The 57,671-nt window shown below is 36.9% G+C and carries 59 protein-coding genes, 1 tRNA gene, 5 pseudogenes, 1 riboswitch and 1 other annotated feature (2 of these 67 running past the window's edge); of the genes and pseudogenes, 12 read left to right on the forward strand and 53 right to left on the reverse strand.

The window, feature by feature from the left end; genetic code table 11:
* Window positions 1-1,613, reverse strand: partial view of an aconitate hydratase AcnA gene (gene acnA, locus RYX56_RS06040; RefSeq protein ID WP_317121162.1) — the 5' portion only. Its footprint begins 1,111 nt before the window's first position; the window shows 1,613 of its 2,724 coding nt (coding positions 1-1,613); it begins with the start codon at window positions 1,611-1,613; its stop codon lies off the left edge, out of view.
* A gap of 259 nt (window positions 1,614-1,872) precedes the next feature.
* Between acnA and sspO the strand changes: the two genes are divergently transcribed.
* The gene (gene sspO / locus RYX56_RS06045) at window positions 1,873-2,034 is read left to right on the forward strand and encodes a small acid-soluble spore protein SspO (RefSeq protein WP_317121163.1); all 162 of its coding nucleotides are present in this window, start codon (window positions 1,873-1,875) and stop codon (window positions 2,032-2,034) included.
* A 176-nt stretch (window positions 2,035-2,210) separates the two neighbouring features.
* Here sspO and RYX56_RS06050 read toward each other — a convergent pair whose 3' ends face one another.
* Complete coding sequence (locus tag RYX56_RS06050; RefSeq protein ID WP_317121164.1) at window positions 2,211-2,459, reverse strand: hypothetical protein; 249 nt, start codon at window positions 2,457-2,459, stop codon at window positions 2,211-2,213.
* Window positions 2,460-2,567: 108 nt separating this feature from the next.
* Here RYX56_RS06050 and RYX56_RS06055 point away from each other — a divergent pair, with 108 nt between their 5' ends.
* Window positions 2,568-2,705 carry a small acid-soluble spore protein P gene (locus RYX56_RS06055; protein ID WP_317121165.1) on the forward strand — a complete coding sequence of 46 codons (138 nt, stop codon included), beginning with the start codon at window positions 2,568-2,570 and terminating at the stop codon, window positions 2,703-2,705.
* 48 nt (window positions 2,706-2,753) lie between these two features.
* Here the strand turns inward: RYX56_RS06055 and RYX56_RS06060 are convergent, their stop codons facing one another.
* The 3 genes and pseudogenes from RYX56_RS06060 to RYX56_RS06070 form a co-directional block, all read right to left on the reverse strand.
* On the reverse strand, window positions 2,754-3,242 hold the full coding sequence (locus tag RYX56_RS06060) for an acyl-CoA thioesterase (RefSeq protein WP_317121166.1): 489 nt from the start codon (window positions 3,240-3,242) through the stop codon (window positions 2,754-2,756).
* A 4-nt stretch (window positions 3,243-3,246) separates the two neighbouring features.
* Window positions 3,247-4,638: an L-seryl-tRNA(Sec) selenium transferase gene (gene selA / locus RYX56_RS06065; protein WP_317121167.1), complete on the reverse strand. Its 1,392-nt coding sequence runs from the start codon at window positions 4,636-4,638 to the stop codon at window positions 3,247-3,249.
* Between the two features lie 79 nt (window positions 4,639-4,717).
* Window positions 4,718-4,906: pseudogene (locus tag RYX56_RS06070) on the reverse strand (Rdx family protein); the annotation flags it as partial.
* Window positions 4,907-5,081: 175 nt separating this feature from the next.
* Between RYX56_RS06070 and selD the strand changes: the two are divergent.
* Window positions 5,082-6,134, forward strand: coding sequence for a selenide, water dikinase SelD (gene selD, locus RYX56_RS06075; RefSeq protein WP_439108458.1), 1,053 nt, complete (start codon window positions 5,082-5,084; stop codon window positions 6,132-6,134).
* Between the two features lie 36 nt (window positions 6,135-6,170).
* Here selD and phnC read toward each other — a convergent pair whose 3' ends face one another.
* The 6 genes from phnC to selB all read right to left on the reverse strand — a co-directional run bounded on the left by phnC (window position 6,171) and on the right by selB (window position 12,008).
* Complete coding sequence (phnC, locus tag RYX56_RS06080) at window positions 6,171-6,905, reverse strand: phosphonate ABC transporter ATP-binding protein (RefSeq protein WP_439108466.1); 735 nt, start codon at window positions 6,903-6,905, stop codon at window positions 6,171-6,173.
* A 12-nt stretch (window positions 6,906-6,917) separates the two neighbouring features.
* Window positions 6,918-7,679: a phosphonate ABC transporter, permease protein PhnE gene (gene phnE, locus RYX56_RS06085; RefSeq protein WP_317121170.1), complete on the reverse strand. Its 762-nt coding sequence runs from the start codon at window positions 7,677-7,679 to the stop codon at window positions 6,918-6,920.
* A 10-nt stretch (window positions 7,680-7,689) separates the two neighbouring features.
* Window positions 7,690-8,625: a phosphate/phosphite/phosphonate ABC transporter substrate-binding protein gene (gene phnD, locus RYX56_RS06090; protein WP_317121171.1), complete on the reverse strand. Its 936-nt coding sequence runs from the start codon at window positions 8,623-8,625 to the stop codon at window positions 7,690-7,692.
* A gap of 111 nt (window positions 8,626-8,736) precedes the next feature.
* Window positions 8,737-9,066, reverse strand: coding sequence for a hypothetical protein (locus RYX56_RS06095; RefSeq protein ID WP_317121172.1), 330 nt, complete (start codon window positions 9,064-9,066; stop codon window positions 8,737-8,739).
* 13 nt (window positions 9,067-9,079) lie between these two features.
* Complete coding sequence (locus RYX56_RS06100) at window positions 9,080-10,099, reverse strand: glycosyltransferase (RefSeq protein WP_317121173.1); 1,020 nt, start codon at window positions 10,097-10,099, stop codon at window positions 9,080-9,082.
* Window position 10,100: 1 nt separating this feature from the next.
* Window positions 10,101-12,008, reverse strand: coding sequence for a selenocysteine-specific translation elongation factor (gene selB, locus RYX56_RS06105; RefSeq protein WP_317121174.1), 1,908 nt, complete (start codon window positions 12,006-12,008; stop codon window positions 10,101-10,103).
* Window positions 12,009-12,490: 482 nt separating this feature from the next.
* Between selB and RYX56_RS06110 the strand changes: the two genes are divergently transcribed.
* Entirely contained in the window at window positions 12,491-12,721 is a 231-nt protein-coding gene (locus RYX56_RS06110) for a hypothetical protein (RefSeq protein ID WP_317121175.1), read from the forward strand.
* A 16-nt stretch (window positions 12,722-12,737) separates the two neighbouring features.
* Here the strand turns inward: RYX56_RS06110 and RYX56_RS06115 are convergent, their stop codons facing one another.
* Window positions 12,738-13,433, reverse strand: coding sequence for a hypothetical protein (locus tag RYX56_RS06115; RefSeq protein ID WP_317121176.1), 696 nt, complete (start codon window positions 13,431-13,433; stop codon window positions 12,738-12,740).
* Window positions 13,434-13,595: 162 nt separating this feature from the next.
* Here RYX56_RS06115 and RYX56_RS06120 point away from each other — a divergent pair.
* Window positions 13,596-13,692: transfer RNA gene (locus RYX56_RS06120), tRNA-Sec, on the forward strand.
* Between the two features lie 181 nt (window positions 13,693-13,873).
* Window positions 13,874-14,035 (forward strand): hypothetical protein, encoded by a 162-nt coding sequence (locus RYX56_RS06125; protein ID WP_317121177.1) that lies wholly within the window; start codon window positions 13,874-13,876, stop codon window positions 14,033-14,035.
* A 485-nt stretch (window positions 14,036-14,520) separates the two neighbouring features.
* Here the strand turns inward: RYX56_RS06125 and RYX56_RS06130 are convergent, their stop codons facing one another.
* Complete coding sequence (locus tag RYX56_RS06130; protein WP_317121178.1) at window positions 14,521-15,180, reverse strand: restriction endonuclease; 660 nt, start codon at window positions 15,178-15,180, stop codon at window positions 14,521-14,523.
* Between the two features lie 34 nt (window positions 15,181-15,214).
* Window positions 15,215-15,667, reverse strand: a complete 453-nt coding sequence (locus RYX56_RS06135) for a MerR family transcriptional regulator (RefSeq protein WP_317121179.1) — start codon at window positions 15,665-15,667, stop codon at window positions 15,215-15,217.
* Between the two features lie 942 nt (window positions 15,668-16,609).
* On the opposite strand from RYX56_RS06135, the gene sda (RYX56_RS06140) reads away from it, so the two are divergent.
* Entirely contained in the window at window positions 16,610-16,756 is a 147-nt protein-coding gene (sda, locus tag RYX56_RS06140) for a sporulation histidine kinase inhibitor Sda (protein WP_317121180.1), read from the forward strand.
* Here sda (RYX56_RS06140) and RYX56_RS06145 read toward each other — a convergent pair.
* The gene (locus RYX56_RS06145; RefSeq protein WP_317121323.1) at window positions 16,712-16,840 is read right to left on the reverse strand and encodes a hypothetical protein; all 129 of its coding nucleotides are present in this window, start codon (window positions 16,838-16,840) and stop codon (window positions 16,712-16,714) included. The genes sda (RYX56_RS06140) and RYX56_RS06145 overlap by 45 nt on opposite strands.
* Window positions 16,841-17,310: 470 nt before the next feature.
* Between RYX56_RS06145 and RYX56_RS06150 the strand changes: the two genes are divergently transcribed.
* On the forward strand, window positions 17,311-17,604 hold the full coding sequence (locus tag RYX56_RS06150) for a site-specific integrase (protein ID WP_317121181.1): 294 nt from the start codon (window positions 17,311-17,313) through the stop codon (window positions 17,602-17,604).
* Between the two features lie 317 nt (window positions 17,605-17,921).
* Here the strand turns inward: RYX56_RS06150 and RYX56_RS06155 are convergent, their stop codons facing one another.
* The 6 genes and pseudogenes from RYX56_RS06155 to RYX56_RS06180 form a co-directional block, all read right to left on the reverse strand.
* Window positions 17,922-18,335, reverse strand: a complete 414-nt coding sequence (locus RYX56_RS06155) for an MFS transporter (RefSeq protein WP_317121182.1) — start codon at window positions 18,333-18,335, stop codon at window positions 17,922-17,924.
* 156 nt (window positions 18,336-18,491) lie between these two features.
* Window positions 18,492-18,716: pseudogene (locus RYX56_RS06160) on the reverse strand (tautomerase family protein); the annotation flags it as partial.
* Window positions 18,717-18,778: 62 nt separating this feature from the next.
* Window positions 18,779-19,345: a DUF4256 domain-containing protein gene (locus tag RYX56_RS06165; RefSeq protein WP_317121183.1), complete on the reverse strand. Its 567-nt coding sequence runs from the start codon at window positions 19,343-19,345 to the stop codon at window positions 18,779-18,781.
* Window positions 19,346-19,433: 88 nt separating this feature from the next.
* Window positions 19,434-20,717 carry an MFS transporter gene (locus tag RYX56_RS06170; RefSeq protein WP_317121184.1) on the reverse strand — a complete coding sequence of 428 codons (1,284 nt, stop codon included), beginning with the start codon at window positions 20,715-20,717 and terminating at the stop codon, window positions 19,434-19,436.
* Complete coding sequence (locus RYX56_RS06175; protein WP_317121185.1) at window positions 20,714-21,217, reverse strand: ArsR/SmtB family transcription factor; 504 nt, start codon at window positions 21,215-21,217, stop codon at window positions 20,714-20,716. The genes RYX56_RS06170 and RYX56_RS06175 overlap by 4 nt, the downstream gene beginning before the upstream one ends.
* Window positions 21,218-21,427: 210 nt before the next feature.
* Complete coding sequence (locus tag RYX56_RS06180) at window positions 21,428-22,525, reverse strand: PQQ-dependent sugar dehydrogenase (RefSeq protein WP_317121186.1); 1,098 nt, start codon at window positions 22,523-22,525, stop codon at window positions 21,428-21,430.
* A 274-nt stretch (window positions 22,526-22,799) separates the two neighbouring features.
* Between RYX56_RS06180 and RYX56_RS06185 the strand changes: the two genes are divergently transcribed.
* Window positions 22,800-23,879, forward strand: coding sequence for a metallophosphoesterase (locus RYX56_RS06185; RefSeq protein WP_317121187.1), 1,080 nt, complete (start codon window positions 22,800-22,802; stop codon window positions 23,877-23,879).
* A 176-nt stretch (window positions 23,880-24,055) separates the two neighbouring features.
* On the opposite strand, the gene RYX56_RS06190 is transcribed toward RYX56_RS06185, so the two are convergent.
* From RYX56_RS06190 to RYX56_RS06250, 13 genes and pseudogenes are all read right to left on the reverse strand, one after another.
* Window positions 24,056-24,319 carry a hypothetical protein gene (locus RYX56_RS06190; RefSeq protein WP_317121188.1) on the reverse strand — a complete coding sequence of 88 codons (264 nt, stop codon included), beginning with the start codon at window positions 24,317-24,319 and terminating at the stop codon, window positions 24,056-24,058.
* Between the two features lie 360 nt (window positions 24,320-24,679).
* Complete coding sequence (locus RYX56_RS06195; protein ID WP_317121189.1) at window positions 24,680-24,952, reverse strand: pilus assembly protein N-terminal domain-containing protein; 273 nt, start codon at window positions 24,950-24,952, stop codon at window positions 24,680-24,682.
* A gap of 36 nt (window positions 24,953-24,988) precedes the next feature.
* Window positions 24,989-26,605: pseudogene (locus RYX56_RS06200) on the reverse strand (glycoside hydrolase family 32 protein).
* Between the two features lie 43 nt (window positions 26,606-26,648).
* Window positions 26,649-26,783 (reverse strand): sporulation histidine kinase inhibitor Sda, encoded by a 135-nt coding sequence (gene sda, locus RYX56_RS06205; RefSeq protein WP_317121316.1) that lies wholly within the window; start codon window positions 26,781-26,783, stop codon window positions 26,649-26,651.
* Window positions 26,784-26,792: 9 nt separating this feature from the next.
* Complete coding sequence (locus RYX56_RS06210) at window positions 26,793-27,758, reverse strand: carbohydrate kinase family protein (RefSeq protein ID WP_317121190.1); 966 nt, start codon at window positions 27,756-27,758, stop codon at window positions 26,793-26,795.
* Between the two features lie 111 nt (window positions 27,759-27,869).
* Window positions 27,870-29,315: a glycoside hydrolase family 32 protein gene (locus tag RYX56_RS06215; RefSeq protein WP_317121191.1), complete on the reverse strand. Its 1,446-nt coding sequence runs from the start codon at window positions 29,313-29,315 to the stop codon at window positions 27,870-27,872.
* A gap of 17 nt (window positions 29,316-29,332) precedes the next feature.
* Window positions 29,333-30,937 carry an extracellular solute-binding protein gene (locus RYX56_RS06220; RefSeq protein WP_317121192.1) on the reverse strand — a complete coding sequence of 535 codons (1,605 nt, stop codon included), beginning with the start codon at window positions 30,935-30,937 and terminating at the stop codon, window positions 29,333-29,335.
* A 23-nt stretch (window positions 30,938-30,960) separates the two neighbouring features.
* Window positions 30,961-31,821: a carbohydrate ABC transporter permease gene (locus tag RYX56_RS06225; protein ID WP_317121317.1), complete on the reverse strand. Its 861-nt coding sequence runs from the start codon at window positions 31,819-31,821 to the stop codon at window positions 30,961-30,963.
* 114 nt (window positions 31,822-31,935) lie between these two features.
* On the reverse strand, window positions 31,936-32,802 hold the full coding sequence (locus RYX56_RS06230; protein ID WP_317121318.1) for an ABC transporter permease: 867 nt from the start codon (window positions 32,800-32,802) through the stop codon (window positions 31,936-31,938).
* A 389-nt stretch (window positions 32,803-33,191) separates the two neighbouring features.
* Window positions 33,192-33,821, reverse strand: coding sequence for a YesL family protein (locus tag RYX56_RS06235; protein ID WP_317121193.1), 630 nt, complete (start codon window positions 33,819-33,821; stop codon window positions 33,192-33,194).
* A gap of 275 nt (window positions 33,822-34,096) precedes the next feature.
* Window positions 34,097-35,395: an ABC transporter substrate-binding protein gene (locus tag RYX56_RS06240; protein ID WP_317121194.1), complete on the reverse strand. Its 1,299-nt coding sequence runs from the start codon at window positions 35,393-35,395 to the stop codon at window positions 34,097-34,099.
* Window positions 35,396-35,434: 39 nt separating this feature from the next.
* Complete coding sequence (locus RYX56_RS06245; protein WP_317121319.1) at window positions 35,435-37,021, reverse strand: response regulator transcription factor; 1,587 nt, start codon at window positions 37,019-37,021, stop codon at window positions 35,435-35,437.
* Entirely contained in the window at window positions 36,996-38,786 is a 1,791-nt protein-coding gene (locus RYX56_RS06250; RefSeq protein WP_317121195.1) for a cache domain-containing sensor histidine kinase, read from the reverse strand. The genes RYX56_RS06245 and RYX56_RS06250 overlap by 26 nt, the downstream gene beginning before the upstream one ends.
* Window positions 38,787-40,500: 1,714 nt before the next feature.
* Between RYX56_RS06250 and RYX56_RS06255 the strand changes: the two genes are divergently transcribed.
* Entirely contained in the window at window positions 40,501-40,800 is a 300-nt protein-coding gene (locus tag RYX56_RS06255) for a hypothetical protein (protein WP_317121196.1), read from the forward strand.
* A 57-nt stretch (window positions 40,801-40,857) separates the two neighbouring features.
* Here the strand turns inward: RYX56_RS06255 and RYX56_RS06260 are convergent, their stop codons facing one another.
* The 7 genes and pseudogenes from RYX56_RS06260 to RYX56_RS06290 form a co-directional block, all read right to left on the reverse strand.
* Entirely contained in the window at window positions 40,858-41,298 is a 441-nt protein-coding gene (locus RYX56_RS06260; RefSeq protein WP_317121197.1) for a hypothetical protein, read from the reverse strand.
* 173 nt (window positions 41,299-41,471) lie between these two features.
* Window positions 41,472-41,626, reverse strand: a pseudogene (locus RYX56_RS06265) (type I restriction enzyme endonuclease domain-containing protein); the annotation flags it as partial.
* A 12-nt stretch (window positions 41,627-41,638) separates the two neighbouring features.
* A pseudogene (locus RYX56_RS25755) lies at window positions 41,639-41,791 on the reverse strand (hypothetical protein); the annotation flags it as partial.
* Window positions 41,792-41,801: 10 nt separating this feature from the next.
* Entirely contained in the window at window positions 41,802-42,830 is a 1,029-nt protein-coding gene (locus tag RYX56_RS06275) for a hypothetical protein (RefSeq protein WP_317121198.1), read from the reverse strand.
* Window positions 42,831-43,850: 1,020 nt separating this feature from the next.
* Window positions 43,851-44,447, reverse strand: coding sequence for a hypothetical protein (locus tag RYX56_RS06280; RefSeq protein ID WP_317121199.1), 597 nt, complete (start codon window positions 44,445-44,447; stop codon window positions 43,851-43,853).
* Window positions 44,448-44,769: 322 nt separating this feature from the next.
* The gene (locus RYX56_RS06285; protein WP_317121200.1) at window positions 44,770-44,946 is read right to left on the reverse strand and encodes a hypothetical protein; all 177 of its coding nucleotides are present in this window, start codon (window positions 44,944-44,946) and stop codon (window positions 44,770-44,772) included.
* Between the two features lie 629 nt (window positions 44,947-45,575).
* On the reverse strand, window positions 45,576-46,223 hold the full coding sequence (locus tag RYX56_RS06290) for a hypothetical protein (RefSeq protein WP_317121201.1): 648 nt from the start codon (window positions 46,221-46,223) through the stop codon (window positions 45,576-45,578).
* A 231-nt stretch (window positions 46,224-46,454) separates the two neighbouring features.
* Window positions 46,455-46,537: riboswitch (cyclic di-GMP riboswitch) on the reverse strand.
* A 269-nt stretch (window positions 46,538-46,806) separates the two neighbouring features.
* On the opposite strand from RYX56_RS06290, the gene RYX56_RS06295 reads away from it, so the two are divergent.
* On the forward strand, window positions 46,807-47,103 hold the full coding sequence (locus RYX56_RS06295; protein ID WP_317121202.1) for a hypothetical protein: 297 nt from the start codon (window positions 46,807-46,809) through the stop codon (window positions 47,101-47,103).
* 646 nt (window positions 47,104-47,749) lie between these two features.
* On the opposite strand, the gene RYX56_RS06300 is transcribed toward RYX56_RS06295, so the two are convergent.
* The 11 genes from RYX56_RS06300 to RYX56_RS06350 form a co-directional block, all read right to left on the reverse strand.
* The gene (locus RYX56_RS06300) at window positions 47,750-48,748 is read right to left on the reverse strand and encodes a tryptophan--tRNA ligase (protein ID WP_317121203.1); all 999 of its coding nucleotides are present in this window, start codon (window positions 48,746-48,748) and stop codon (window positions 47,750-47,752) included.
* Between the two features lie 57 nt (window positions 48,749-48,805).
* Window positions 48,806-49,056: a binding site (T-box leader), on the reverse strand.
* A 197-nt stretch (window positions 49,057-49,253) separates the two neighbouring features.
* On the reverse strand, window positions 49,254-49,469 hold the full coding sequence (locus tag RYX56_RS06305; protein WP_317121204.1) for a hypothetical protein: 216 nt from the start codon (window positions 49,467-49,469) through the stop codon (window positions 49,254-49,256).
* A gap of 184 nt (window positions 49,470-49,653) precedes the next feature.
* Window positions 49,654-50,526 (reverse strand): GNAT family N-acetyltransferase, encoded by an 873-nt coding sequence (locus RYX56_RS06310; protein WP_317121205.1) that lies wholly within the window; start codon window positions 50,524-50,526, stop codon window positions 49,654-49,656.
* 464 nt (window positions 50,527-50,990) lie between these two features.
* The gene (locus tag RYX56_RS06315; protein ID WP_317121206.1) at window positions 50,991-51,326 is read right to left on the reverse strand and encodes a VOC family protein; all 336 of its coding nucleotides are present in this window, start codon (window positions 51,324-51,326) and stop codon (window positions 50,991-50,993) included.
* A 197-nt stretch (window positions 51,327-51,523) separates the two neighbouring features.
* Complete coding sequence (locus RYX56_RS06320; protein ID WP_317121207.1) at window positions 51,524-51,982, reverse strand: SAM-dependent methyltransferase; 459 nt, start codon at window positions 51,980-51,982, stop codon at window positions 51,524-51,526.
* Between the two features lie 187 nt (window positions 51,983-52,169).
* Window positions 52,170-52,688, reverse strand: coding sequence for an NUDIX hydrolase (locus RYX56_RS06325; protein WP_317121208.1), 519 nt, complete (start codon window positions 52,686-52,688; stop codon window positions 52,170-52,172).
* Window positions 52,689-52,872: 184 nt separating this feature from the next.
* Window positions 52,873-53,493 (reverse strand): NAD(P)-dependent oxidoreductase, encoded by a 621-nt coding sequence (locus RYX56_RS06330; protein WP_317121209.1) that lies wholly within the window; start codon window positions 53,491-53,493, stop codon window positions 52,873-52,875.
* A gap of 173 nt (window positions 53,494-53,666) precedes the next feature.
* The gene (locus tag RYX56_RS06335) at window positions 53,667-54,128 is read right to left on the reverse strand and encodes a GNAT family N-acetyltransferase (protein WP_317121210.1); all 462 of its coding nucleotides are present in this window, start codon (window positions 54,126-54,128) and stop codon (window positions 53,667-53,669) included.
* A 122-nt stretch (window positions 54,129-54,250) separates the two neighbouring features.
* Window positions 54,251-54,796: a hypothetical protein gene (locus RYX56_RS06340; RefSeq protein ID WP_317121211.1), complete on the reverse strand. Its 546-nt coding sequence runs from the start codon at window positions 54,794-54,796 to the stop codon at window positions 54,251-54,253.
* A 152-nt stretch (window positions 54,797-54,948) separates the two neighbouring features.
* Complete coding sequence (locus RYX56_RS06345; protein WP_317121212.1) at window positions 54,949-55,317, reverse strand: hypothetical protein; 369 nt, start codon at window positions 55,315-55,317, stop codon at window positions 54,949-54,951.
* Between the two features lie 12 nt (window positions 55,318-55,329).
* Entirely contained in the window at window positions 55,330-56,031 is a 702-nt protein-coding gene (locus tag RYX56_RS06350; RefSeq protein ID WP_317121213.1) for an N-acetylmuramoyl-L-alanine amidase, read from the reverse strand.
* A 332-nt stretch (window positions 56,032-56,363) separates the two neighbouring features.
* Here RYX56_RS06350 and RYX56_RS06355 point away from each other — a divergent pair, with 332 nt between their 5' ends.
* Complete coding sequence (locus RYX56_RS06355; protein WP_317121214.1) at window positions 56,364-56,507, forward strand: hypothetical protein; 144 nt, start codon at window positions 56,364-56,366, stop codon at window positions 56,505-56,507.
* Window positions 56,508-56,880: 373 nt separating this feature from the next.
* Here the strand turns inward: RYX56_RS06355 and RYX56_RS06360 are convergent, their stop codons facing one another.
* Window positions 56,881-57,671 carry the 3' portion of a tyrosine-type recombinase/integrase gene (locus RYX56_RS06360; protein WP_317121215.1) on the reverse strand. It continues 178 nt past the right edge of the window, so the window shows 791 of its 969 coding nt (coding positions 179-969); its start codon lies beyond the right edge, outside the window; its stop codon occupies window positions 56,881-56,883.

Consider the following 57,671-nt stretch of genomic DNA (forward strand, 5'->3'; position numbering starts at 1 on the left):
GTTACAGTCAGATCATTAGCTGAAACTGCTGCTTCGATCTCGTCTTCAAGTGGACCAGAGTTACCAATACATGTTGTACAGCCGTAACCAACAATGTTAAAGCCTAGTTGCTCCATGTATGGTAGTAATCCTGAATCCGTTAAGTAACCTGTAACCACTTTTGAACCAGGTGCTAAAGATGTTTTTACATATGAAGGAACATCTAGACCAAGCTCAACAGCCTTCTTCGCTACAAGACCAGCCCCAACTAATACATAAGGGTTTGAAGTATTTGTACAGCTTGTGATTGCCGCAATTGCGATTGAACCAGTTGTCATCTCTGCTTCGCGACCATCTTTAAAGCTTACAGCAACTTTTTTATTGAACTCATCTTCCGTTAAGCCAAGACCTTGTGTTCCTTGTGGAGCCACAACCGCATCACGGAAAGATTTTTGCATACCTGAAAGTGGAATAAGATCTTGTGGACGCTTAGGACCAGAAAGATTTGCTTCAATGTTAGAAAGATCGATTTCAATTGTATCAGTGTATACAGGATCTTCTGTTTCACCAGCTACGTAAAATAAGTTGTTAGCACGAGAGTATTCCTCTACAAGCTTGATTTGCTCTTCAGAGCGACCAGTTAGTCTCATATAGTTAAGAGCTTCCTCATCTACTGGGAAGAAACCACATGTAGCACCGTATTCTGGAGCCATGTTTGAGATTGTTGCACGGTCAGCTAATGGCATTTCTGTTAAACCAGGACCGAAGAATTCAACAAACTTACCAACTACTTTTTTCTCACGAAGAGCTTGTGTTACTTTAAGTGCTACGTCTGTAGCTGTTGTTCCACTTGGAAGTGTACCAACAAATTTACATCCGATAACTTCTGGAACTGGGAAGTAAGAAGGCTGTCCAAGCATACCTGCTTCAGCTTCAATACCACCAACACCCCAACCAAGTACACCAATACCATTGATCATGGTTGTATGAGAATCAGTACCAACTAATGTATCAGGGAATGCTACTGTTTCACCGTCTTGCTCAACAGCGTGAACAACATTCGCTAAATACTCTAAGTTAACTTGGTGAACGATTCCTGTTGCTGGAGGAACAGCATTGTAATTATTGAATGCTTTTTTAGCCCAGCTTAGGAACTCGTAACGTTCTTCATTACGTTGGAATTCAAGGTTCATATTGAAATTAAGTGAATCATTTGTTCCTGCTTTGTCCACTTGTACAGAGTGGTCAATAACAAGATCTACTGGAATTTCAGGGTTAATTTGATCAGGGTCTCCACCCATGTCAGCCATTGCTTTACGAAGAGACGCTAAGTCAACAACTGCCGGAACACCTGTAAAGTCTTGAAGAATAACGCGTGATGGTTTGAACGGAACATCAATATCTTTTAGTTCACTTGTTCCCCATTTCGCAAGGTTCTCTACATGCTCCTTCTTGATCACATAGCCATCATGTTGACGAAGCACCGATTCTAGTAAAACCTTTACTGAATATGGAAGTTTCGTAACATTACCTACTCCAGCATCTTCTAATGCCTTTAGTGAGTAGTAATTATACGTCTTTCCGTCGATTGAAAACGACGAACGTGCATTAAAAACATCATGTTTGTTTGACATATGTATACCCTCCTTCTCCAGACTATCATACCGCAAACTGTCAAAATTGTCTAAATCAATGACTCTCGGTATTTTTGATAACGGATAGTAAGCGCTTTAATTTATGTACGCGCACTTCCCTCTTAAGAATAGCAAAACTTGTCTAAAGAATAAATGGATTTTTGAAATTTTGTAGACAATTCGGTAAAAAAACTCAAATTCTCAGCTGCCGCGTAAGAATTTTGTCTAATTGCACACAATAAAAATGGAGGTGAACGTCATGACAAAGAAAAAATCAAATCACATTATTTCAGGTATGAATGATGCAAGTGGTCAAGGAAAAGGAACGGGCTATAACTCACAATTCAACCAAGAATCAGCAAACGAGCCTTTAACGGAAATGGAACGTCAAAACAACAAAAAGACAAAGAAACGCCAGTAAGCGGTTCGAGCGATTGCGGGTTGGGTTCGGTTGATCAGGGTGTAGATTTGCCCGATTGTAGTCTAACTTCCCCCGAATGTTCGGCGATTTCGCCCGATTCAGGTGCGGATTCGAATAGAAACAACAAAATGAGCACCAGATGCCTCACGCTTAGGAGAGTGTCTGGTGCTTTATGTTTACATTTGTGAGCGTAATTCTTCTAATTGCTGTTGGTATTGCTCTAATTGTGCTCTTTGGTGCTCTGAAGCGACTCCTAACGCTTTTTGGATCTGCTGAGTGGCTTCATCTAGTTCTTGCTCAGCGCGCTTTGTATGATGTCCATAATCTGCTGCGTGACTATTGATGTTCCCTACAGCTTGTTCTGCTTGAACAAGTGCTTGCTGGGCTGCTTGAAAAGCTTGTTGTTTGTCTTTGTGATGTGGCATCTCATGATTCCTCCTTTAGTTACTACACCTTTAGGTTTCGAAAAATCCCATTAAATATTCGTATAGTGATTAAAGAATTCCTCATACTAACGATTAGGAGGGATGAAGATGACTGAACGTAACACATTTAAAAGCCAACGTAAAAATGCACCTAAAGGAAATAACCCAGGACAACCAGAACCGATGAGCGGCTCTAAAAAAGTCAAGAAAGCCAATCATGTAGGGCAAACAGACGGCGAAGGTTAAACCACGATAAAAAAGGCACTCTTCTACTACGCAAGAGTGCCTTTCCTCTTATTGTTTCTCTCGATCCTTTGCTTGCTTCCGACGCTTTCTCCGGATCTCATATCGTTCTTCCGCGCCTGAATAATGCCATTTTTCTTCTTCCGATTCAGGGATGATTTGTGGTACTACTTTGGGCTTCCCATTCTCATCTAAAGCAACAAATGTTAAATAAGAAGTAGCCGTTAAACGTCTTTCTCCTGTAATCAAATCTTCAGCTTCTACCTTCACAAACACTTCCATCGATGTTTTTCTGGTATATGATACATACCCTTCTAAGCAAATGGCTTCACCCGTTCGAATCGGTGAAATAAAGTCTAAACTATCACTTGATGCCGTTACAACTTGAGACCTTGCATGACGCATAGCTGCAATACTAGCTACCTTATCTATATACGCCATCACATTACCACCAAAAATCGTGCCATGATAATTTGTATCTGGTGGGAGGACAATATCTGTTAAGACCGTCTTTGATTGTGCACTTGTTTTTGAATTCAATTGTTTACACTTCCTTTGCTCGCTCTAACTGACGTACTAGATCCTCGTATTCGCTACTGGCAATCGTTCTAAAGTCTAAAGCGATTTTATCATCTTTTATTCTTGTTACAACGGCCGGCTCGCCCACTCGTAATGCTTCAATCATCTCAACCGTCTTTTTGTTTGGATAAGCAAGGAGCAATAGCCATGAAGCAAGCTCCACATCTGGCATCGTCCCTCCGCCGACCATCGAGACATCTTGAACGAGTTCACACTCCCACTTTTCTTGAAGCATGCTTCTAAACTGTTCTGCTTCTTGCTTCACTTCTTCTTGAGTCTTTGTAATCATCTGAAGCGTAGGGATCTCACTCAAGGCCGTTTTTGAATCCACATAGGCTTTCAACGTTGCCTCAAGGGCTGCCAGAGTCATTTTGTCAACTCTCAACACACGCGCTAATTGATGTTTCTTTAATTGATCAATCAAATGCTTTCTTCCCGCAATGATCCCTGCTTGAGGACCTCCAAGCAGCTTATCACCACTAAATGTGACAAGGTCAATACCGCTACCTAACGCTTCTTTGACATGCGGCTCATCACCTATCCCATGTTTTCTAAGATCATAAAGAGCGCCACTTCCTAAATCTTCATATAAAATGACATCCTTTGCTTTTGATAGTGTAACCAATTTACTTGCTTCTACTGCGCTTGTGAAGCCGATTGTTTTGAAGTTGCTAGTATGAACCTTCAAAATCATCGACGTTTCATCCGTAATTGCTTCCTCGTAATCCTTGTAATGAGTTTTATTTGTCGTGCCAACCTCTACTAGCGTAGCACCACTTTCTTTCATAATCGACGACACCCGAAACGAACCGCCAATTTCAACAAGCTCTCCCCTAGATACGATCACTTCTTTTTCAGTAGCTAAAGCTTTTAATACGAGGTAGACCGCCGCCGCGTTGTTATTAACGACCATCGCCGCTTCGGCACCTGTTACTTCTTTGACGATTTCTTCAATCAAATCATGTCTAGAACCTCGTACCCCTTTTTCTAACTGATACTCTAAATTGGAGTAGGATGATGCCGCCACATTCACTTGCTTCAGCGCTTCTTCACTAAGTTTCGCTCTGCCTAAGTTCGTATGCAGAACTGTACCTGTTCCATTAATAACACGTCTAAACGTATAGCTTGAGTGCTTACTAAGGCGTTCTGAAACAGCTTGCATGATCACATTTTCTATCGTAGAATTCACGTCCCACACATCTGCAAGCATTTGCGCTCTTACTTCAGCGACCGCCTCTTGTAACCACTCCGTTGCCTTGTCATGTGAAACTGATGAATCGTTCCTAACCTTGTTGAAAGCTTCTGATTTTTGTAATTCATGAATCGGCGGAATTTGTCTTAATAATGATTGATGCATATGTATGTTGCTCCTTTACTTGGGTGATTTTCTCCTTCATATTGAAGGGGAAAAAGCACCTAGAAAGGTGCTTTTTCGATTAGTTATTCAATGCTTCCATTTTCTTAATGACATCATCTGACTTTGGAAAAACACCCGTTTCCTTTTTCGAGTGAAGTGTCTCCCCATTTACTACTACTTCAAACACACCACCAGAACTTGTCACTAATTTCACTTCAGCAATATGTCCTTTAAAATGATCTAAAATATCGTCCGTGAAACTCACGGCTTTTGGTGCAAAGTTTCACATCATGCAAAATTCAACAGAAACTGTGTATTTCATCCTAAATCAAACTCCTTTACAGTTTTTTCATCTCTATTGTAGGATAAGATGTAGTAGGATGCAAAACAATATGCGCATCCCCTATCGTCTTTTGACGATTAGAAGCTAGGAGGTGTCCTCGTTGGACAAACAAGAGAAGATTCGCTTAACATCATTTTCAACAAAAGCTGGTTGAGGATGCAAAATTGGTCCTGAAGACCTGACGCAAGTTTTGCGTCATTTACCAAAACAAACACATGACCCTAACCTACTAGTTGGGCTAGAAACATCCGATGATGCAGGAGCCTATCGCTTAACTGATGAGCTTGCAATGATTCAAACGGTTGACTACTTTACTCCTGTTGTCGATGATCCATATATGTTTGGTCAGATTGCAGCTGCCAATGCCTTAAGTGATGTGTATGCAATGGGTGGCAAACCGACGACTGTTCTAAACATTGTTGGCTTCCCGATTAAAAAACTTCCACCTGAAATGCTCGCTGATATTTTACGCGGCGCTGCCGATAAGGTGAAGGAAGCTGGTGCGATTATTGTCGGTGGACACTCTATCGATGACCAAGAACCGAAGTTCGGTTTATCGGTGACTGGTCTTGCGCATCCTGATCGCATTTTTAAAAACGTCGGTGCTAAACCTGGTGACCTACTTGTTCTAACTAAGCCAATTGGAGTCGGCATTTTAACGACTGGTATTAAGCGTGAAGCCGTAACAGCTGAGCAAGAAGAAGCGGTCACACAAACAATGGCTTCGCTTAACAAAGTGGCTGCTGAAATCTTAGAAGGCCTTAACCCTCATGCCGTAACGGACGTAACAGGCTTTGGCTTACTTGGCCATAGCTTAGAGATGGCAAAAGGTAGTGAGATCAGCTTTGAGATTCAATCTTCATCTGTTCCGATGCTAGAAGGAACAAGAGAATTGGCTGAGCAAGGAATCGTTCCAGGCGGATCAAAAGCCAATGAACGCTGGATTGCATCATCTGTTCACTATGCACCAGAGATTTCGGATGTCGATAAAAGCATTCTATGTGATGCGATCACATCAGGTGGCTTGCTCGTAAGCTTAACAGAAGATGAAGCTCATCAATACGTAACAGCGATGCAAAGCAAAGGATTAACGGCAGAGATCATCGGCTCAGTCACAGCAAAAAAAGAATTTCCACTCTACGTAACAACCTAAAAAAACGATTCAGCCAATAATCGGCTGAATCGTTTTTTATTGATAAATCTTCGCAAACATTTCATCTGTCAACGCACTTGGTTGATCATCAAAGATTAGCTTACCTTCTTTAAACGCAATGATGCGAGTCGCAAATTTCTTCGCAAGCTCTACATCATGGACATTAATCAACGTAAGCAAATTCCGCTCATCATGAATGTTTCGCAGCAATTGAAAAATTCGCTCCGACGTTGTTGGATCAAGACTTGCAACAGGCTCATCGCCTAAAACAAGACTTGGCTTTTGCATCAACGCCCGTGCAATGCCTACTCGTTGTTTTTGACCACCGCTAAGGGCCTCAACTCGTTGATCACGGAATCGATCAAGCTCAACTTCCTGCAACGCTTGATTGGCGCTTTTTAATTCCTTCTCGTCAAATAAACCGAGTAGATTTTTATAAGCTGGGCGGCTGCCAAATGAACCGGTGAGTGTATTTTGAAAAACAGACATTCTCGGAATTAAATTAAAGTGTTGAAAAATCATCACCATTTCAGAACGAACTTCACGCATCGCTCGTTCACTTAAACTTGTTAACTCTGTCCCATTCCATTGAATAGAACCAGCTGATGGTTTAATGAGACGATTGATGCAGCGAATAAACGTTGATTTCCCTGCACCACTTCTTCCTAAAATACAAATGAACTCGCCTTTATTCATCGAGACATTCACCTGATCAAGGGCTGGCTCCGTTGCTTTTGGGTACGTAACGGTTAAATCAGAAATTTCTAGCATCATCGATTCTCCTTAAATCACTCTCGCTCGAATTCGTCCGCCAACGACATCGACTATGATGACCAAGATCATAATACAGATGATATCAAGAGCAACAGCCGTGTAATAGAAGCTTTGGAAGTGGTTAAATAACTGCTGCCCGATACCTCCTCCCCCAATAAAACCAAGGATTAAAGAGGTACGGATCGCCACTTCAAAGCGATAGAAATAATGCGATAGGATATTCGGCCAAATTTGCGGAAGAATCGAAAATAAGTGACCGACCCACCTCGTCGCCCCCACTGATTTCATCGCCTCTTGAGGACCATCATCGGCCGCTTCAATTAATTCTGAGATCAGCTTTCCTAACACACCAATATTGTGCAAAATAATCGCCAGCACCGCAGCAAATGGCCCCAGGCCAAAAGCCGTCACAAAGATCAGTCCAAAGACGATCTCAGGAATTGAACGCAATCCACTCAATGATGAGCGAACAGAACCATACATCATTCTTGATCCACTTGTATTTCGAGCTGCTAAAAAACTAAGCGGCAAGGCGATAAGCAACGCAAAAAACGTTCCTAAAAAAGCCATTGCAAGCGTCACTAAACTCTCACGTGCCATTCTCGGGAATAACGACCACTCTACTGGGAAAAAGCGCGAGCGCACCATTTCAAAAATATTCGGGATTTGAGCGAATTTTCTCCACTCAAATCCCGTCATATTCATGCTCCACCAGATCGCAATAATTAAGAAAAGAAGATAGAAAAGATATCTAGGCTTGAACCAAACCATAACGACTCCCCTATTCTTCTAGCTTTAACATATCGAATTCTCGTGCAGCTTCAAGTACGTCTGCATATTGGGTATCATCTGCTTCTACAAATGAAGACGCCCCACCGAAAATACGAAGAATTTCTTCATCTGTAATGTCATAAAACGCAGCGCGGATATTTTCAATTTCTTCCTCAGTCATTTCACTCGGTACAACCCAAGGGTATTGATATAACTGGTCTGACTGCCAAATCACTTTAATGTCCTCACGCAATGAACCACCATTTGCTTCATCATCTTTCATTAGTGATTCTAAAATCGCACTATCGACTGCACCGGCTTCAACGGTTTGATCTTGCACAAGCGTTGTTACGACATCATGTGATCCCGCAAATTGAATTTGAGCAAATTCATTGTCAAGATCATCTTCGTAGTGACCACGGTTTCTAAGCTCTAACCCTGGGATTAAATGTCCAGATGTCGAGGAGTTACTAGCAAATGCAAAGTTAACGTCCGCGCGATCTTCAAGCATGTCCTCAAGTGTTTCCCACTCAGAATCTGCATGGGTAATGATGTAAGAGTAATAATACGGCTCTCCATCAATCTCTTGCGTAATAATCGCTTGTGCACCGCTTTGTTCGTGAGCAATTAAATAAGTAAGTGGGCCAAGAAAAGCTAAGTCAATATGATTGTAATTTAACGCTTCCACGACGGCATTGTAGTTTGGATATTGAACGACCTCTACTTCACGGTCCAATGCTTCGTTTAAATGTTCTTCTAAATTATTCAAGCCCGTTTCCATTTCACCTGTTGATTGTGATGGAATGACGGCTACTTCAAACACTTCACTTGACGCTTCTCCACCTGTAGATTTATCAGCTTCATCCGTTGAAGGTGCAGGGGCCTCATCACCACCACATGCTGCAAGTGTAAAGGCTAGTCCAACTGTTACAAACCACTTCTTCATTGTATCTCTCCATTCTACTCGTTTCCTACTTTTTCACATGAAATGAATCTACCACCACAGAGGGCATTTGTAAAGAAATGTCCCTTTTTATGTGGCAGTAGATTCAGTGTTTCACTCTTTTTTCAATTGTCTACGTGAAAGAAAGAAAAAAGGAAGGGGAATGAGGACCCAGGCAATGTTTTTCAGTAACTGATTGATGGCTTGGGTTCGCTGCATCTCGATTTGCTCTTCTTGCATCTGTTCATACATGATACGAAGTTCTTCTTCTGTTTTATCAAAATTCGGTGTTGATTCCTGATTCATCTTAAAATCTTGATACGAATAATAATAAGGACTCGGAGCGACAAGATCAGAGAGATTCATCGCCATAGCGACCCCACCCCCAATCATCATCACAAGTGTTATGAACATCACAGCATAGTAGTAAACCAAACGAACCATCCTAATCCCCCCTTTAGTTAGTTGCCTTTCGTATACAATGACGATAGACATCCACATACGCACTGATTTCAGTAGTGAGTTGATGATGGTTAGCCACATAGCGGCGGCCTTGTGCAGCAACGTTTGAGGCTTTGAGCGGGTCAGACATTAACTCACATACAATTGCTTTAAATTGCTGATTCGAATGAAAGAGAAAGCCATTATCTTGATCAATCACAACACTTCGATTACCGGGGATGTCACGAGCGATCACGACCCGACCTGCGTGCATTGCCTCAAGCAAGGCAGTCGGTTGACCTTCTGATAAGGAAGAATTAATGACAATATCCGCTTGTTCATAAATATGATGCATTTCCTCTAAAGATACTTCGCCGATATAGCTAAACCAAGAATTATTTTTTTCTCGAACATTCACTTCTGTTAACAGTGAATCGTCTAATACAGCCCCTACAAATACAACCTTAAGCTCGGGATAGTCTGCAGCAAGCTCTTTGAATGCTTCCCATAAATAGAAAATATCTTTAACAGCTCGTAATCCAGCAGGAAGCACGATCACTGGATCTCCTTTTGGCAACTCATTCGTTGTCTGTTTCGCATCAGGTAACCAAATGCTTTGCGGTATGACATGCGTTCGTTCTGCTAGTTCAGGATAAGAGTACTCTATTTTTCGCTTCCCATCCTCTGTGAACACGGTAACAGAACAAGAATCATCTGCTACATTACCCATTAACTCACGAGCATAGGCGTCAGCTAAATCTTCATTGATATCTGTGCCCCCTGAAGTAAGCACATAGGTTTTTTCTAACGAGATCTCCTGCTGTTTCTGCCAGCTGGCAAATCTTCTTAAATGAAGAATATGATACAAATCTACTTCTAGAAGGATCTGCTGCCACTGATGAGACCAATTCTCCTCTTCATAAGCAAAAACAAACACTTCTATATTCATGAGACGTAGCCCATGCACAATTCGTTTCGCTGTCGTCGCATTTCCACGATTTTGTTTGTAGTAAGGTGTAAAAAATAAGATCTTCATATTACTCGCTCATCCATTCCACAAGATGACCCGTCATCCAGGTTCTTTCTTGTTCCTCACGTTTCGTTAGCTTTAATTCATCCAGCTTCTCTAAAAACGGCACTAAATACTTACGTGATAAACCAGTTGCTTCCTTCGCCTCCTGCAAACTGAAACGCTCACTTGTCTCATCATTTAATTGACAGACCATCTCTTTAAATGGCACATGATGAATAAATAACTTCTCATCTAAACCATATACGAGCTCCTCTTGTGTAACATAATGAATCAGTTCGTCGGTCAAATTAGATGGCAGCTGTTGGTTCGCTAGATGCTCTAATAGTGGCGACACTTTAAAGTCTTCTTTTTCTAAAGTATTTAATACATTGAACACTCGTTTCTCCCACTTTTGTGGAGGATGTGGGATATGATCAGCTAGAGATATCGTTGGCCCGTTTACTTTAATCGTTTGTTTCTCTGCCTCGCGATCAATCACCGTTTCGACTAACCCTTTTGAGAACGTCGATTTATTCGCTTGAATCAGTTCCGCTTTAGACATTCCTTTTCTCATTGGAAATTCGTCATGATACGTAGATAGATCATGCTGGATCGTCCTCGTTACTAAATTCAACACATCCGTGCTTGTCACCTCTTGGCCATTAAGCTTCACAAATGCGTCTCCATTAACGACGGATTCGACCGTTTCTGCTTGTAATCCGGTATGTGAAATTAAATCCTTAATAGATAGCACTTTTTTCTCGAGCAGAGCGTCCGTGATCAATTCTTCTGGCGTACCCTCGCTTTTCTTCGCAAGCATGCAAATCGTTTCCTCACCGAATTTATACCGTTTTCCATGGGCATCAATTACTTGACCTCCGCCGATTGTTTCCATTGGAGAAGGACGTCTGATGATGAAACGATCCCCTCTTCTTGTGACCACAGGTGCATCCAATCGCAATTGACATAGCACTTCATTTTTATCAGCCGTCAATTCATTCCGGTCGAAAAAGACAATTTTTCCGTACACTTCTGACGTCCCGAGATGCAGTTTGATCGCGTGGCGTTGTTTAATGACATGATCAAGATCAGCCACTGTTTGCAAGGCGATATCAATCGTTTCTGTTGATTCATATTGGCTCGGTGCACAAATGACATCCCCACGCTTCAATGTTGACTTCTCAATTCCACCTAAATTGATCGCCACCCGTTGCCCAGCTTGTCCGGATGCTCTCGTTTCATGATGCACTTGGAGTTGTCTCGCACGCACTAATCCACCCTGGGGTAATACTTCGACCATGTCCCCTTCTTGGACCATTCCTTCATAAACGGTGCCTCTGACCACAGTCCCTTGTCCGTGGACAGTGAACACTTGATCGATCGGGAGTCTGAATGCACCATTGGCATTTCGTTCAGGAATATTCGTCAGCTCATGGATTAAGCCTTCTTTTAATTGATCTAAGCCCACTTCTTCTATGCTATCGACAAAAAAGAATGGTTGATCTTCTAAAAAGGTGCCCTCAATCGATTCCTCGATATCCATTTGGGCAAGCTCTAACATTTCCTCGTCCACTTTATTGATCTTCGTGACGACAATCACCCCACGTTTAATCCCTAATAAAGTGAGAATATCTAAATGCTCGCGCGTTTGCGGCATCACTCCTTCATCAGCCGCAATCACAAGCATCACCATATCAATCCCAGCGACACCCGCAATCATTTGCCTAATAAAGCGCTCATGTCCTGGCACATCAATAATCGAGACTTCCATCTCATCAGTTAAGGAAAGCGGTGCATAGCCAAGCTCAATTGAAATCTTACGCTCCTGCTCTTCCTTTAAACGATCTGTATAAACATTCGTTAATGCTTTGGTTAAAGAGGTCTTGCCGTGATCAATATGTCCAGCCATTCCGATCGTGTAATGTTTTTTCAAAACTAGCCACTTCCTTTGTGATCCGTATGTACGTCGTCTTATCATACTACACGCGCTAAGTCTGTTTAAAGAGATTTGCCAAAAAGATTCACACAGACCTCACCTCTTTTCATTCGTCGAAGAAGCTATGTACTAGTTAGAGAGTTTTCATGCTCTGACTTTTGAATAAGGAGAGTGCCAGTCATGAATTCTGGTCATATCGAACAATATATGCGAGGAAAAATTGCTAAACCGTCAACAAGCGAAAAAGGCTGACACCAACAAGCATGAAACCCTCCAATTCAGCCTCTAAAGTTCTTTTAAATGATAAAGCTAAAGTTCAAAATCAAATGATTCGTACAAAAGAGGAGCAAACTACCGTTTCATCACCCTCTCTATTTGATATATCTCCTCGATTTATTACCTTGCTACAAGCGTTCGAAGACCTCGAAGAAAACTTCACTTACAAACTATAGGGAACAGCAAAGTCTGTTTACAACCGCATGCTATTAGACAACCCAATTGAAGACTACCTCCCCACGATCATTCAAGCCTTCAAAAAAACCATCAAAAAATACAAACATGGACGAATTGATAAAGGCATTCGCCATTACTATTACGGAACACTCTCTGCTATGCTTGTTGTGATCAGACGTCAAGAAGTTCATCAACGAGAAAATTGGTCGTCTTGGCTACAGGCTAAAAACAAGAAAAAAGCCATCGAGATTCGATGACTTTTAATAAGATTCATTATTCAACTGGTGTGTATTTGACCGGCAAAGTCGCTTCAATTTCATCTCCATCTGAAAAGGCCATAATATATTCAGATAAGTAGAAGCTATCACCTTTCCCTAAAATGATATTTGTTTTCATTCCACCATTTACAAAATAGTTGCCACTGCCTCCGTTGGGCTCGATTTTGTATCGACCTGCAGGAAGATCTGTTCCTACTGTAAATACCCCGGCTGAAAGGACTCTCGGCTCTTCCTTCTTTTCAACAATGCTATTTATTAGTTGCTCTAATTCAGAGTGTTTCTCACTAAGTTCTCCGTCTAGTGAACTCACTTCTGATTCTTTCTGTTCTAATGATTGCTCTATCTCTTTAATTTGGCTAGATAGCTCGTCACTTCTTCTCACTAATGCTTTCACTTCTCGGTACTCTTCACTCAAATCATCTAATTCTTGTTTCTTAGACGCATAATCCGCTTTGCTCTCAGCTGTTTTCTCCTCATGTCCCATTTGTTCTTGCTCATAGGCTACAATTTGTTGTTTGATCTCCTCTAAGGTAACTTTTTCTCCTTCTAACTCAGTCGTTGCGTTATTGTTACCCATGTTATACCCGATGACAGTTGCACCAATGATGAAAAGTACAGATATGGCTAGGATGATCCCCATACTCTTATTGAACGCTTTAGTAATAAAACTCTTCTTATTCTCGCTCTCCACGCCGACTCCCCCATTACACACTTTTCGACAATCAATCCAGTATACTATTAAATCTTATGACTGCCTATCTCGTTTTAGTCGTCATTCATGACAATAAGAAGTATTTTCGCTTGAAAAACATAAACCATTCGTGCATAATAAAGAGCGTCTTAAAACAAGCATGGGGCTGGCTGCGACACTGGTGTTCGTCACGGTCTTCAAAACCGCTCGAGAGGCGCGTGCCGTCTCTGGTAGGTTCGATTCCTACACAGTCCCGCCAAATAAAGCCTATACATCAAGGGTTACAAGGGTTTTTTTGACTTGAGATGACTTAGTTTATATGGTAAGTCCAACACGGTTTTTTAAACGAAATACATAAGACCGATACAGTCCGACTGCTAAGACCGTATCGACTGTTTTATCTGTAGTCTCCTAAAAATCTTTATAGGAGGCTATTTTTCATGAGTAAATCTACTTTAAGAAAATTTAAACGGTCTAAGGGGCAAGTTAAAACATCAAATAATTCATTAAACGAAAAGACTCTTTTTGAGATGTTTAATGCCTTTATGACGGTTAAGAAATCAGAAGACTGGAGCACTACTTTATATAATGAACGGTGGTGATCCCTTTGGCCTTCAAAAAATATTAGGTCATGGTCATATGAACATGGTCAGAAAATATATACAAATGACTGACATGGATGTAAGAAGACAACATAATAGCTTTTCTCCATTAAAAGGAATATTCAAATGAAGCCTTTATTAAAGAAGGCTTTTCTTTTTCAATTCAATAAGAACGCACATTCTTATATCACGAGTATATATGTCATAATTGAGGTGCTCTTATATTCCAAAATAAACTTGTTAAAGATTCTAAATATGCGTTTGGAATGCGCTCGCAGAATGTTACCTGAGCACATTGATGGAGTTGCACAAGCTGAAATTGAGCAAAAGATACATAAATAAAATAAATTTACAATATCACAAGACCCAATACATCAAAATCAACAATACTAATTGGAATCAGTTTTACTATTTTCTACCTTCACTCATATATTTTCATCCTTGACTAATCTTAACGACTGTGACAAAATATTTAACACCCAATACTATTCATCTTTAAAGTAATCATAATCAATTGCCTTAACCACAAATGTATTGCTGACATCTACTCCAACATTATGATCAATCATCAACTTTGCCAATTTTGTTCCATCAATTAGTATAATTTTCTTCGCTTCTAACCTTTCAGCATATTTTCTGGCATTTTCTGTAAAGCTAGAAGTTGTCATAAACACACCCTTTCTTGCCCCTTTACCATCCAATGCACCTGAAAAACTTTGAACAACGTCTCGACCAACAGAATTGTTGGCAGCATAACGCTTAGCTTGAACATATATATTATCAAGACCAAGTTTATCTTCTTTGATAACACCATCTAGTCCTTCATCGTTAGATCTTTGTGTAACTTTTCCATCTCCATAACCCATAACTGTTAGTAACTCAACGACTATATCCTCAAATTTCATCCAGTGGATACTTTGTAATTGCTTCAATAAATTATTAGCTAATTCATTCTTTAATTCGTCCAATTTTCCCTTTACTATTGTTAAGGGATCTATCACCTTTTCTAATTCTTCAATCTCTTCTTTGATTTCACCCTTACTTTCCTTTAGTAACTCAAGACCTTCATTTGTAATTTGATAAGTGAGTTTATTGACTTCATCAATATAGTTCTCTTTTTTTAAGCTATATCTAACGCTTCTCACTTTAGAAAGAAAGATTATGTCGGATTTATTTTGATCATATTTTATTAGTCTTTGCTCTTAGTTTGAAGTATTCGACTAGCTTCTCTGTAATTTCACTAGCTGTATATGCTTTCCCATCTCTTATTAATTTTAAATAGGGAATCATCATTTCCCCAGTAGAAGGGATTGTATCTTTGATTTCTTCATTGTAATTTTTAAATTCTCTTGTTGCCTTGCACTGTTCAATTATTTTCTGCTCCTCAAGTTCATCTTTAGGTAGTCCCTCTTTACTTAGGATTTGTTTGATCTCAGGAATTGTTAGACCTACCTCATTTAATCTCTTAAAAAACTTCATTATCCTTAAAGATTCCATTGTGTACATAATTCTGTTTTGGCTAGTAACAGTAGGGATATATTCCTTAAGGTTTTTTACCCAGCGTCTTCCATTAGCTTCTGACCAACCAACCAACTCGGACATTTTTGTTTTAGTTAATAGGTTATTAGTCACAATCAATCACATCCCTTAAACATCTATTTATTCCTACTCAATAATGTTTCACTAATAAGTTGTTCATGAATACTTTCTTATTTATTTTAGCATATAACCAATCATTACCTTTTTAAAATTTCAGCTGTTATTAAGAATTACTTTATAATAAAAATGCGTACCCTAACCAAAAAGTCCTCTTATTATGGCAAGAAGGTTTTTTGTGTTCCATTGGTTACTAACTCAAAATAGCGACAACCTTTACCAAGGGTTATCGCCTAATCATATTGTGGTGCTCATAGAAAGTTTTAGTCTCTATAATGTGTGGGCTTCTTTCCAACTCGAAACACGAACAAATATTCGTATATAATAAAACAAAAAGACGGGGGTCTTTGTTTATGATTGCACCTAAAAATAAGTATGAATTGATCTTTAAATACATCTACCTACCTATGAGAAGGCGAGTAATAGAAAAGGGATTACAGTTCATGAATTAGGAGTGGATTCATCATCCAGTGTGAAATACTCCAACTATCTTGTTGTGGTTAAAGGACAAAAACAAGAAATGAAGTTCTTTCTCATGTGATGGCTAATAATGTGAGGGATATATTGAAGTCTTATGGAAATAGTTAAAATTGATATAGACATGCGAGGAAGAAAATCTTATAATCAATAGGGCTATTGAGACTAGGTTCGTACATCAATTATGTTTTTAAGGGCATCTATCTAGTATAAGATAGATGTTCTTTTATGCGGCAACCCCTACTTTGTTACCAGTACAATCCGAATATAAATGAGAATCAGAACCTCGGATATTTAATTTAGAACGTGATAGAATTCTACATCAAGAAATGCTCATCAGTCGCCTTCAGAATTGTAATTGGGATAGTTGCTGCTAGGAGAACCTATTTATAAACAACCGGGTACCAAACCTAGAAGAAACTATGAACTGGAGGGATATCTATGAGCCTTAAATTTGTTAGTGACACTATTTTATTGGAAGCTTATCGAAAAGCAGTTAGATATAAATTAGATGCTGACTTTTTGAACATTTTAAAAGAGGAGTTAACGAGAAGAAATTTGTTGCCAGATGAGCATTTCTTTAAGTAAATTCATCTCTTCTTCTTTTAATTCTCTACCTAACTTAGATTCAAAATATTGGATTAGGGCAATTAATCTGTCGTTATGTTCCATCTGCACACCTCCTACCCATTCAACATTATATCTCTGGATTGAATTTTCCACAATATCCCCTCTTCTTGTTAAGTCAGATTTTATAATTACATAGTAAGTATTTATTTTAACTAATAATAAACACTTACAATTAAAGAGGGAGATACCATCAGATTAGTGAATTGGTAGTGTAAAAGGTCGCAAAGCATAAATTTCTATTTAAATACCCGTTAAATCGTGTAGACAATTTAGGTACAAAGTATTAAAAATAATTTGTATCTTACCCGATACACTTATAGAATGAGGATGAAAAAAAGATCAGATAAAGCACCTATCCTGGCAGGGAGTAGGTGCTTTTCCTTTGCAGTATACTAACTATACTGTCGTTCTTGAGCTCTGTTTTTTCCAAATAACTTCTACAATTTGTTGTTCAATACGCATTAATTTATCTTGTTGTTCTTACTACTATAAATAATTTAGAAGGTTTTTTCATGTCTAATAAGCCAGTTTTACGAAAGTATAGTCGTACTTCGACCAAACGGAATCAATTACTAAAAGCGAGATCTAATTTAGCCCTTTCGGATATGTTTGAGAGGTTCATATCGTTCAAGGAGATTGAAGGGTTAAGCAAAAGGACGCTCAGTGATTATCATCAACACTTTGCTTACCTTATGGAATATTTAGAGGACGAGATAAAGGCGTCACAAATTAATTTAGACCTATTTAGAGGATATATAGGCTTTATGCTTCATGAAAAAGACGTCTCCAGTTACAGCGAATGTTAGGATTAGGACGATTTGTGCATTTTTGCGATATTGTTACCTTTAGAATTGGATTAGTGACCCAGTACATGAACGCTTTAAGCCAGTTAAAACGAAAGAAGATACACTTGATTCATTAACATCACAAGATGTGAAATAACTGTTATAGACTATTAATGATGCGTCATACAGAGGTTTTCGAAGGACCGTAACAAAAAAGCCTTTCAGATCCAAAGGCTTTTATCTCACTACTATTACATTATCGTTGCATCACCTACCAACCATTCTTCTCACTATCTGCCATAACTAATTTTCAGACAGACCCTTTTCTGCTATCGACTCTAACTGCTCAACGAATATGTTTTAGACTCTTTATCCGACTTCTTTTTCTCCCATAAAACTATTAATACACAAGCAGTTAAGCCTAGTAGGCCAGTAAAGTAAAACCCAGCTGCAATTCCAAAACTCGAACTTAACATACCTGCCACAAAAGGCCCAACAAACATCCTAAGCGCATATAGGGCTTGATAAACGCTCATTGCCGTTGCCCTTTTCTCAGGGGAAATCGATTCAATCGACATCCCTAAAAGCAAAGGAAACAACACACCTAGGGCAAAACCGCTAAATCCCTGAACTGAAATCAACAACCACTTCGAATCAACAAGAGGTGTTAACAGGGTAAATACGGCAGCCACTAAAAAACCATACTTCAAAGATCTCCAGTTCCCTAAAAGTGGCACCATCATTTTACCCATAAGGCGGGGGATTTCCCAATTCTAGTGTTCCTGTTCCATTCTAGGATGCTTGTAGCAATTGGACGAGAGATACTCTAAAAAATCTATTATTGTTCATTGTTTACACAAAAAAAAGATCCCCAAAAGGACCCTCGCTTTTCATTCTGCTCTTACTTATTACAATTTACCCGTTAAAAATTGGGCTTCACCGTACCCAAAGCTCCAGTCCGCATTTCCATTTGAAACGAGTAAAATCATAATATCGTTTGGCTGTATTCCACATTGTTCCCCTAGTTCCTTTACTATTAACTGATATAATAATTGTTTTTGCTCTTCTGTTCGTTCCTTGCTTGTCACACTTATGACGACAACGTCATTACTTCGTTCAAATCCTAACCCCGTATAGCCGCTCGTTGTTTTATTACTTTAATTTACGTCTTTAAATACAGCTCTCTTCCTAAAAGTTAAACTCTTAGGAAACCGCGGAAACCTCTCGCTGCATAGTAGGAATCTGCTCCATTATGGTATAGAAAGACCGTATCATAGCGACGATCACAGAATAACGCGCCTCCACGGTTTCTAATCGATTCCGGTGTCATTACCCAGCTAGAACTTTTCAAATCAAATTCTCCTAGCTTCTGCAAGTCTCTATATTGATCTTCTGTTAAAAGCTCAATCCCCATTTCAGAAGCCATATCTAACGCCGTATTTTCTGGTGGGAATTTCTTTCTGGACTCAAGTGCAGCCCGGTCGTAACATACACTTCTGCGACCTTTAGGGCTTTCTTTTGAACAATCCATAAAAAGATATTCGCCCTTTTCAGCATCATACCCAACTACATCTGGCTCTCCGCCTGTTTCTTCCATTGCATGGATTGACCACAGCTTTTCACTATTTTGTTCAAGTTTAGCTTGGACGTCTGCCCACTTTAGCTTTTCATGACGATCGAGATTTTTCTCAAAACGCTTTTTTAGCTTGTTTAGTAATTCTTCACGCTGTTCTACTGATAATTCCTTATTTTTCGTTGGCATATTTAGTTCTCCTCTTCTTTTTTACTCATCATTATGATTAATTTACCATAAAAACCTACCATTCCTACATTCGTTCTTTCATTTTTCTCTAAACTGTCTCTGTCAAAATGATTTCTTTTGGCGCCTCTTTTTGAAAAGTGGTTTCGTTAATTTCATTGATTTTAGGAAGGTTTCTCGTTTGTTTATCGACTAACCAAAATACACCCACACAACAGACGACGATTCCGCTTAGCGCGATCACGTATTGACTACCAATGTATACGCCGAGAACCCCGCCGGCTAATGAGCCTAATGGAAGTGCAATTCCGCTGACGCTATATGCAGCTGAGAATACACGGCCCAGTAGTTTCTTAGGGATGCCTTTTTGAAGAACTGTATTAATTAATATATTCGTTATACCACCTGGAAGCCATGCAAGACCATAAAGGGTGACGACTAGCCACGTCCACGGACTAAAAATAGCGATAGACCAAAGAATACCGCTAATCATAAACGAATAAGCATACACCCTTCCCAAACCAAATCGTTCAAGCTTTAGATACGGGGTCAAAAGAGCACCAGTCAGACTTCCTGCAGCTTGTGCCATGAGAAGGAACCCGTAAATCTCTACTCCTCCCTTATAGTCACTGAAAGCTGGAAGAACAACAAATGTTGCTCCACCGACGAGATTAATACCGATCACCCCTAACAAGAGCTTTGATAACGTTTTATTAAAAAGCACACCTACTCCCTCTTTTAACTCGGTCACATAAGTGCTTAAGAAAGAACTGATACTTTTCGCTGATGTCTCTTGTCGTTTCTCAGCCACTGGTACTCGTAATAGGGAGAACAAAATGGCTCCAACCATAAACATAATCGAGTCAAGAACATAAATCGATACGGCACCGATGGCAACAATTAGTATTCCTGCAATGGCGTTACAGCCTATTTCAATACCTTGATAGGCAACGGTAAAGTAAGAATTTGCTTTTGTTAGATCATCACTTTCAACAAGAGATGGGAGTGCAGCCATTTGTGCTGGATACACAAACATATTTAGAGTAGTTAAGATGGGGGAAATGATTAGTACGAGAGTAACTGTTAGAAAACCATAGTAAGAAGCGACAGGAATGATTAAGAGCAGAAGAGCCTGTGTAAGTTGCGTCGTGATGAGGAGTTTTCTTATTGGTAGTCGATCAATAATTGGTCCTGAGAGAAGTTGAATCATTCTGGGAAGGATCGTTAAAAAACCTGCAAGCCCAGTATAGAAGGTCGAGCCTCCCAGATCATAAACGAGCCACATAGCGGCAACAGCGTATAAACTGTCACCGACATTGGTTAAGATCCGACCAAAAAACATACAGGCAAAATTGCGATTCAAAAACAGTTTCATTCCTTTTCCTCCTTTGGTTCAGTCGAGACGATCTTAACCCCAACACTGAACTCCTCTGTTTTTTCGTTAGCAGGTAATTGAGAAGATTTCTCCACCCATGACTCTAAAAATTCCAAAAATTCTTCTTGCAGATTCTTTCTTTGTTCAGTGGTTAATTCTAAACGAATACTTATCAGAGAAGAATCACGGGACTGAAATCCTTCTTTTAATACAGGGTCCATCGCTCCTCCGGGTGAATTAAACCGGCTCGCCACGGCTTGATAGTATTTCTCCACAACACCGCCAAATGGTTTTTCCTCAACTAGTTCAAGCAGCCCTCCTTCATATAGTTTTTTAATGTGATAATGAACATTTCCTGGCGAGTGACCAAGCTGCGTTGCTACTTGTTTCGACGTTTTTGGCTTATCTAATAGCTGTTTCATAATCTTCACACGCAAAGCATTTCCTAATAACTTTGCCTGTTCGACCGATATGTCTGCCGATTTTTTTTGATGTGTCATATCCGTTCATCCTTTCGATCTATTTTATTAGATCATCAATCTGTAAATTTAGATTATCATATGCAGTTAACGAGAAGCAAGTGATTTTTGGAATAAACAGTAAAAAAAGAGCTGATATCAAGTCAGCTCCCTTCTGGTGTTTCGGTTTTGTAATTGTATCTTTTGGTCGTTTATTGCGGCTAATAAATAGACGTTTAAAAAGCATTCAATTTACTCTATTTCAGAAAGAGAGATTCTGTACAGCTTGTCATCATTCTCCTGTGGATTACCACGTCCGTCTGTATTGTTGCTAATGAAATAAAGGGAGTCTTCTTCTATTAACACATCACGTATTCTACCATAATCCGTTATCACTTCACGTTGTTCCCCTGTTTCCAGGTTAAATTCTAATACAGCCGTCCCTCTTAGTGCTGCCACATATAATTTCCCTTCATAAAAATCCATTCCTGATGGTGCCCAAGTTGTATCGGCGCCAGAAGTGAATAACGGAGGAACCATTCCTTCTTGTTCCTCAGTTCCTTGAATCACCGGCCAGCCATAGTTCTGACCGCCTTCGATTTCATTGATTTCATCATTGGCACTACTACCGTGCTCGCTTGAATAAAGCGTGCCATCAGACGACCAAGTTATTCCTTGAGGATTCCGGTGTCCATAACTATAGATGTACGAATCAGGAAATGGATTATCATCTGGAATCGTTCCATCAAGATTCATCCTTAATATACTCCCGCCTAATGAGTCAAGGTCCTGTGCTAGAGCTGGGTCCGATGCGTCTCCAGCCGTTGCATATAGATATCCATCAAGCCCTATTTTAATTCTGCCCCCATGATGGTATGTACCACTTGGAATTTGATCAAGAAGCAAGCTCTCTTCCTTCCAAATATCGTCCTTCAAGCGCAATGTAACAATTCGATTAAACTGTCCAGAGCTATCTTCATAAGTATAATAAGCAAAAGCTAGATTCGACGCCGAAAAGTCGGGTGCGAGCACAAATCCTAATAACCCTGCTTCGTCAGCTGTCGCAAGTTCTTTCTCTAGCTGGACATTTTGCCGTTCCATTTCTCCACCTTCTATTTTTATCATGCTTCCTGTTCTTTCCGTTAAGTAGAATGTATCTTCTGTTTTTTCAATCGACCAAGGAATTTCAAGGTTTTCGGCTAGCACCTCTATCCCCTCATTGTTCTCCTCATCTGTAACGTTATCTTGCTCGTTTGAATCTGGTTGCTCCACTACCGAATCTTGGTGATCGTCTTCAGCACAACCAGCTAGCAGAAGTAAAAAAGTGCATATCGCAAAAGCTTTTTTCATCTACCTCTTCCTTTCTTCATTAAAATTCCTTTAACAAAAATCCATACTTAATACCACTTGTATACTAGATACCCTAAATTATCCAAAATACAAACCCGAACGAACATTTAGCTCGATTCTTTACTTATATGGTTAGAGCCATTTCACAATATGACCCGCTGTTCCACTATATACCTATGAATAGGTCTAGTTCTTTAGAAATGAGTTAATGCAAAACTAATGATATGATGGAAAGTGTTCACTATAAAAATTAAAAATATAGGAGTATCTCTTCATGCCAATCATAATGATCATTGCATCTCTATTAGTTTATTTTGCACTTACTTTCTACGTTGCCTATAATGGCTGGGTTTGGCTTAAGAAATCTTTTGGGTTTCGGTTTAAACGAACCTATTTCATCGCCTTATTCTTCATTTCTATTTCCTATTTCATCGCTGTGATGTTCTCCATTTCCAGCCTGCGATGGGTTGGTTACATTTGGTTAGTGGTATTTGGATACGGTTTGATCCTATTTCCTCTCTTGAATATCGTATACCTTCTCATTAAAAAAAGGGGAATAAAATGGTTCGGTTATGGTGTCCTTGCTTTTTATGTATTTGTTTTCACTTATGGCTCCATAAACATGTGGAACCCTGTCGTTGTACCTTATGAGATTGAACTAGCTAAGGAAACCGAACTAAATGAACTTAAGATTCTACTGATTTCAGATATTCATATAAGCGATACCATTGGACCTCAAACGATTAAAAAACTAATCAACCACTCAAATGAAGTAGAACCAGACATAATCTTACTAGCGGGTGATATTATCGATAATAGTATAGAGCCCTATTATAAATATAACCTAGGTGAAATCATGGCAGGACTAACAGCTCCATTGGGGGTTTATGCGGTACTAGGGAATCACGAATATTACAGTGATGATATTCCTACTTTCATAGAGGAAATGAATGAAGTAGATATTGAAGTGTTAACAGATGAGGTTACGAATATTGATGACCTTTTTTATATTGTGGGAAGAAAAGATTACACTGATCGCGACCGATTAACTATTGCAGAACTTACTGAAGAATTGGATCATGACAAACCTATCTTATTAGTTGATCATCAGCCAGGAGAATTTGATGAAGTAAGTGCAGCCGGAGTTGATGTGATGGTATCAGGTCATACCCATAGAGGGCAGTTGTTTCCTGGTAATTTGATCACGAACGCTATCTATGAAAATCACTATGGCCATTTACAAGTAGATGAGCTTCATACTATTGTCTCATCTGGATATGGAATATGGGGACCCCCATTTCGAATTGGAAGCAGGTCTGAGGTGGTTGAGATTAATGTGAGGTTTTGGGAGTAGGGGTTGGCCTCTCCCCTCTAAAATTCTTTCTTATCGAAACACATTAAGTATTGCCTCACAAACTCAATAATGCGAGGGCGTTACTAGGTTTCTTATGTATGACCCGTACTGGGCTCTCCCCCCCTTTTTTTTTCAAATAATGATTTAATTGCAATTCTACATATTTCCTCATCCCTTCATAACTTGGCATATTCACCATATTGGATCGGTTGCATATCAATCATATTAGGATGAGCTTCTTCAAAATTAGAAATTAATTCTTCATATGCTGGATTTTCCGAAGGGGTTCCATAATTGAGCAAGAATGTCAGCTCTATTTGATCCGTACCATTACTTGTATCATCTTTATCTTCATGGTCACTAGAGAAAGGACTAAAGAAAGACACCACAATGGCCATACCAAAAATCACCGTCAAACCATGAATAGCACTTTTTTTCATTTATCTCCCTTCCTTCAACGTTCGTTTATTTCAAATTTTTAAAACTTAGCATGTACTGTCCCAATTACATATTAAAATACAATACTATACGACCCTGAGTTAGAAAACCATTCAAATGGTATCTATTATTTTTTCGATGTTTCTCTTTCTGATTGAGTCAGCTCTTATCCTGTACTATTTTTTTCTACCCGTAAAAAATGCGTCTCTCAAAATCTGAAAAAAGCATTTTTTATACGATTATCTATTGAGTGTATTGATCATCCTTTTAGCTGTCATTTATTCAATGACTCCGTCTCGTGTTCGATAATATAATTCGCCATTCTGACCAACTCTTCTTTTACCTCCTCAGCAATTTGTCTTTCAATTCTTTGCTGAATGGTTGCCATCTGAAACCCGAATAATCATTTCTTTTGAACTATCTCCATTCGGATCACATATCGTTAGGTTTGTTAATCCTGGCTCAACACCGGTGATCAATACAGTTTTATCATCGATTTTGTTCATTTCGACCATTCCTGGCTCACTTACTTCCCACTCAAGTGACTCGATTCCACCTAACCAATCTGGCTTAACGTTTGCAATAATCTCCTTTGACTCGCCAATGTTTACATTCAAATACTCTTCACTGACCACATTTCGTTCGATTTCCCCTTCAGCCGGAGCCTCACGCTACGTCGAATGTAAATGGTAGAAATCGAGTGAGACGACCTCAACACTACCACCTTCTGCATACAACTCAATACCATTATTGGTCGGTTTTGTATAAATCAAATTTATGAAAACTATTTCTCCGTCATCGATAAAGAGTTCAACTGAAGATTCATCCACCAAACCGCGAATTTTAATCTGTTCTCTCTCCGCCAGAAAGTCTGCTTCAAACCGTTTTCCAAATTGAAATAGTTCACCATTTCTATCAATTAACCAATCAAGTCCTACATTCGTTCAATCTAGGAAAATAGTTTCTGAATTCAGATCAACACCAACGACCGTTTCTTCCTCAGCAGATTGTCGGAGGCGTATCCCAAATTGTTCAACTACTTCCCATTCGATAACTGCTTCAAACTCGTAGGATACTCCAGAAAAGTCTTCTATTACCTGTTCCCCCTCTAAAGTAAAAGAGTCTATCGAATGTTCGGTTGCACGAATGTCCTTTAATTCCCTAATCGGCTCTTGGAATAAGCGAATGCTACCGTCCTCAACTGTTCTTAAAGTTACTTCACGTGGAATCGACATCGAGCCCATCCAAGGATAGGTCGGCGACTGATAAGGGTATCGCCAATTAGCCATCCACGCCAACCAAATATGTCGATCGTCCCCCTCTGCAAGTTCGTTAAATGACTGAGCTGCATAAAAATCTTGACCAAAATCTGTAATTAGTACCTCTTCAGGTCGGTTATCATTTGTGAATGTATATCCATCAAATTCTCCAATAAAATATTGATTGGTCGACCCGTCCGTGACATGATTGTCTCCAACACTTACTGTAAGCACCCATTTTTGCTTTTCTTCATTCCCATCGACCGGTAAACGGAATAAATCCGGCGTTTCCCATACAGCAACATGAGTACCGTGCTCATTGCCTTGTTCATCTACGCCAAATTTACTTTGGTATTGCCAATCAATTAAGTTAGGAGAGTTATAAAATGTAACACTTTTATCCGTAGTGACAGCCATCACCCATTTTTCCGTTTCTTCATGCCAAAATACTTTCGGATCACGGAAATCTTTTATTCCCGGATTTTCAATGACTGGATTTCCTTCATAGCGCTCCCACGTTCGTCCATTGTCTTTGCTATAAGCAATCCCTTGAGACTCGCCTCCCTCTGTACTTGTATAAATAGCTACCATACCTGCTTCTCCATCAAAAAAGTCAGTCGTATCGTTCCAATCGATGACTGAAGTTCCTGATAAAGCCTGGCCCAGTTCATCATGCTCTAACGCAATGGGGAGGTGCTCCCAATGAAGCATATCCTTACTGACAGCATGTGCCCAAGTTCCTATTTTCTGGTGGAATAAGTGATATTCTCCTTCGAAATAAATGAGTCCATTTGGATCAGCAAGTCGCCCCTGTGGAGTTGAAAAGTGATATTGCGGACGGTATTTTTCTGTGTAATAATCATCAGTAACAGCAGCGAACGAGGCAACATCTGACCTTGTTTCACTAACATACCCTACAATCATAATCAGTGCCGTAACAACAACTAGTACGTATCTTGTCTTCATAAAAAACGACAACCTCGTCAAGAATCTTAAAACAGGATAATAGTGACTCAAAATTTGCTTCATATGGGTCCAATAACTTTCGGGCTTTAACCCTTTCTACTAATGATTAAGAGGCTGAAAGAGAGCCCCCCCTTTTTGCTAACTCCATCTCCAATATTTCTATAAACTCTTCATTTAGACCATTTTCAACGGCTTTGTTGTATGCTTCAATTAAGACTTCATCTAGTACATGACGTAACACCAAATACTGTCACCCTTTTTGAAAAACCTCTTCATTTGTTGGTATCGCAGATATGGCTCCTACTCTCGTACAAACGATTGCTCCTACCTTATTACTGAGAGTCGTGATCTTTTTGATTTGGTCAAAGTCCCCTATTGTTTTCTTTGGTTCTTCTTCCATAGCTAATTGAAAAAGCATAGCACCGACAAAGGCGTCGCCTGCACCTGTAGAATCTATCGAAGTAACTTTTATACTAGGAATGATCTCTTGCTCTTCTCCATTCGAGATCAGTGTTCCGTTTTTCCCTAATGTCACAGCAACTAAGCATGCTCCAAGTTGATGGAGAACTTGAACACCTTTTGTTAGCTCGTCAGCACCAGAAATGATGCTTAGTTCTTCATCACTGACTTTGACAAAATCAGCTAGGGCGATTCCTTGCTTAACGAGATCCACAAAAATGGATTCTCTTCCTTTCCAGAGGTCTGAGCGATAATTAGGGTCAAATGAGATAAACTGCCCTTCTTTTTTAGCCGATTGAATCGAGTTCAAATAAGTAGAACGAAACGGGTCTTCTAAGAGAGCCGTCGCTGAGCCAAAGTGCAAAATGCTCGCTTCTTTTAGTTTGTCTTGATCTAGCTCTTCTTCAGATAAAAAGGCATCAGCCCCTCGGTTAAAAACAAAATCTCTTTCTCCATTCTCCTTTAACGAGACAAATGCTAACGTTGTAGGATTTTCATCATCTAACACAAGCATTGATGTATCCACCTTTACGTCATCTAGAGTCTTTTTTAAAAAGTGACCAAACGGATCATTCCCAACTTTCCCACTAAACATTGCCGTACCGCCAAGTTTGACAATCGTCGCGCATACATTAGCCGGGGCACCACCTGCCTGTTTCTCAAAATTCTGCCCACAGACTAAATCTATTCCAATATCTGTACAGAAAAAATCTATTAATAACTCTCCTATACAAATGACGGATGAGTTTGAATTCATTCCTGTTCACCTCTGTTTTGGTTAATGTGATAGAAAAAGGAGGAAACATAGAGAGGATAACTCACCCTCCTATAACCGTTTCCTCCCTGATGTCTTACATTTTTTCTCTACTTATTTACAAGGGATTGAGACGTAACCAGCAGCTTTGATCGTTCCATTAAACGTATGAATCGAGATCGCTTCGCAAGCTTTATCCGGATACACTAAACTTGTTAGAGAATACTCCCCATCATTAACTAGTAATTCTAAAGATGAAGAGTCAACAACTAAACGCAGTTGAACATTGTCTGTATTCTCAAGCTTCACCTCTTGATCGAGTAAGAACATATCCGAAAAGTCAATTTGTCCAGACTTTTTACGGTCTAGCACCAATACGTTCTTTACTGAATCAAACGTAATCGTAGTATGTTGCTCTTTTGTATGATGCACAGTGATGCCAAATTGTTCTGCATCCACTCTCTCAAGATTTAAAGTCAAATCAACATACGATTCTTCAACTTTTAGTGTTTTTGTTCCTTCTACGATGCACTCGTCAATGTCAACCTTTTCAGAGAAATAAGAATTGAGTTCTCCTACCAATCTTTGAATAACTTTATAGTCTTCTCCAACTTTACGAACGGCAAGCTCCCTTGGTAACGTCATCTGACTGCGCCATCCCTCTGTTGGAACTTGGTTGGCATATCTCCAATTACTCATCCAGCCAAGATAAATGCGTCTTCCATCCTCATCTGGAATATCAGAGAAGCTAACTCCTGCATAATTGTCTTTTCCAAAGTCGAGTAATTTGATCGATTCATGGTCTGCTGTAAAGGTGGAACCATTAAAGGAGCCAGTGAAATATTGTGTAAAGGACCCCCTGTCAAATTCAGGATTGTCTCCAATACTCACAATCAATACCCATTTCTCTTCCTCACTGTCTTCAATCTTTAATGTAAATAGATCCGGGCATTCCCACACGCCATCATGAGAACCAATCCCCTCTCCAAATTCACTTTCAAATTTCCAATCTATTAAGTTTGGTGACGAATAAAATGTGATCGTATGACCTGTTGCTAATGACATAATCCATTTTTCTGTTTCCTTATGCCAGAACACTTTCGGATCTCTGAAGTCTACTTTCGTGTCATGACCAAGAACTGGATTCCCTTCGTACTTTGTCCAAGTTCTTCCTTTGTCGTGACTGAAAGCTAAACTTTGTGTTTGTACTTGCGGCTTTTCTTCTATGCCATCTAAATGATGCGTGAAAATTGCGACTAACCCTGGCTCTTCTGGAAAAAAACCAGAAGTATTATTCCAATCTACTACAGCACTACCAGAGAAAATCGTTCCATGTTCATCCGGATATAATGCAATATCGAGCTCCTCCCAAGTAATCATGTCCTTACTAACCGCGTGACCCCAATGCATAGGCCCCCAAGTTGTTCCCTCCGGATGATGTTGAAAGAATAGGTGGTACTCTCCTTGGAAATACACCAAACCATTAGGATCATTCATCCAATTCTTTTTAGGAGCAAAGTGTAATTTAGGTCTGTATGTTGCTAGGGAATTAATTGTCATTTTCATAACCTCCATTATTATTCTTCTGTTGAGCGGTCATAACCCGCTTGTTTAATTTCTAACCATTCTTGGAAATTAAGTCGGTCTAATTCTACTAAATAACCTTCCCACTCTTCTTCTACTTTTCCATTTGTTATCCATTCTGCTCGTTTTCTATTAACGAAAGGCATTAAATCTGCTTCAATTGTTGAAAGTCGATCTAGTTCCTCTCTGCTATGAAAGACTCTAGGATAAATATTTTCTGCTTGCATATGTGGAACCATCACTTCTTCCATTAAACCTAGTCTCCATGCAGCATCGTCTGGTTTCGTTGTAACCGTTCCATAATAGCTATCTAGTATTGCTAAAGGGCCGCCAATAGAAGTTCTCTCTCTCAATTCAACAGGTGCGGTACCGTCTAACGGTAAGTGCTCTAACATTTGAGCGCTTTCATCGAATTCAAAAATGTTTTGCTGCGAGTCATCCCCATACGTACCCCAGTTGTTTTGTACCGATTGAATCGGATCATATAGTTGATCAATCCATTTTGCTGTTAACTCAAGATTTTGGTTTGCACTTGTAATAACCATTCTTGAACGGTCAAAGCCCATTCCATTTGTTCTTGTTACATTAATGTGACCATCAGGACCTGCTAGTGGAGCCATTAAATCATAATCATCGTTCATACCTGAGATATTTCCTTTATCCCACGTAAAGTACAACCCATAACGTCCCTCTTGTCCTTTAGCAACATATCTCGGCCAATCTTGTTCGAAACCTTCAATATCCAATAAATCTTCTTCATATAGTTCATTCATGAATTTAATTGCATCTTTATATCCTTCATCTGCTGCTGTTAGTTTCACTTCACTATCATTTGTTACAACAGTACGATCCCAGTTATCACCTAGGCCAAAGGAACCGAATAAGAATCCTGGATCTTGTCCACCATCATTAATGATAAAGGACATTGGAATCGTTTGTCCGTCGCCAGCTGGATCATGATCTCTAAAAGCAATTAATACATTTTTTAATTCATCAGTTGTTGTTGGCATATCTAATCCTAATTCATTTAACCATTTCACATTAATCCAAGGAAAATTATCAACGGAGTGAATACTTCCCTTTCCTTCTCCAAGTTCTTCAATCCAAGGGAAAGCATAAATGTTTCCGTCTGGAGCCGTCATCATTGCTCGATACTGTGGTGCTTCCTCTAACACCGCTTGTAAATTAGGCATATAATTATCAATTAAATCGTTAAGAGGAATAATGGCTTCGTCTTTTGCTAAATTTAATAATTCATAATCACTATAGCCTGCATTAAGTATTGCATCCGGCATTTCACCACTAGACATCGCTAAATTTCTTCTTTCACCAAATTGTGCTCCTGTAAAGTTTCTCCACTCAATATGAACCCCTGTTTCTTCTTCAAGGCGCTGAAAAATTAATTTATCATTTGGATCATCAGGTGCTAACGGTGAGCTTTCTGTTAAAAATTTTAATGATACTTCTTCTTCTAATGGAAATGAGATATCTGATAGCTCATAATCCTCAGACCATGTTCTTTCGGAATTGCCGCTACATGCAACGAGCAGTGACGTTCCAATTAACATTGCTGACATTGTTTTAACAATTTTTTTCATATCAATACCCCACTTTTCTTTTTTTATTTTAATGACCCGACCATAACACCTTTTTCAAAGTATTTTTGGAAGAATGGGTACATAATTAATAACGGTAAACTTGCCACAACAATCGATGAATACTTGATCATCTCGGCTATCCTTTGCATCTCCGCCCTTGCAAGTTGATCTGCAATCATTCCCGGCTGTACTTCATTTTGAATTAAAATGTCACGCATAATTAACTGCAGTGGATATAATGACCTGTCTTCCAAATAAATCATTGCGTTAAAATATGAATTCCATTGCCCAATGAAAGCATATAGAGCGAGTACAAAAATAATTGGCTTAGCCAATGGTAATATAATGTTTAAGAATATTTTAAAGTCAGAAGCACCATCAATTCTTGCCGCTTCTTTCAACTCATTTGGTAACGCTTTAAAATAAGTTCTTGCTAAAATAATGTTCCAAACGGTAACAGCTCCGGGCAATATAACCGCCCAAGGTGTATTAATCATCCCAAGCTCTCTTACAAGTAAATATGTTGGGATCATTCCCCCATTAAAGAACATTGTAAAAAGGAAGAAAATCATTAAAGCTTTTTTCCCAGCTAGATTATCAATAGATAAAGAATATCCTGCGAGGATCGAAAAACCTACTGAAATTAGAGTAAATCCACCGGCATATAAAACAGAATTTAGGAAGCCTCTCATAATGGAACCATCTGTAAATATACGAACATAACCGTCTATTGTCCAATGTTCAGGATTAAACGAGATTCCCCTAGTTACTAGAATCTGAGGCTGTAAAAACGAACCCAATAGCACATATAAAAGAGGAATCGTAACAATTAATACGATTAAACCTAATACAACTCTATTTAAAAGAAGTATAAACCGATCCATTTTAGAGTTATTAATTAATCTATTATGGATCGATTTACTTTGGATCTGTAGTCGTTTCTTCTTCCATATGCTTTTTTCTTCTTTTTTCAAGTCACTCATGCTATTAACTCCTTTCTAGTAAAGTGATTCACCATTAAGTCTTTTGACAATATAGTTTACCGACACAAGCAAAATCAAGCTCACAACTGAGTTAAATAATCCAACTGCTGCACCAAATGACCAGTCCCCTGCTTGTAACCCACGTTTATATACATAAGTATCAATGATTTCTGAAGCAGGTAAATTCATGTCCGTTTGAAGAAGGTATGCTTTTTCAAATCCCACTCCCATGATTCCTCCAACTGCCAAAATAAAGAGGACAGCCATCGTTGGTTTTAATACTTGAATATCAATATGCCAAATTCTTTGTAATAGTGACGCCCCGTCAATCGTTGCTGCATCATGTAGCTGTGGGTCCGTATTGGAAAGTGCAGCAACATATATAATAGAGGCAAAACCAGCGCCTTGCCATATTCCAGAAGCAATGAAAATAGTTCTAAAATAATCCGGATCAGACATAAACGAAATAGGGCGATCTAAGAAAGCCGATAACATAGCATTAATAGGTCCTGCTGGTGATAGAAAGATAAAAATCATCCCGCCGATGACAACTGCTGATATAAAGTGTGGTGCATAAATCATTAATTGAATATTCTTTTTAATATTTGCTCTTCTCACTTGATTTAACATAAGGGCTAATACAATGGGAACAGGAAATCCGATGAGAAGTTCAAAAGCACTTAGTTTTATCGTATTTGCAAAAATTTGATGAAAGTTTGGCGATTGTAAGAAATTAGTAAAATGTGCCAAACCAACCCATTCACTTGCCATGATTCCTCTTGTTGGACTAAAATCCTTAAATGCAATTGTCACTCCATACATGGGTATATAATTAAATAAAAAAACTAAGATGACAGCAGGTGCTAAAAATATATAAAGCATGTAATTTTTTTTAATATAGTTTAGAAGGCTTTGTTTCTTTTTGTTGACATTAGGAACTTTATTAGAAGTAACACCAGTAACCTTTACCGGTGAGCCTAACTCTTTATCCATGAAAACCCCTCCTTAAGTAATAGATTTATCTTTTACTAACTCTTGAATCTTGAAAACTTTTATTCCTCCTACCTTTTCGATTTGCATCAATGTTTCAAAAAAGCTGTAATCCTTGTGTTTAAAGTAAGGAACCGCTTTCTTGTCTTTAATATAGCAAAATGTTTTAACAATATATTTCAATATTTTCGGTTTAACTTGTTTAATATTTTCGGCATCTGAAAACGTTTGCAGAGATTAGACATAAAAAATCCCCTAGTTGCTAACTAGAGGACTTCACTTTATTCAACTGCTTCATTCAAGGTAAACTCTTTTCTCGGTAACGAGTACGATGCTACTTTCATCATCACAAAATTGATTAAGCTCATACCAAAAATAAAGATTAAAACTGGGAAATTTATATATATATATAATACGATCGCTAATCCACCAACCATCATAATTGTTTGGAACGGTTTGGCCACAGCCAGAATTAAAGCATGTTTTGGGTATTGCCAAATCTTTAAATCGAAATGAACGAATAGCGGAAACATAAAAAGTAACGTTAGTAAATAGACAAAACCAACAACAACTGTGATGCTCGCTAAAGCTAATTGTAAAAGGCCGGTATCTAATAATTGTAATACTCTTAAATCAACGTATAAAATCAGGCCAACAAGTAAGAAAAGATAACCAATAATGTTTGACATGATGAATTCAGATTTAAATTTGCTCCAAAATAGTTTAATGACAGAGACATCTTCATCCTCCATTATCAATTGTCTTAAAACAGCAAACATTGCTGCAGTAGCTGGAAATAAACCTACTATAAACAGACCTAAGAAAGAAAACAATAACCATAAAAGATTTAGTAGAACTAAATTAAATGCCAAAGTACCTATTCGCATGTACCATGGTGACCTTTCAAACATGTTTGTTCACCTCCATTGTGATAATTTTCGTTTTTCCACCTCTTCTTTACTTTACCAGAAGCACCGAAAATAATAGTTTAATATTTTTGGTTAAGGATGTTTAAGATATTCAGGTGTCCCTGACACACTAAGCAAACTTAGCAAGACTCCATAAAAACCCCCTAGTCATTCTAGGGGGTTTTTCTAGTGCAACGTAGCTTGATAATGGCTAAGCTCGCTGCTCTCATTTATGAGTAACCGCTTTAGAGAGGCTAAAAACCATGTAGTAGCTTTGCTCATTGAGTCGAGTTAAGGGCGTTATTAATTTTTTCTACGGCTTCGTCTGCGGCTTCTTTTACATCTTTTTCGTTGAGAACGATGTCTTCAAATAAATCCTTAATAGCCTTACTAATAACTGGATAAGCTGGGGTGACTGGGCGATTCTTTGAATAGCTTTGTCCTTGTTCAATAAAAATGTTTTTTGGATACTCTTTAAGCTCAGGCAAGTCCTCGACTACGGAGTGCCTTGCCGGGATATCTCCTGTGATCTCCGAATGCTTTTTAACAGCATTATAGCTTGTAGCAAATTTAATAAATTCCCACGCTTCATCTGGATGTTCAGACTTTGCTGAAATCCCTAGAGTCCAACCTCCATTTGGTGTAACTTGGTAATCAGCTTTTGGCAATGGTGCGATCCCAAAGTCTTCTCCTAACACCAAACCATAACTTTCAAGATCTACCAAGTGCCAAGAACCCATGACCGTCATAGCAAGCTGATTCGATTCAAAAGGAACAGGAGGCAACTCGACCGTTGCTACACGATGCTTCAAATATAAATCTTGATAAAATTTAAGGGCTTCCAATGCTTCTTCAGAATTTAAATATCCCTCAGCAGTTGTCCCATCTGGACTTAATACATCTGCTCCGAACTGCCACAGGAATGGCAATTTAAAATAAGCAGGGCCTTCTCCTTCACTAAAGCCTTGAGCCGGGTCGATCCCATAAATACCCTGTTCTGGATTATGGATTTTTTTGGAAATATCGAGCACCTCGTCCCATGTCATCGCTTGTTCTCTTGACGGAAAAGGGATCCCAGCCTCGTTAAATAGATGCTTATTATAAAATAAGGCAATACTAGATTCTGCGATAGGGGCAACATAAATTTCATCCTGATAGGTTAACCCTTTCAATGTGTGCTCAAAGATGTCTTCAATATTTCCTTCTTCTTTCATGTATCGATCTAACGATAATAGCGTACCAGCATTGGCATATAAAGCTAAGTTAGGACTATCAATGGACATAATGTCGGGGTGGTTTCCAGCAACTAACTCCGTTCGGAGTCTAAGTTCATATTCATTTGCCCAGTGCATGGAAAGCATATTGATCTTTATATGAGGATGAGCTTCTTCAAACTCAGAAACCAATTCTTCATATGCCTGATTAGACGCGTGGTTCGCTAAATTACGTAAAAAGGTAAGCTCAACTAGTTCTTTATCATTTTTTTCATCACGCTCATTAGAATACGGGCCAACATAAATTAACGACACCCCTACAAGAAAACATAGAATAATGACGATTACAGCTCTTTTGCTCACCTGGTTTCCCCTTTCATTTTCTTTCCTTAAGCCTTCAATTTATGACACTTCTGATTTACGGAATGCTAAAGGTGTTAGCCCAAATTGTTTTTTAAAGACAGTACTAAAGTAGCCTGAATTCGAAAAACCAACTAAATTAGCCACATCAATGATTTTAAGCTGTTTATCTTTAAGAAAGTGCTTAGCTTTTTCCATTCGTAAATGAACGAGATAATCACTAAAGTTTTGTCCAACTTGAAGTTTAAACGTCTCTGATAAATAAGCACTATTTATATGAAATAATTTAGATAATGAAGTAAGCGAAATCTCATTTGCATAATGCTCGTCCAAATAGTGTCGTATACTTTCAATTAATTTGCTGTTTGAAAAACGAGCTAATCGTACTTTTTCAACAATTACCTGTGCTAATTGAATGAGAAACTCAATTACTCTATGTTGAGAATTTAGCTCCCAAATACTTTGTTGGCAATTCCAAATCGTGTTTTGGATATCTTTCGTCTCAGTATCGTATTTCTTCACCAATGAACCTAATAGAAAGAGTACTCGGTTGGCTACAAAGGTAAAAGATAAAACAGACTGAGCCTTTGCTCCCCCAAGGATATTGTTAAGATTCTCTTTAAACATCTCGATATCAACATTTTCAATAGCATTTGTTAACTTTCGTTCAAAATCAGGAGAAAAATCAAAAACTGCCTCTCTCGCTACCGTCTCATCGATTACTTGTGAATGACCGCCAAGTTGACTTTGACTCCAAGAAAGCAAACTAGTGATATACCCATTTCTAAATTCTTCAAGACCTTTTACAACATTTCCAATTCCTATGACCGTTTCTAAGTTTAAGTAATTCTTGACCTTTTCTTGAATGGATTTAACTAAGTTTGGTGTCTGCTCTGGAGTTTTTGAATCGAGCAGCTGCAAGAATTGAACCATATTCGTATAACTTGGATCGTAAAACGAGTACGTTCCTTCATGCTCTTTCGATATTTCCTTACATAACATTTGAAAAGGAAGCCATAATTCCTTTAATCGATTCGGATTATCCTCTGATTCTCTAATTTCTACCGTTGCAAACTGCACTATTACATTTTCATCTGCCAGTTCCTCTAACTGCAGCTGCAGAAGCCTCTCTTTCACCATCCTAAGTTGCAACCATTCTCCTTTTACTAATTGAAGGAAATATTGTTCTTGTACTTGCTGAAGGTGAGAATGGACAAGTTGACGCATCCGTTCTGATTCAATTTGACTTTTCTTCTCTTCCTCAATTTCTTTCCGTATTCTTCTTAATGCTTCTTCTAACTCATCAGGGGCAACGGGTTTTAATAAATAGTCTCTAACTCCTTCCTTCATTGAGTCGCGCACATAGTCAAAATCAGAATATCCCGATAAAACAATCAACTTTACATGTGGATATTTTTCGTAACACCGTTTAGCTAATTCGACTCCGTCCATAATAGGCATTCTCATATCAGTAATGATTAAATCGACATCAATATTTTTCAGTAATTCAAGTGCTTCTTGACCGTTGGATGCTTCGGCAACAATTTCAAAGCCTTCTACTTCCCAGTCTACTTTAAACCGTAAGCCTTTACGAACTTGAATCTCATCGTCCGTGATTATGACCTTCATCACAAATATCCCCCCTAAAGTTAATACACAATGTAATCCGTGTCCCTACATTCTTTTCGGACTTTATTTGATAGGAAAAATCTTGTCCATAGTAAAGCTTTAATCGTCCAATTACATTTTCAAGTCCAATACTGTTGCCTTTACTCTCTAATACAGTAATCGTTTCATCATCCATTTCTTCTTTAGCTAAATTAGCAATAACCTCCTCAGACATTCCTATCCCTTTATCTTCAACAACAATGTATACGTTATTTTGAACTTTTTCCGTTTTTATGTAGATTTGTGCAGACGATTTTTCAATAAAACTATATTTCACTGCATTTTCTACGAGCGGTTGTAAAATAAATTTTATAATCGGAAATCGTTTTGTTTGCAGCTCCTCGTCAATTTCCACTTTTATAGCATCCTCATATCTTAGCTTTAAAATGTCTGTGTAACTTTTAATATAACTTACTTCTTCGCCTAACTTCACCACGTTGCTTTTTGTATTCAATGAATACCTCATCATTCTGCCTAAATAAACACTGACATTCATAACTTCTCTATTTTTTCCTTGAACGGCTAATCCCCCAATGATTTCTAGAGTATTGTTTAAAAAATGTGGATTAATCTGCAATAATAACGCTTTGTACTCAGCATCTTTCCGACGCAGGTTAGCCTCGTATTCTGTTTCGATTAACTTTTTTAATTGTTCAATAGTGCGATCGAACACATTAATAAGATAACCGACTTCATCGTTATGCGATTTTATTGTCGGCATAAAGCGTTTGGCCCCAGTAAAATCCCCACGTTCAATATATCCCATCGCTTTCGCCAAATTTCCAAGTGGTCTTGTAATCGTTGAAGAAAGCATGAAAGAAGCGACTATTGTTAGCATAAATACAACACCACTCGTCAGTAGTAAGTTGCGCTGTAAATTGTTCACTTTTGAAAACAAGTCAGACTCAGTCACTTCACTAATTAAAATCCAATCTCCTATCGGTAATTTTTGAAAAAACATTAAGTAAGTTTCGCTATTATGGTCCGCTTCGATTAACCCTTTTTGTTGATAACCATTCGCTATTTCAGCCAAACCTTGTTTTAAAATATTATGAGGGAGATCGACTTGTGCTTGAAAAACATTTGACCCTTTTTGGTCGATCAAATAGGCTCGACCTTCTTGTCCAATTTTAATTTTATTTAAAGCCTTCTCTAGCAAGTCAGATGGAAAATTAACTTTTATGATCCCGCTTGGAACTAACGTATTTGTATCAAAGAGAGGCAATATATAACTGTTTATTTCACCTGGGTATGGCTGCAATTGGTCGATATGTGACTTTGCAAACTGTTGTTCATGTTCAATAAAATCTTGGAACCACTCTTCCTCATCGAGGTCTGGATTATTCCCCCAAATCCCAGTACCATCATAAAGAAGTATCGAAATGGACATAAAATTTGAATTGTTCACCATCATGGAAGATAACAAACTTCTTAGTTCATTCTTCATCAGCAAAGTCTCATCATCCGCAACATTCTCTTTTTCCAGCCTTAACCACTCTTGGGTCGTTTCGTTAATGAGCACCTGCTTGCCTAAATCCTCGGCCTGTGTCGTAATCGAGTCAACATACAACAAATACTGATCCATCATTTCAATTGTTAAGTCTTGTGCCTGGTCTCTAATTATAGTTGCAAACCAACTTGGAATAATAATTGATAATAAAATAAATGGAATCGTTAGCAAACATGTAAAAATAAGAAATAAACGATTGCGCAATGTAAAAAACATCTCAGCCTTCTTTCCCAATAAGATAAAAAAAGAAACCCCTTACATTTTATCCTAAGATTTTATACGTCACTATAAATCTAGTTCATTCGCTGTTAAATGTTCAATCAGTAAATTAAGTCTTCCTACCTATTCTTTGTATAGAACATTAGCATATCGCCCACACTTTTACCACTTGAAAATTTAAAGTAATCGCCGCTAGCAGGAGGTTATTAATTAGTAATTTAGAGCCCGTGTTCATTTTAAAAAGAAAAGCCCTCTCGCTCAAAAGCATTAAGTATTTAGTATTTAATAGGTTGAATTTTTAATTTAATTATCCAACCATTTTTGACTGACTCATTCAGTCCCTCTTTAAAATGGAAGGTACGAGAACACTTCAACCACTCATCTCTCTTGGTCGTCGTTTTCCAAAACAATCAAGCAATCGTGATATGCGAATCTTTTAACTTGGTTCATTGAAATAAAAGGAACTGGCAGGTTCAAGGTACACAAAAAACACGCCTCTCAAAACCTGAGAAGGCGCGTCTTTATTAACTTTCTTATGAATGACCCGTACTGGGTTCGAACCTGTGACCTCCACCCTGTCAAAATAAAGATTAATGAACAACGGTGATTAATTAAGTTAATATGGTTTAATGAGGCCTTTAATATCAAAGGATTTAAGAAGTTCAAATTAAATTACTGTAAATAAGTTATACCTAAAAAAATAATTCTGTGCACAGATTTGTGCACAAAGAGTAAGTGTGTGGTCGTTTAAGAAAAAAGTTATCAGTTCGTAATATTAAGTTAGCCAAATATTCTGGTTGACCTGATATTACGAACAGTTTTATGATAACGGGTGGTCGGGGGTCGATAAAGGTCATAAAGTGTTGTTATTGTAAGATTTTATGAAGATGATGTGTAAAATTTGTGTAAATTTATTCAGAGTTCAATTAAGGTAGAATGTTTGCCAACTTATTTTGTTCCAACACTCCACATGACCGGAATAAGTAATATTGACAATTTCAATTTAAAATGAGATATACAGTGTTCTCCGATAACTTCAGTGAAGATTGTCTTTTTTACTCCTTACATCATGCCGCCCATATAGGGGCTGAACTCACTCTACTAAACTTGAGGGGTTTTTTAGGTGATACAACACTATGTTTAAGATTTATTAAAAGGATGCTTTTAATTTTAAAGCATTCTTTTTTATTTTAATTTTAGTTGATTATAATGTTTGGTCAATTTGTGGTCATTTTGCTTTACGGCATAAATAAGAAGTAAAGGTTATTATTCGTACACGAACTTTAATTCATAGACGCTGACCTCCACCCTGTAGGTGGATAGGGTGATGGGAATATGACAGTTTCAGTAGGAAAACATTGATTTAATAGGCTCTAGATTTTGCTATGTAGGGCTATGTAGGATATATTCAGATGAAATTGGTGGCAGTATGATTATGTTTGCCGCCAATCTGCCAGCAGCTAAAATCCTTAAATCATAAGGATTTTAACGAACTCTATACACGCTAAATTACTGCTGACATATTTAGCTTTAAGGTAGCTGTAGTCTAAATGTGTTGAGTGCTGATTGTAGATAATAAATTCAAATAAAAAGATGTAGCTTTGTTCACCTTCAAACTCTAATCCCTTATGAAACTGGGGAATTATTCTATCTCAGTACCTATTTTTTTTCTTCTTGCTCTTCTTCAATAATTTTTTTAAAAATAATCGGAATGGCTTTTTCTTTGACAAATTGTTCTGTAGAAGAATTTGGCTTTATTTGCATCTCATTAACACAGATATATAACCAAGAATTTAATGAGAAAAATTCTTATAAAATCAACAACTTGCAATTTGACGGAACAAGCCAAGAATATATTGATAATAAGCTCGAGCAATTGGGATTAAGGCGCACATTCATAATAGATGGTGGCTCATGGTCAGATGATTTAGATTCTCAAGAAAATACTTCATTAACAAAGTTCGGTAAAGGCTTTATTGAATTTTTTAGAAGTAGAAAAATTTATGGTTAAAGCATCAATTGGAATTTTGAATTTAAAAACGTGAAAAAGCCCCATCTAGGTACTTTTTCAGTTCTTTTTCTTTCTCAAGATCGGATGATTAGCTTTTTTAACATTTCCACTTTTCATCTTTTTGTCCCACTTATCGACTTGTTCCATTAACACTTCTAACCCTTCCATTTGTTCACCGATCTTACTAACATCATATTCACCAGTAAATAAACTTCTCAAATCCTTGTCCTGGTTTTGCATCTTATATTTCTCTATTTCTTGTTGATGTAGTTTTTCTAATAGCTCTCTCTCATGATTTAATTTTAACTCTTGTTCTCTAAGTTTTGCGTCATATTCAATTTTGATCTTGTCCTTCTCATTCTCGTGTACATGTTTTTGATTTTCCAATTGTGTTTTAGCTTTTGATTTCTCGTTAATACGAGTGAATACAAAAGTAAGAATAGCAATAAAAGTCCCACCAATTAATTCAGGTATATAGTTAATAATCGCGTCCTGCATAACACGCCTCCCCCAGAAAATCAGATGATCTACTTCATGTAGAAAACAAACACAGCTATCTTATATCTATTTCCATAGAAGTTTAAAGTGCTAAGCAAGTACCCGCAAGTTACTTGCTTAGTATACTCAATACCACTTCTATGGTAATCGGAAAAGACAATACTACAGCTCTTTTAAACCTCCATGTTCCCGGCCATCAATTCAGCTTGCACTACTGTCTCTACAGCCATTTTTTGAAGATCAGGTGGATAACCGTATTTTTTAACAGGCGTCGCACAATAACCCTCATCTTTGCTCGCGCTGAATCTCTTAGGTTCCAGTCTATAGCGGACCGCTGCATCTGCGCCTGAAAACCATACTGCGAACGAGGAGCTTCATCTGCCATAACGACCACGTTGCGACGCTCTGTTAATGCACCCGTTTGGTCCATAACTTCCTCTGGAGCAAACTTTTGCATGGTAGTAAATATAATCCCACCTGATTCAACGGAAACGTACTTTAGTTTAGTCCCTCTGTTTTAAAAGAAGAGGAATATAAGCAGCAATAAACGCTGATAGTAAGGTCGTAATCAAAGTGTTCGTATTATCTTTTATCCAATTTGGTAATGTTAGAAACAGAGAAGTGTTAGCAGCCTCTATTTCATCAACAGTACCTGAAACCTTCACTTCCGACTTCTGGTTATTAATCTCCATTGCAACTGAAACATTCCCTTTTCCATTAAGACTAGCTTGCAACAATTCTAAAGTTCTAGGTTCAGCAGATTCAATAAAGTTCAAATTGGATTTTTCTTTTGGTATATTAAAAAAACTAAATTTAGACTCATATATAGAATTACCGGTCTCAACTTCTGTATTAAATATTACACTACTTGATAAGCTTTCAATAAAATGATTGTTCCCTTGGGTTAAAACCTTAAATTTCATAGTTTCTGATGGCGTTTTAAACGCCGTATATGTGTCTCTAGGTAAAAGAGAAATTGCATTGTTGACAATTACTTCAGAATCGTACTCCCATAACTCCTCAATATCATTTTGATAAAAAATTAGCAAGAACTCTTCAGGATTATACCCAGAAATTTCAAATTCAATATCAGCCAATTCATTGTTAAATTGAATTTGATAACCACTCTCTGAACTTTCAATCACATTAATGTATTTCAAATTTTGTTCAATTGTTATCACAACACTATCTTTGAATTTAATAGTGGAATCTCCTTTTAATAATAGTCTTAAATCCCCTTTGCTAATTGAGGTAAAATCGCCATTTCTCATTCTTACAATTGGTTCCATATTTGTAAGTTCAATCCAATCCGTATTTTGAAAGCTTAAACTGTCTGTCTTAAAAGATAATTTAATTCTATTTTTTTCAGATAAACTCTCAAACTTAGATACATTTACATCACCGTTATACACAATAAATGCACTTTTAGAACCAAAAAAACTTATACCTAGTAGTATTATAACTGTCATTAGTACTGCTAATGGTAGGAACATTTGTGTAATAACTATAAATTTTTTAAAGTTATTTTTCATCTTTTCACCTTCAACCTGTAAGACAAATTCGGTATATTGAAATTATCTTTTTTTAAAATACTTCAGAATAATATATTTAATTGATTTCATTATTATCCTTTGCTTATCTGATAAATAGAAAACTATATTATTTTAAAATAGCACAACTATATAACCTTAGGATTAATTTCTAACTCCAAAATTTATATTAATTCATATTAAAAAGACTCTTATTAGCTATCTTAATTTATAGATTTTATTATCATTTATATAAGTCTAGTTATTACCACTCTTTAAGTCTCGCTTCTGAAATTCTCTATCCAGGATAGATTTACCTACACCTGTTCTAGTTTCAATTTCATTAATAGTGTAATTATTCGACAACCAAAGTTCCACTGCTTGTTCAACTTGCCCTTCCTTTGCTAACTTCCAACCTGCTTACCGTTTCTCTGCTAACACTTCTCTTTCATTTCCTGCTAGTGCCGATAGAATGTCTGATATTACTCTCACCCTCGTTATTGGGTTAGAAAGGAAGCTATAGATTGTCATTCAAACAAAAACATTAATTACAATTTTCAATTCTAGTAATTATTGTTTTCCAAAGCAGGTGGTTAGAGTCTCAATTTCCCCAAAATAGCCGGATGGATGTCCCACCGGCTGATTTAAATGTACTATTTAAATTTTAAGAAAACAATGGTCTTTTGAAAAAATTACCATTAGCAATTTTATAATTAAACTTTGATATCATGACCGAAATTGAAAAATAATTGGTTAAATACCGACGATCTAACTCGTTTTCCAATGGGAAAGAGATGCGAAGCAGAGTCTCACCCGATTTTGAAGCCTTAGTTGGATTGGTTGATTTTACGACTCGAAGCGCAAAAGGGGAAATTTCCAGTTAAAAGAGAAGCCAACTACTATCCTTTGGTCTTTATTGTTTTGACCTTCGACTCCTTAAAGTTACCTGCATTTTATTTTCCCTTACGAAAAGTTACAGTGTTACCGAGTTATATACTATGTACAACTTTTAAAAGACTTGTTTTAACTACTTTCTTTCCCCTCGTTATTACTGATAATGATATCCATGCGCTTACTCCATGCCATTCCAATATTATGTGCATCTCTAAACTCATATCCATTAATATCTTTTCCGTTTCGATCATTTAAAAGTGTTACAGTATAAAAGGGATTATTCCAGTCATTCGTTGATACAACTAACTCAACTTTGTGGACTACCTTACGAGCATTTTTTTGCCCTGTTACACCACCAATGATTGCGCCAATCCCACCTGCTAATGCTCCACCTACAACAGCCCTACTTACTGCGCTAGTTACTGAGCTTTTATATTCCGTACTATCGTCGATCTGTAATTTCACGCCAGTGATTTGACTGTAGTAATAACCAATGTAACCCGTATTATTATTATAGAACCAAATAATCCCGTCTCCATGATCTTGTACTAAGTAAGTTCCATCCCAAAATCTATGATGTGTATAATCAATAATTTTATTCTTCTTCAAGAATCCATCAAAGCCACCCTCTTCTTTTTTCAAAAAGAATAATGAAGTTGGAATTACTAAAAGTGCGGTGATGATAAATAGAACTGCAAACAACCCTAGTCCAAATAGTATTAACAATTATAATTTCTCCCTTTTTTAAGACGATCCCCAACTGCCTTATTATTTAATACCCCTCACTATCATCGGCAGATAACTGCCAAGTCATTAGTACGATTTTTAATTACTTTCTACAGGATAACTAAGATGGCATCTTACCGTATACAGAACGGAAGCCCTACAGAGTGTTGGTGAAGCATGAGCCTTACAGTCTGTGATTATTGAGCTGTTTAATGTTGAAGTGATGGTGACAAAGAAAATGCACCCCGTTTGTTAAAGAAACTATGTGTTATTTTTGATGTTTCTATTAATCACTTAAAATGTGGGCAGTAGTTCTTTTAAATTACAAGCGTAGTTTATTCATCCCATTAAAGTACATATTTGTTTCAAAGATTATTCCTAAAATAAGAACAGGTATAAAAGCTATAAAAGTAAAGTCATAAACCAAAAACATTCCAGCACTAATTAAAATAGAAATATTTATTGCATGTGATTTAGCTTTTTCAACCTTCTCATTCATTACAATACCTCTTTCAGAACTATGTTCACGCGTACCATATTTGTTTTGATAGAATGATGATACTGAAACGCAGAATTATCTACTGTGCGAAAAGTGCAACACACTTAATTCTAAATCAAGACTTAAAACATTCGGTGTTTACTCAAACTAACAGAAATTAATGTATACTATTCTCAAAATTAGAATAAAAAAATTATATAACTGGGTTACTTTACTTAATACCCCATTTCCACCTGAACATTAGAGCTTATTTCATTCAAATACCTAATACCTTCTGGCTCTACATTAGTATTTGTTAGTTCAATTTCTTTTAAAGATGGGAAATTATCACTGTTTAGTAAGTACTCAACATCTTCTAGAGTTTCAAAATTCATGTTATAAAATACAATATATTCTATTTGCTTTAATTTACTCAGTTCTCTAACAAACACTTGGTTAACATAAGTAGATACCCGAATATTTTTCAATGATTCAATTTGCGATAATGGAGATAAGTCTAAAGTTACTGTGTGATCATAACTTAAGTCTGAGTAGTCTATTGTGAAAGATTTTAAATTAAAGGCATTCTCTATACCAGATAAGCTTTTAACCCCGTAATTTATTTTAATATTTTCTAATTGTAAAAGTTTTTATATGGTTATTTCCTTATTTTTTGAATCGATATGATTTAAGACATTATATTGTAAAGAAGAATCCGGGATTACTTCAACAACTGTCTCGACTGTTTTATTTTCCACGTTATTATTAGTTACATTTTCATCATAAGATTCAGTAAAATCTGCCCTCACTAAACTTAGATTATCTGATGTATTAGGAAAATATAGTTTAATCGCATTATCGTCTATGTACTCTATTTTTACGGAGGTCCTACCATACTCCCCTATTAAGTCAAGAAATTGAAGATTATATTCTTCTGATAACGTATAACTTGTAGTCATAACCGGTTCTCCCTCAATTTTGATACTAAGCTCATTCATGGAAAAGTTTATTTCAGCTTTATCATTTGATATTTCTCCATTACCCTCCCAATTTCCAATTAAATACTCAGTTGTTATCACCCGATTCTTTACAGCTTTTTGATATCCCTCTTCACCTGCATATTTATCTCGTTTGCTTTCTTTAACTGTATTCGAAAAGGCCATATTTGCATCTTTCACTACATTAAGACCATCATAAGTCACTATCTCATTATTATCCATGAGCTGCGAAATCAACGTTGACCAAATCGCAATTGTTATAAATGCCAAAGGCAGGACTAAAAAAATTACTTTCTTCATAGAAACCTCCAATATAAAATCCTTAAAATTAATAAACCAAAAGTTTTTCCTACGTTTTTTTTAATGGTTATTTTTTATTGCACCCCCATTTTTTCTTTGAAGAAATTCGTTACAGTGCCGATAATTCAATCTACTCCCATCAAAAATCTCACTTTCTTCACTCCTATTAAGGGTGAGAATTATAAAAAGCCTACCAGAAAAAAGGTAGACTACTAGCACAAATCTATCTTGTCCGGTAACTCGGCTACCTTAGCAATTGCTTTAGGTCCGTAGCTTTGCGTCCCTATCTTTCGAAAGGTTTGCCATCATCAGAAAACATATTAAAATATAGGTATCTTGTATTACTTTTTAATTATAAGGTATAGTTCAAATGTATCAATAGATTCGACAAAATAAGACAAATATCTGATTTATGGCAAGTTTTAATCCCGTTACTTAAGTACAGAGGAAAGAAATATGAAATTAATTTCTTCCACTTAATAATCAAATTTATCAATTTACTTGACTCTTATGCAAATTAAATTAATGTTTTAGAAGGGTTTTGTTAAAAAACATCTAATTAATAGAACTGGAGGTGATTCTGTTGGATAAATTTTATGACCAACACCTAAACGATGATGAATTAGAAGAATTTCTAGATGAAGTGGGAGAAACGATTGAAAGTTTAGAACGTATGAATGCTTTGAATTATTTATCTCCACTTCAAAAGTCAGCATACGAAGAAGTCAGCAAAGTAGAGATTGATAAGATTAATGGCTATGTAGAACCAAATGTCCCCACATTTGAAATCTGTGCTAAACGGCTGAAAGTGAGCGAATCAAAATTCAAGGATTTAATTTATGAAGCTCATGAAGAATTATGGAAGTTATTACGAAAATAATAATAAGGATTTTACTTCCCACCGAGATAAGCTTAAATCCCACAAAAACAAGTGTACATATTTATCTCACTAGTTAAAATTCTATACCTCACATTCACTGACAAGAATCTAATCATTATCTTCCTCATTCTTTAAAGATCTCCAAACTTATTAATCACAATTCTCTCTTTAGTAAACACGACTCCAGCCACCATCACCTTAACCACTTTCAATTAAAAATTTGCTAACTAGGTTCATCTTTCTAAAACCCAGTATTTCATGACTAGTGACTTCTGAAAGTAAAAACTCAAATCAATGAATTCGACTTTTTCGCTATTATAATTAAGTGGCTACATTATTTGATCAATCTCTAATTACTAGATCAAATAACGTAAGATCATTATTATGATTAAGTAAAAGAGACCTATTCGTTTTTTATTAAAAGTTAAGAAATAATTAAAATCTTCTATATTGTAGTTAGTATATAAATTGTCAAACATTGAAAAGGGTAATAGAAAAGAGGATAGGTGAGCAGTAATATATCTGCTATATCTATCCCTTTTTTTATTACCAATGACCTCATTTACCATAACAACAGAGTTTGGTGTTGTTGAAATAACGCTACCCGTTAGTTGAAGTGCAATCCTTCACAATATCTCTTTATTACTTATACATTAAAACCGATTTTACGCTTAATCTCTTTTAAGAATGGAGAACTAATAGTTCTTGCCTTTTCTGCTCCTTCTCTAAGGATTGCATCTATTTTATCTGGGGAGGACATTAGTTCATTATATTTTTCCCGTGGCTCTTCGATAAATCTATTCATCACGTTAAACAATTCCTTTTTCGCATCTCCCCACCCAATTCCTTGAAGGTATTGTTCTTTCATCTTTTCAACTTCAGTATCAGAAGCAAATTCTTTATATAGCATAAAGATTGGAGATATATCAGGGTCTTTTGGTGCTTCTGGTGGTAATGAATCCGTTATGATTTTGTTTATAAGCTTTTGTAATTTTTTAGGCTCTTCAAAAAGTGGGATTGTATTATTATAACTTTTACTCATTTTCCTACCATCTAATCCAGGTAATACAGATGTTTCTTTTTGGATTTTGTACTCTGGTAATAAAAATGTCTCGCCGTAGGCATTATTAAAACATTCAGCAATATCCCTGGCAATTTCAACATGCTGAACTTGGTCTTTTCCAACAGGAACAACTTCAGTTTTAAACATCAATATATCGGCAGACATGAGAATTGGGTAGTTAAACAAACCCATATTAACACCAAAATCCATATCTTTCTCTGATTTTTTATTACTATCGACAATTGCTTTATAAGCATGAGCCCTATTCATTAAACCCTTGGAGGTAAAACAACTCAATATCCAATTTAACTCAAAAATTTCAGGCACATCAGATTGCCTATACAAGGTTACTTTTTCAGGGTCAAGTCCCAATGCTAACCATGTTGCTGCAATTCCGTATGATAAATGTCTAAATTCCTCAGCATTATGAATTTTTGTAAGCCCATGGTAATCAGCCACAAAGTATGCTGCTTTATAATCTTCAATTTTAGCTAGTTCTAATGCTGGTTTTATCGCTCCAATATAATTCCCTAAATGAATTTGTCCCGTTGGTTTTATTCCAGTTAATATAGTTTTACTCATAAATAAACCTCCCTCAAATTATAAAATTAAATACAAAAAGGGTTACCCATCCCAAAATAAAAGGACGAGTAACCCGTGGTGCCACCTTAATTCGTTCACGTAAGTAAACGCACTTAATCCGTACAGAAACAGTATATTTGTTTCAATACTTAGTCTCTTTTAACGGTAAGACATTCCGCTAAACCTACTAATTATTTCAGTCTAGTAGCTCAGAAGCCCATTCAACAATAGTCCCGCACTGATTTTCACCAACCATCAGCTCTCTGAAGCGTTCATAAAAGTTTACTCTTCTTCTTCATCGCACTCTAATTATTATTATTAACTTTCATTGTAAAATATGGATAATAAAAGTTCAAGATTCTAAATGAAAACGTACTCTGTATCTTGTACTAATCTGCTCCGTTATTTGAATAACTTTCAGTATAACTTTAACATTAATTCCTTTTTCTGTTGCGCAAAAAAATGCTTTCCTTATTTAAGAAACTCTCCCGTTACTTTAATATTCTTACTTGGTTTCATCAATCTGTCGACTTATTTTTGAAAGCAGTCTAATAATTTCAGCAATCCCTACCAAAAGAATCCCGCCAAACATACTACCTATACTTATCAATAACACCAAGCCCTCACTCGTATCAAACTTGATTAGTACATACATTCCAGTTATTACTGCCATGATTCCAGGGATATATGTATAAAGTGCAACTGCATTCAAATTTTTCAAAGTAATTTCCCCTTCTCGGTTATCTCATTTTTCGACATATATATATCCACTATCCTTATTAAATGCTTTGTTAGTGAAACAAAGAAAACGATGCCATGTTCAAGCATCGCGCCCGTTAGCAAGAAAAGCGAGTGCTGTTGTTTCGCGGTCGCTACCCTTTTATCAATACTGAACTATTTACCAACTACCCAAAAATTTGTGCTGCAATCCCGAATAATGTATTGTTTCTAGAAGGCATATTGAGAGAATTGGTTACCATTATCGGAGGTTGACTTACATTAACAAATCCTTTCTTCTCCAAAAACATCATAAACTCATCATTACCTGACGGAACATCAATTCTTAGTTTCCCTTGATGCTCTGAAGATAATTTATCTATTAGTACAGAAGCACTTTGAAAGTCTGGTGCTACAATTGGACCTAATATGAGATTAATCGGGCCTAAAATGGAAAGTCCATATCCCACTATGGTTCCAATTTCATCTTTTACAACCAGACATTTTTCTGATTGTTTTATTCTATTTCTTAGAAAGTGAGTTCTTTTATCTCCAAATGCACCCTCATCAAGCTTAAGTAATTGTTCAAAATCAATTTCACTGAACTCTTCAATGCTTATATGACTGTCAATTAGTGGGGCAGTATCAACTTGATAATTATCACACAAATATTTATGGACAAAACCAACGGTATGAAAACCCATTTTCTCATATAAGGGTGTTCCTTCTTCTGTCGCAATCAACATAATGGACGTTTCCTTAGAAACACTTTCGATACATTCCTTAGTAACCTTTTTGCCTAACCCCATACCTCTAAAATTTTTATTAACTATAACCATACCAATTGAAGCTAAAGAAGTATCATAAGGAATGATTGCGGAACTAGACACAATTTCCCCCTCGGCATTTTTATGTCCGAATATTTTACCGGATGACAGAACAGTTCCAATTTCTTTTTCATCATAATCCCATCCAACTGATGCAGACAGCTCGATTAAATTTGGAATATCACATTTATCAAATTGGAATAATTCTAATACTGGTTTATTGGATGGGACCATAATTATCTCTCCTCCTCTGGAACATCATTTTCTTATGCAAAATTATACGATATTAATTTAAATTCTAATCTTACTGAAAAAGCGTTCCTGCTGTTGTTTTAATAATGCACTCTATAAGTTGTAGACTGTTAATACTGGTTTAATCCATTGAAACTTTATTACCTTGCTTTTTAAAAGAAAATGCACCCATCTCCGCAATAGTCACTTCAAAAGGATAAAATTCTGCATCTTTCTTTGAGAAGAACCACTTACGACCATCTTTAACTGTAATAAATAATCCATTTTCGTCCCCAACAGGTGTTAATCCTTCACTATCATCTCCAGTTAGGAATCCCTAATTCATTCAACTTTCTAACGAATGGGATTACCTCATCTACTACTACTCCTATTTCACTAATATTGATGAAATCATCTGAAGAAAAACGATGTTCAATTCCATTTTTCAAATTATGACGAGCAATGAATTACAAAATGTTTCCAGACGGGTCTTCAAAATAAATGGCATGAGCATTCCAGCTTTTAAAAAAGACTTCATCCGCTTCTTTTTCAATATTTAAATCTATTTTTGATTGTATCCAAGACTTTGCTTCTTCCATTTTATTTTCTGGTATATTTATAGCAAAATGATAAAATGGCTCTGAATCTTCCTGGGATTGTTTAAAAACTAGAGTAGTGGAACCTATTTCAACTGAGAATTCGTTTGTATTCTCACTACTAATCTGAAGCTCTAATACATCTTTGTAAAAACCTTTCATTTCCTTTAATTTATCTGTAAATAATTTAATTTCTGTAAATTTCATCTTTTTCTCTCTCCTCTTTCTGAAATATGTATAATGAGCTTTTATAATACAAAATCTATTTATTTAAGGAATCTGCCCCTTCAGTTTAACATTAATTTCCTTTTTAGTGATAAAAAAAGCATCCCTTGTGGAAGGAATGCAACCTTTACCTTAATAAGAAGTAGGAAGGAATATACTAAACAAAGTACTAATACATGTTAACTCCAGTAATTTTTCATAATATCATTTGTCCATTTAGGTTGAACAATTGACTCCTTTGGAAGAAATTCTTTCATCACTGGTTTTATATCCAAGATGGGTGTATCGCTAATGCAATCGAGACCTGCCACGGTTAATTCTTTTCCTTCTCGTTTAATTAGCTTTACTGTTGTAAGTCCTAATTGATTAGGTCTATTTTTTCCACGTTGAGCAAAGATGCCAACTTTAGGAAGAGTTTTATCATTTCTTGGATATCTTGCACCTGTAACAATTTTCTTTTTGTCTACTAAATGAAAATAAAAGATTATCTCTAAATGGGAAAAAGACTCAATTTCACTTAGAGCTTCCTCTGGAAGGGTACGATCCAAAATGATCTTGGTTACTACTTCCCCCCAGTAATCATCCTCAATTTCATGTCTTTCATTATAAGCAACGCCAATTGGACTTATTGTAATCATCTTATTTCTCCTTTTCCCTTTGAATTTATTACTCTTTAAAGATTGCACCCGTTACTTTAAGTAAAATACTTCACAATCTTTTTTACTTTTTTTAAAACCTAATTCCTTAAATTCGTAATCAATGCAATTACACCCTCTGTTTGGGTTCTCATAAGGTCTTTATATAGTTAATTCTTGCACGTTACATTTAAAGACGAATAGAGCCATAATGATGTCTACCCTCAAAAAGAAACGCAATGATACTCTCATAATAGGGTATAAATTTTTTAAGTTCGATTAGCTTTAAAATTTCCTCTTTAGAAGCCCATTTGACTGCCTGTACCTCTTCAGTCTGCAATGTCAATTCATTCAAATCAAAGTCATATTTAATTAAATAGTAATCATCAAACCCACGTTCAAAGTTAATAGTAAGTTGTGGACGTATCTTATCAAAGTTATAATGAATCCCCAACTCCTCGAATAACTCTCTTGAAGCCGCCTGCTGACTTGTATCGCCTGCAACCGCACTTCCACCACAAGTAATATCCCAAAGGTTCGACCACCCTTGCTTAAAGGGCTGACGTTGTTGTATGAGCATCTCTCCTTTTGAATTAAATATACATACGTGTACTACTAAATGAAACTCGTCTGATGTCATTTCATCTCCACGGGTTATTTGTTTTTCTATTTTATTACGATGCTTATCATATAAATCCCACTTTTCCATTGGTTAACTCCTTTTTAAAAGTTCCATTTTAAACTAACCTGCTCCTTTAGTTTAACATTAATTTCCTTTTCCTTAACATAGAAAAAAGCATCCCTTGTGAAAGGAATGCTACCCGTTTGTTTAAGTACAATTTTCAAAAACAATAAATTTCACCTTGTGGCAGCAAGTAATAATGAGAATGTTATTAGTAGGCGATTCCTACACGTGATTGGACATAATCTTTACTTTCTATTTGACGATAAGTAAATTCTGCTGTATCAGGAACTGATATTTTCGTACCACCTTCTGGCAAAAAATTACGTTCAATTCGATATTGACCTTCTCTTTCTCCATCTGGCAAATAGGTAGGACATACAATCGTCCAATCAAGTGATGATTGTTTCAGAATATCGTAAACTTTATGATGTTCTTCTGCGGCACGGGTTGATTTACGTTTCGATTCACTTGACTGATAACGGAGTATGCTTGGCGTAGTTCTACTTTGTAAGATCCCTGCGGTTCCTATCGTGATAATTCGTTGTATACCTTCGTTTTCCATTGCTTTGATAATTAGTGGCATACTTTCTGATAGAGTGGTTGTGCCATCAGTATTTAGTGCACTAATAACTACATCAATCCCATCCATTGCACGTACTATATCATTTTCATTTAAAACATTCCCTTGAACAATGGTTAAATTATTACTATTTATTTGAATCTTCTCTGGAGTGCGAACTAATACAGTAACATGATGTCTATCATGAAGGGCATAAGTTACTATTTGACTTCCAACTCGTCCAGTTGCACCTAAAATTAAAATATTCAAAAATATAATCCTCCTTTTTACGAATACAACTATTACATACACTATAAATGCATTATTTCGTCTTTTACAGCATTCTTCAACTAAGTTGCCCCTTAGCATAAGAAGTGCGCTGACCTTGTTAAATCAACGCACCCCGTTAGTGAAGTATTTCTAATATTAATTTATCAGGTAATCTATTTTAATTTTTTTAGAAGTTTTACGTATTCACCATATTCATCTTCCCCAAGATATACTACGGTTGTAAAACCTTTCTTTTCATATAGATGCCTTGCGTGTAAATTATCTGTATCTACTCCAAGTGTTATTTCCTCATATCCAAGATTTTTAGCATAATCAATCAAATAATCAACAATAATACTCCCTATTCCACGATTGCGATACTCTTCTTTAACAATCATTCGAGATAGATAAATTCGCTTATCTGTAATTGTATAATCTGGGACATTGCTTATAAAAATTAATGATCCTTCACCTATAAACTCGTTATTTTCTAAGTATATAAAAGTAATTCTGTTTCCACTTTTTATTTCATCATAAAACATCTTAGCCATTTTCGGTTTCTTTTCCATATCCCAAATATTACTGCACTTATAATAATCTTCGAGTTCTAATTTCTTTATTTGATAGGAATTCATAATTTATCCCTCTCTTTTAAATTACAAAGAAATAGTTTTTCCATTAACCTGCTCCGTTAGTTTAAGTGTAACCCTTCACAATCAATAATTAATTCCACCTAAATTTTTCCTCTGATCCATATTTACATTCTCAACGGCTTAAAGAAGGTCTCTTCATCTGGTGGAATTATATTTAAATCTTCATGCATACCAACTGCCAGCTGATATAAAGCACTATCAGTTGTAGTTTGACTTTCAACTAATTCTGTCATACCTACTCCTGTTCTAATCATTTCTCTTGCGTGACTATGAATATCTTTCTGTATAATAATCTTCCTGAAATTATTATAACTATCTAATACCTTAGGAGAATCTGAAAATATTACTCCTATTTTATTTAAAGCAGAGAAAAATATAGAGTTATCAGATATTCCTCTTGCCTGACTCATTCCTGGAGAATTGCCAACAATAGCATTTCTATGTCCCATAAAATCAGCTAAGAGAGATAATTTCAATTCTTTTCTTTGTTGACTGTATCTTTCATTTATTTCATCTGCAAAGATTTCTTTTTGGGCCTTTACTTGTCTTGAAGAAGCTATGTAGCTTCCCAATATCGTACAAAACCCCCCTATTAAAACACCAATAACACTTGCAATTCCAATCCAGATTTCAAGTGACTGCTCTCCCATTACACTCCTCCAATTCTTTATCAAAAAAACCATCCATATATGCTTAGCAAGGGATGGTTAAATCAAATATATTAATCTTTAATTCGTCTCCTATATTTTATCATATTATGGAAAAATGATGCTATCAGACTATAAAAATATTCTTATACCCTCTACATCCTAAATTCCTGCACCACCATCTCCCCTTCTCCTAGCGGTCGATAATCTCCCTCATACATAAACTCATCATCATCCTCTTCTTCTCCCTCAACACTCTCATCTTGCTCAGTTACCTTTTTAACATTCTCACCAAATATCTCCACAGCTGACTTCTTCTTATCTAAATTAAACAAGCTCATCAGCGCTGAATCAATACTTACATGTACAATCTCGTCTGGTCTAAAGCGTCGCAGTGAGATAAGATTCTCGTTGTTTAACTCAATATCCCCGAGTATAATCCTTACCGACTGATCCCACTCGTCTTTCCTCGTTTTATTTACTATTTCAATCTTTTTAATACTGGCCTTTAATACCGATCCCATTAATTATCCTCCCTATTTTAGCTGCTCTAGTTCAATTTTATTGGCTGTTCCAAGATGCTGTGTGACTTGCTTTAATAAATTCTCCTTTTCACCAAACGCTCCAATTTGCTTCCCATTTACAAGTAAACGGTAGATGGATTGCGGCATTACTTTTACAGGCTCACCTCCTTTCATTGGTCGCAATTTTAGAAGGCGCTGCAAACCATTTACATGCCCTTGTGCGATGGCTTTTAATACGGTTGGATCTTTTAACTGGCGAGCATCCCGAGTGTGATCAAGAAATAGGTTTTCCGTTAATACTGCTGGCATTTGCGTTAATCGCAGCACTGCAAAGTTACCTCTCTTCATTCCTCTATCCATACAATCAAGTCTACTAATAATCTCGTTATGAACCGCTTCTTGTAAGCTCTTTGTAGGTGTCTTTGCATTTGGATGGATATATGTCTCAAAACCGGTCCCACCTCCTGCGTTCAGATGAACAGATAGGAAATAATCAGCTCCCCAGTTGTTAGCGATTTTCGCACGCTCCTCCAGTGATAGAAATTTGTCACTATCCCTCGTCATACGTACCAACACATCATAGTTTTGTGTTAACGTTTCTTTGATGTTACGTGAGATTGATAGGGCTAGATTTTTCTCTAATAAGCCATTAAACACAGCACCCGGATCCTTTCCACCATGACCTAGATCGATTACAATTTTAAGCTTGCTCATATTTGTCATCCCCTTTAGTTATTCATAAAATGTTTTAATCGAAAATCCGGTCCACTCATCGTGACCGCTTTTGTTTGCTGCATGATGCGGGAGAAGTTTCTGGCTCCTATTTTCTGCTGCAGCTCTTTCCCATTTAGGTTTGTAGTATAGATCGTGTGCTTCTCAAGCCGGCCGGGTGATAAAGCAACATACTACATGGATATTGGACGATCATCAACATGGAATAGGCTACCCTTAATAAATAAAAGATGAAAATTATCATTAGTTAAAGGACAATCCAATGAGGGTGTCGAAAAATGCTAATTAAGGAGGAATGACCGAGAAATGAATTTATGGATGATGGATTTAAATTTAACCAGTTGCCCGAAGAAGAATGGCTATCATTCTTAGAAGAAGAGTTTAAAAATGAAGTAGATGAACTAATTACACGCCTAGAACGTCAAAATGCCCTCTTTTATTTGCCAGATAATTTATGAGAAATTAATTGCGAAGATAAACGCGTTGAGAAAGAAAAAGCGAAAAATGGATACCTCTATACTCGGAGGACCTTTGATATTGCAGCCTCAAATTTAAATTTGCCAGTTGATTATTACATAGAAATACTAAACCTAGCCCATAATATGTTAAAGCACTTAACAACAACCGAATAATCTTCACCTCTTCCCTAATCCCTATTTATAAATAATAACTTCCTGCATGTTTAGTAAGTGAAGTGAGCTCATTATGTTCAGTGAAAAAAATTAAAAGAAGCACCACAATAGCACTTCTTTTCACCAAGATATTTTTATTAAAATCATTTAATGAGGTTAATTAAGTGTCTACATCCTCGGTACTTTTTTATAATCAAAATTATTGTCCATCTATCTTAAACTTTTTTATATGACAATAGATTTCTCTATTAGCTTGCAATTCCATTCCATAATTCCTTATATAATTTCTAGCTATATACGTATTTGTAGAATTGAGCTTTTTATGTCCTAAAAGCTGCTGAATAACTATAATTTCTGCTCCACTCTCTGCCATAATTGTTGCAAAAGAGTGTCTTAAAGCATGAAGGGTTGAGAAAGGCAATTTCGCTTCATTTAGATAACCTTCAAATATCTTTTGTAATTCAGCCAGGTTCATAAGAGAACCATTATTGTTTATTAGATAATCATCCTCGGTTAAATTATTCTTCTCGATATACTTTTGAAGGTTTTTGCCAAATCCTTCTCTCAAAATAATATACTTACTAGATTTGTTTTTAGTTTTTTTACGATAAATGGTTTCATTGACAAAATCGATATCTTGCACTTTTGTATTTAATATCTCAGAAGGACGGCTACCTGTAGTAATTAATAACAGGAAAACTATAGCATCCCTTTCTAAATTAGAACTGTTTTTCAACAGAACCTGCAGAAATTTTAATAAGTCATGTCGTGTTGGAATATACTTTTTTTCAGGGGTAGGTTTTACTTTATGCTCTTCAACTCTAAAGTTCATCATTTCAATTAGATTAGGAAAATCATATTTCCTATTTAAGTAGAGAAAGAAACTTTGAAGCGATCTTTTTGTTTCTTCAAGCCAACTAAAACTCTTGTGGAGATGATCGGTTAAATATGTTTCCACTAATTCAGTGTCTAAAGGGGAAAAAAACAAAG

The sequence above is a fragment of the Alkalihalophilus lindianensis genome, assembly GCF_032843265.1.
Lineage (GTDB): Bacteria > Bacillota > Bacilli > Bacillales > Bacillaceae_D > Alkalihalophilus > Alkalihalophilus lindianensis.

What these genes read in the sequence shown, in the direction of transcription:
- sspO (WP_317121163.1), top strand. Translation starts at nt 1,873, where the DNA reads ATGACAAAGAAAAAATCAAATCACATTATTTCAGGTATGAATGATGCA.
- RYX56_RS06050 (WP_317121164.1), bottom strand. Translation starts at nt 2,459, where the DNA reads ATGCCACATCACAAAGACAAACAACAAGCTTTTCAAGCAGCCCAGCAA.
- RYX56_RS06055 (WP_317121165.1), top strand. Translation starts at nt 2,568, where the DNA reads ATGACTGAACGTAACACATTTAAAAGCCAACGTAAAAATGCACCTAAA.
- selA (WP_317121167.1), bottom strand. Translation starts at nt 4,638, where the DNA reads ATGCATCAATCATTATTAAGACAAATTCCGCCGATTCATGAATTACAA.
- phnC (WP_439108466.1), bottom strand. Translation starts at nt 6,905, where the DNA reads ATGCTAGAAATTTCTGATTTAACCGTTACGTACCCAAAAGCAACGGAG.
- phnE (WP_317121170.1), bottom strand. Translation starts at nt 7,679, where the DNA reads ATGGTTTGGTTCAAGCCTAGATATCTTTTCTATCTTCTTTTCTTAATT.
- phnD (WP_317121171.1), bottom strand. Translation starts at nt 8,625, where the DNA reads ATGAAGAAGTGGTTTGTAACAGTTGGACTAGCCTTTACACTTGCAGCA.
- RYX56_RS06095 (WP_317121172.1), bottom strand. Translation starts at nt 9,066, where the DNA reads ATGGTTCGTTTGGTTTACTACTATGCTGTGATGTTCATAACACTTGTG.
- RYX56_RS06100 (WP_317121173.1), bottom strand. Translation starts at nt 10,099, where the DNA reads ATGAAGATCTTATTTTTTACACCTTACTACAAACAAAATCGTGGAAAT.
- RYX56_RS06110 (WP_317121175.1), top strand. Translation starts at nt 12,491, where the DNA reads ATGCTATTAGACAACCCAATTGAAGACTACCTCCCCACGATCATTCAA.
- RYX56_RS06125 (WP_317121177.1), top strand. Translation starts at nt 13,874, where the DNA reads ATGAGTAAATCTACTTTAAGAAAATTTAAACGGTCTAAGGGGCAAGTT.
- sda (WP_317121180.1), top strand. Translation starts at nt 16,610, where the DNA reads ATGAGCCTTAAATTTGTTAGTGACACTATTTTATTGGAAGCTTATCGA.
- RYX56_RS06145 (WP_317121323.1), bottom strand. Translation starts at nt 16,840, where the DNA reads ATGGAACATAACGACAGATTAATTGCCCTAATCCAATATTTTGAATCT.
- RYX56_RS06150 (WP_317121181.1), top strand. Translation starts at nt 17,311, where the DNA reads ATGTCTAATAAGCCAGTTTTACGAAAGTATAGTCGTACTTCGACCAAA.
- RYX56_RS06155 (WP_317121182.1), bottom strand. Translation starts at nt 18,335, where the DNA reads ATGGGTAAAATGATGGTGCCACTTTTAGGGAACTGGAGATCTTTGAAG.
- RYX56_RS06165 (WP_317121183.1), bottom strand. Translation starts at nt 19,345, where the DNA reads ATGCCAACGAAAAATAAGGAATTATCAGTAGAACAGCGTGAAGAATTA.
- RYX56_RS06170 (WP_317121184.1), bottom strand. Translation starts at nt 20,717, where the DNA reads ATGAAACTGTTTTTGAATCGCAATTTTGCCTGTATGTTTTTTGGTCGG.
- RYX56_RS06175 (WP_317121185.1), bottom strand. Translation starts at nt 21,217, where the DNA reads ATGACACATCAAAAAAAATCGGCAGACATATCGGTCGAACAGGCAAAG.
- RYX56_RS06180 (WP_317121186.1), bottom strand. Translation starts at nt 22,525, where the DNA reads ATGAAAAAAGCTTTTGCGATATGCACTTTTTTACTTCTGCTAGCTGGT.
- RYX56_RS06185 (WP_317121187.1), top strand. Translation starts at nt 22,800, where the DNA reads ATGCCAATCATAATGATCATTGCATCTCTATTAGTTTATTTTGCACTT.
- RYX56_RS06190 (WP_317121188.1), bottom strand. Translation starts at nt 24,319, where the DNA reads ATGAAAAAAAGTGCTATTCATGGTTTGACGGTGATTTTTGGTATGGCC.
- RYX56_RS06210 (WP_317121190.1), bottom strand. Translation starts at nt 27,758, where the DNA reads ATGAATTCAAACTCATCCGTCATTTGTATAGGAGAGTTATTAATAGAT.
- RYX56_RS06215 (WP_317121191.1), bottom strand. Translation starts at nt 29,315, where the DNA reads ATGACAATTAATTCCCTAGCAACATACAGACCTAAATTACACTTTGCT.
- RYX56_RS06220 (WP_317121192.1), bottom strand. Translation starts at nt 30,937, where the DNA reads ATGAAAAAAATTGTTAAAACAATGTCAGCAATGTTAATTGGAACGTCA.
- RYX56_RS06225 (WP_317121317.1), bottom strand. Translation starts at nt 31,821, where the DNA reads ATGGATCGGTTTATACTTCTTTTAAATAGAGTTGTATTAGGTTTAATC.
- RYX56_RS06230 (WP_317121318.1), bottom strand. Translation starts at nt 32,802, where the DNA reads ATGCTTTATATATTTTTAGCACCTGCTGTCATCTTAGTTTTTTTATTT.
- RYX56_RS06235 (WP_317121193.1), bottom strand. Translation starts at nt 33,821, where the DNA reads ATGTTTGAAAGGTCACCATGGTACATGCGAATAGGTACTTTGGCATTT.
- RYX56_RS06245 (WP_317121319.1), bottom strand. Translation starts at nt 37,021, where the DNA reads ATGAAGGTCATAATCACGGACGATGAGATTCAAGTTCGTAAAGGCTTA.
- RYX56_RS06250 (WP_317121195.1), bottom strand. Translation starts at nt 38,786, where the DNA reads ATGTTTTTTACATTGCGCAATCGTTTATTTCTTATTTTTACATGTTTG.
- RYX56_RS06255 (WP_317121196.1), top strand. Translation starts at nt 40,501, where the DNA reads ATGGCTTTTTCTTTGACAAATTGTTCTGTAGAAGAATTTGGCTTTATT.
- RYX56_RS06260 (WP_317121197.1), bottom strand. Translation starts at nt 41,298, where the DNA reads ATGCAGGACGCGATTATTAACTATATACCTGAATTAATTGGTGGGACT.
- RYX56_RS06275 (WP_317121198.1), bottom strand. Translation starts at nt 42,830, where the DNA reads ATGAAAAATAACTTTAAAAAATTTATAGTTATTACACAAATGTTCCTA.
- RYX56_RS06285 (WP_317121200.1), bottom strand. Translation starts at nt 44,946, where the DNA reads ATGAATGAGAAGGTTGAAAAAGCTAAATCACATGCAATAAATATTTCT.
- RYX56_RS06290 (WP_317121201.1), bottom strand. Translation starts at nt 46,223, where the DNA reads ATGAAGAAAGTAATTTTTTTAGTCCTGCCTTTGGCATTTATAACAATT.
- RYX56_RS06300 (WP_317121203.1), bottom strand. Translation starts at nt 48,748, where the DNA reads ATGAGTAAAACTATATTAACTGGAATAAAACCAACGGGACAAATTCAT.
- RYX56_RS06310 (WP_317121205.1), bottom strand. Translation starts at nt 50,526, where the DNA reads ATGGTCCCATCCAATAAACCAGTATTAGAATTATTCCAATTTGATAAA.
- RYX56_RS06315 (WP_317121206.1), bottom strand. Translation starts at nt 51,326, where the DNA reads ATGAAATTTACAGAAATTAAATTATTTACAGATAAATTAAAGGAAATG.
- RYX56_RS06320 (WP_317121207.1), bottom strand. Translation starts at nt 51,982, where the DNA reads ATGATTACAATAAGTCCAATTGGCGTTGCTTATAATGAAAGACATGAA.
- RYX56_RS06325 (WP_317121208.1), bottom strand. Translation starts at nt 52,688, where the DNA reads ATGGAAAAGTGGGATTTATATGATAAGCATCGTAATAAAATAGAAAAA.
- RYX56_RS06335 (WP_317121210.1), bottom strand. Translation starts at nt 54,128, where the DNA reads ATGAATTCCTATCAAATAAAGAAATTAGAACTCGAAGATTATTATAAG.
- RYX56_RS06340 (WP_317121211.1), bottom strand. Translation starts at nt 54,796, where the DNA reads ATGGGAGAGCAGTCACTTGAAATCTGGATTGGAATTGCAAGTGTTATT.
- RYX56_RS06345 (WP_317121212.1), bottom strand. Translation starts at nt 55,317, where the DNA reads ATGGGATCGGTATTAAAGGCCAGTATTAAAAAGATTGAAATAGTAAAT.
- RYX56_RS06350 (WP_317121213.1), bottom strand. Translation starts at nt 56,031, where the DNA reads ATGAGCAAGCTTAAAATTGTAATCGATCTAGGTCATGGTGGAAAGGAT.
- RYX56_RS06355 (WP_317121214.1), top strand. Translation starts at nt 56,364, where the DNA reads ATGGATGATGGATTTAAATTTAACCAGTTGCCCGAAGAAGAATGGCTA.